Genomic DNA, 49,758 nt, shown 5'->3' with positions numbered 1-49,758 from the left:
CTTCAGGGGCGCGGGGAACTGCGCGGCCCGCCCCCACCGGGGCGCGCGTGGGGGCGGGCGGGTGGCCCCGTCTTTTTAGGGGCGCGGGGAACTGCGCAGTCTTTTGTCTGCGGACGGGCTACGGGACTATCTTCAGGAGGCGGTTGGGGGAGCCCGTGCCCGGGGACGTGACCTTGCCGGTGGTGGCGCCGTTCACCAGGGCCGTGGCGACCTGGGCGGGAGTCGCCGAGGTGTGACCGGCCAGGTACACCGCCGCCGCGCCCGCGACATGCGGCGTGGCCATCGACGTACCCGAGATCGTGTTCGTAGCCGTGTCGCTCGTGTTCCAGCCCGCCGTGATCGACGACCCGGGAGCGAAGATGTCCAGCACCGAACCGTAGTTCGAGTAGCTGGCCTTCGCGTCCGTGCTGGTGGTCGCGCCGACGGTGATCGCCGCGGCGACCCGCGCCGGCGAGTACGACGAGGCGTTGGCGCTGCTGTTGCCCGCCGCCACCGCGTAGGTCACCCCGCTCGCGATGGAGTTGGAGACCGCCGCGTCCAGCGTGGAGGACGCGCCCCCGCCGAGCGACAGGTTGGCCACCGAGGGGCCGCTGTGGTTCGCGGTCACCCAGTTGATGCCGGCGATGACACCCGCGGTGGTACCGGACCCGGCGTTGTCGAGCACGCGGACCGCCACGATGTTCGCCTTCTTGGCGATGCCGTAGGTCGAGCCGGCGATGGTCGTGGCGACATGCGTGCCGTGACCGTTGCCGTCGGAGGCGACGGTGTCGCCGTCCACGGCGTCGTAGCCGTAGCTGGCCCGCCCGCTGATCTGCGCGTGCGTGATGCGTACGCCGGTGTCGATGACGTACGCGGTCACCCCGCTGCCCGCCGAGTCCGGGTAGGTGTACGTGCCGGAGAGCGGCAGTGACGCCTGGTCGGAGCGGTCGAGACCCCAGGGCGCGTTGGACTGGGTGGTGTCGCTCGCCCGCACGGTCTGGTTCTGCTCGACCGCGGCCACCGACGGGTCGGCGGCGAGTCTGCGGGCCTCGGCCGCGGAGAGGTTGGCCGAGTAGCCGTTGAGCGCGGCGCCGAACGTCTTCGCGACGGTGCCGCCGTACCCCTTGATGAGGCTCTTGCCCTGGGCCGACGAGGCCTTGAAGCCGGCGCCCTTCTTGAGCGTGACGATGTAGCTGTCCTTGACGGCGGTGGGGGAGTCGGCCGCCAGGACCCGGCCCTCGGCCGGCGCGGCCTGGGCGGGGAGGGCGGTGACGGCGCCGAGCAGGGCGGCGGTCACCACGGAGGTCGCCGCGGCGATCCGGATCTTCTTGCTACGCAGCTGTGCCATTACGAGGGATTCCTCCTCATAGGCGGCGCGCGCCTGGGTTGGGGCGCGCGTCTGTGGGGGGTGCGCACGTGATGGCGCGCACAGCCAGGAGCGTCGCGTTCCGCTACTGGCCGAGACATCAGCGTGATCGGTCTACGGGCGTAGCTCAAGGGAGTTGAGGGTATGTCACATGTCTGTCATGAGCACGCAATCGAACGTGTGGTGAACGCCCGGAAGAACTACCTGCCTGACCGGAAAAGTCTTGGCATGAACGCTTCCTGGCGACACGCGTGGCTGGTACCAAAGTCACGGCAGAGATCCTGCTAAAGGGAGGTTCCATGAGACGTTCCCGACTTACGGCATACGTGACCTCACTTCTCCTCGCCGCCGCTTTCGCCCTCACCGGGGCAGCGACGGCCCAGGCGTCCCAACAAGCCGCCGCCACGGGCTATGTGGCCCTCGGCGACTCCTACTCCTCCGGCGTCGGCGCGGGCAGCTACATCAGCTCCAGCGGCGACTGCAAGCGCAGCACGAAGGCCTACCCCTACCTCTGGGCGGCCGCGCATTCACCCTCGTCCTTCGACTTCACCGCTTGCTCGGGCGCTCGTACGGGTGATGTTCTGGCGAACCAGCTGAGCCCGCTCAACTCCGGCACCGGCCTCGTCTCGATCTCCGTCGGCGGCAACGACGCCGGGTTCGCCGACGTCATGACGACCTGCGTCCTGCAGTCCGACAGCGCCTGCGTCGCCCGCGTCAACACGGCGAAGGCGTACGTCGACTCGACCCTCCCCGGCAAGCTCGACTCGGTCTACTCGGCGATCAGCGCCAAGGCCCCGGCGGCCCAGGTGGTCGTCCTGGGCTACCCCCGCTTCTACAAGCTGAGCGGCAGCTGCCTGGCCGGTCTCTCCGAGACGGAACGGGCCGCCATCAACAGCGCCGCCGACTACCTGGACAGCGCCATCGCCAAGCGCGCCGCCGACCACGGCTTCACGTTCGGCGACGTACGCCCCACCTTCACCAACCACGAGATCTGCTCCGGCAGCGCCTGGCTCCACAGTGTCAACTGGCTGAACATCGGCGAGTCCTACCACCCGACCGCCGCCGGCCAGTCGGGCGGCTACCTGCCCGTCTTCACCGCCGCCGCCTGACCGATTCCGCCACCTGACCGATTCCGCGGGCCCGATCCGCCCCGCGGCCTGCTCACCCCCAGGACCTGAGCGCCCCGTCCGGGGCCAGTGCCTGGGGAGAACCGGAGCCGGAGGTCCCGCCCGTCGGGGCCTCCGTCTCGCAGGTGACCGAGAAGGGCACCTGGTTCGACTTCGTCTGCTGCGGGCTGCGGACCTCCACACCGATCTTGTTCGTGAGCGTCCCCGACGTGTCGTACGTCGTCAGGACGACCGTGTTCTGTTTGCTCTTCCCGCCGCCCTGCGGGAACGAGAGCGTCTTCCAGCCGGGGTCGGACACCTCGCCGGTCTCCGTCACCCAGCGGTACTGCACATCGACCGGTACGACGCCCACGGTGAACGTCGCCGTGAAGGTCGGAGCCCCCGCCTCGGGCGGCGGGCAGGCACCGGTGTAGTCGGTGTGCGAGCCCGAGACCGTCACCTTCACGGACTGGGTGGGCGCGGGCGTCGTGGCCCCGCCGCTCGTGGTCGAGCCGCCGTCCGACCCGCTCGTACCGGAGTTCTCCGTCGTCGAGCCGCCGTCGGTGCCGCCCCCGTCGCTCCCGTTGCTCGCGCCGCTGTCGTTCCCGCCGGTCGAGCCGCCGCTCGTGGTCCCGCCGTTCGAGCTCTTGGCCCCGTTCCCCCCGTCGCCCCCGTTGTCGCGGTTGATCAGCGCGTAACTGAGGCCCGCGATGGCCAGGGCGAGCGCGGCCAGGCCCGCGATCATCACGATCACGGCGCGCCGTGGACGGTCGGGTTGGGCGGTCGTCGTCGTGGCGGTCGGGTTGGGCGGGCCGGGTGCGGCGGGTGAGTACGCCGGCACCGGGGACGGCCGGGTCGCGTCCCGCTGGTCCGGCTGCGGGAACGTGGCGACCGTCGGCGCGTAGGGGAGGGTGCCCGTACGGGGCGTTCCGCCGCCCGAGACGAGCCGCAGATCCCGCTCGGCGTCCTCGGCCGACATGCGCTCCGCCGGGTCCTTGCGCAGCAGCCCCTCGATGACCGGGGCGAGCGGACCCGCCCGCAGCGGCGGCGGCAACTCCTCGTCGACGACCGCGCGCAGGGTGCTGAGCGGGGTGTTCTGACGGAACGGGGAGTTCCCCTCGACGGCCGCGTACAGAAGCACACCGAGCGACCACAGATCCGACTCGGGCCCCGGCGTACGCCCCAGCGCCCGCTCAGGGGCGAGGAACTCGGGCGAGCCGATCACCTCACCGGTCATCGTGAGCGCCGAACTGCCCTCGACCGTGGCGATGCCGAAGTCGGTGAGCACGACCCGCCCGTCGTTCGACAGCAGGACGTTGCCGGGCTTCACGTCCCGGTGCAGGACCCCCGCCTCGTGCGCGGCCCGCAGCGCGGAGAGCACCTCCGCGCCGATGTGGGCGGCGCGCTGAGGAGGCATCGGGCCCTCGGCGTCCAGCGCGTCGGACAGCGCGATCCCCCGGATCAGCTCCATCACGATCCACGGGCGGCCGTCCTCCGTCGCCACGTCGTAGACCGTCACCACATTGCGGTTCGAGACCCGGGCCGCGGCCCACGCCTCCCGCTCCAGTCGGGCGTACATCCGCTCGACGTCGGGGCCCGGCAGCCCGCCCGGGGCCCGTACCTCCTTGACGGCGACCTCGCGGTGCAGCACCTCGTCGCGGGCCCGCCACACCGTCCCCATCCCGCCCTCGCCCAGCGGCGAGAGAAGACGGTAGCGGCCCGCGATCACACGTTCACTGCCCGGCTCTTCGGACACGGGCGTCCCCCATTCGCATCCGCACGATTCTGAACAAAAGTAGCTCAACCGAGTGCGGTTGCCGCCCCCTTGAGCACCAGTCCGACCCCGAGGGCCACGACGACGAACGCGGACCCCAGGGGCACGGTCCTGCGTACCAGCGCGACCACCGGCCCGTCGGCCCAGCGTGAGCGGGTCGCCAGCACGTGGCTCACCCCACTGCCCAGCTTGACCACGGCGACCCCGGCCGCCGTGAGGGTCAGGGCGAGTCCGACGCCGAACGCGAGGACGAGCAGCAGCCCGAACCAGGCCTTGCCGAGGGCGGCGGCGCCCACCAGGACGACGACGGCCGACGGACTCGGCACCAGCCCGCCGGCGAAGCCGAGCAGGATCGTGCCGCGCAGGGTCGGCGCGATCTCGTGGCTGTGGGTGAAGCCGCCATGGGTGTGGGTGTGGGTGCGGGAACGGCCGTCACCGTGGTCGTGGGAGTGGCCGTCCTTCTCGGAACGGCTGTGCGGGGGCGGTTCCAGGAGGGCGGCGGCGGTGCCGTGCCCCGAGGTCCGGGCCGCACCGCCGGCGTGGGAGTGCGCGAGTACGGGCCGACGCTCGTGGACGCCGGCCAGGGCGTTGTCGTGCTGGTGGGTGTGCCCGGTACCGTGCTCATGCCCCTGACCGTGCTCGTGCGCGTGCCCAGCCTCGTGCGTGTGCGCGTGCCCGCCTTCGTGTGTGTGCTCGTGTGCCGGAGCGTGCGTGTGGGCAGGGGCTCGGTTCCGCCAGGCCCGTCGTACGAGGGTGAGGCCGGCCGCCATCACGAGGGCGCCGCTCGCCACGCCCAGCCAGGTCACCACGGAGGGCGCCGCCGCCGAGCCGGCGGTGACCAGGAGGCCCAGCGCCGCGACGCCGAGAGTGTGGGTGATGGTCACCGACGCCGCCAGGGGCAGGACGTCGCGCATACCCGCCCGGCCGCCGCGGGCCGCGGCCGTCGCGGCCATCAGCGTCTTGCCGTGCCCCGGCGCGAGCGCGTGCAGCGCGCCGAGGAGGACCGCGAGCGCCAGGGCCAGCAGGGCGAAACCGAAGGTCAGGTCCTGGCGGGAGACCAAGTCGTCCAGCGCCCGCGTGAAACGGTCGGCGCCGCGCGGCAGCACGGACGAGGCGGGCGCGTCGGTGTCCTCCTCGACGAGCGCGGGACCACCGGGGCGCACGCGCAGGGAGGCGGACGCCGTGTCGGCGGGCGACGACAGCAACTCCGCCGGGTACTTGGTCAGTTCGCCCGAGACGGACTTCTCGGGTACGTCGGAGGAGGCGAGCGTCATCCGGTCTCCGCGCGCGGTGACCTCGCGCCAGCCCGGTCCGTCGTCCACGGAGGCGTGGAAGCGCACCGCCAGGTTCCCCTCGGGCAGCGGAGCCGTCCAACGGCACTCCACCCGCAGCGTCTTGAGGCCGGCCTGTCCGGGCCGCACCCGGGCACGGCTCTCGCCGACGGCAAGCGCGACGGGCTTCCCACCCACGGTCACCCGGCTCTTCCCGGCCGCCGCCTCGCACCGCTCCCGGGCCCAACTCCCCATGCCCGCCTTGTCGATGGCGGGCTGCGCCTGGGTCGCCGGGATCTCCGCGAGGTCCTCCACATGCAGGACCCGCAGCTTTCCGGGCGCGACGACGAGACCGTCGTACCGGTTCACGGTGAAGTTCCCCAGCGGATGCGCCGAGGCCGTCCCGGAGGGGATCAGCACCAGCGCGCAGGCGGCCATGAGCACGGCCGCGCAGGACCCGTACGCGCGGCGGCGCAGGGACGACCCGCGGTTGCGGGTGAGGCGGGAGCGGAGCCCGCGCGGTACGGCGGCGCTCACCGGGCACCGTCCAGGGCGGTCAGTGCCTTCTTGGCCTGCCTCGCGCCCACCGGCGAGAAGCCCGGGTTGAGTTCGAGCGCCGACGACAGGCTGCCGCGGGCCTCCTTGTCGTGGCCCGTGGCGCGTTCGATCACGCCGCGGTGGTAGAGGAACGTGGCGTCGCGGTAGCCGGTCGCCGTGGCCCGCCGGGCGTAGGCCAGGGCCTCGTCGTCACGGTCGTTGACGTGCAGGGCCCACGCGAGCGCGTCCGCGGTGTGCACGGTGTGCCGGCGCTCCCACTCCGCGCGGGCGGCGCGCAGGGCGGCCTTGCGGTCGCCGTGGTCCGCCGCCGCGAGGGCGGTGTCCAGATCGGCGTTGACGCCGTTGGCGCGGGCCAGCGAGGTCCAGGCGTCGACCAGCGCGTACTGGTCGCGGGCCTTCGCCGGGTCGCCCTCGTCGTCGCGTGCCTCGTACAGCTCGCCGAGCACGACCAGCGGTCCCGGTAGCGGAAAGCGCGCCACGACCTCCTCCATCCCGCGGATCGCGGCCGCCCGGTCGCCGTTCGCGGCCTGCGCGCGGGCGCGGCCCTCCAGCGCCGGCAGATAGGTCTTGTCGGCCCGCAGCGCCCGCTCGTAGTACGTCAGCGCCACGTCGTAGTCGCCCTCGCGCCAGGAGAGCTGGCCCAGCGAACCCGCCACGTACGCGATGTCCCCGGGCGCGGTGGCACCGGCCAGCGCCTGCTTCAGGACGCGGCGTGCCGTCCCGATGTCGCCGCGCAGTTCACGCACATAGGCGTACCGGGCGAAGACCGGGACGCCCGGACGGCGGGAGTCGGCCTCGTCGGCGGCCTTCGCCGCCTCCTTGTAGCGGCCCAGCTCGACCAGGGCGTCGATACGGACCGACAGCGCGCGCTCGTTGAAGGCGTTCTCGTCCAGTGCCTTCTCCGAGAAGGCCAGCGCCTCGGGGAACTCGTGCCGGGCCGCGGCGAGCGCCGCCCGGCCCGCCAGCGCCGGATCGTTGTCGGGGCTCAGCTTCAGCGACCGCTCCAGCGCGCGCTGCGCCTGCGGATAGCGGGACGGGTCGCCGTTGGTGCGGGCCTGCTCGACATAGGCCATGCCCAGCGTGGCCCAGCCGCCCGAGTCCTTGGGCTGCGCCTTGAGATGGGACTGCAGTGCGGAGATGCCCGAGGCCAGGCTGCCGCCCGCCAGCAGTTCGGGATCGAGGCCGGGCGCGGACGACACCGTGCTCGTGCCGTCGCCGTCCCTGTTGCCCAGCACCACGGCCCCCGCGGTCATCGCGACGGCGAGAGCGACGGCGCAGGCCGCGAGCTGCAGCACCCGTGACCGCCCGGACCCGCGGCGCTCCCCGGGCGCGGGCCGGTCGGTCCCTGCCGTTTCGGCCGCCCCTGCCGTCTCGGCCGTCGTGGCCGCCCCGGTCGGGTCGGCCGCTGTCTCTGCCGTCCCGGCCGGGTCGGCGGCCTCGTCGACGAGGTCCCTCTCCTGCGCGTCGTCGTTGCTACGCGGGGACATTGCGCTCTCCTCAATCGCTGTGCTGGAAAAGGTGGTTCACGTGATGGATGCGTTCGCCGGGGTGGGTGGCGCGGCCCGTGCGCCGTGGGGGACGGTTACGCACGGACCGCGCCAGTCAGGGATGCCGGCAGGCCGCGGGTCAGTACGACCGGCGGCGGCTGCGCCACCAGAGCAGACCCGTGCCGACGAGCAGGAACCCGGCCGCGCCCGAGGCCGCCGAGACGGCGATCAGCGTGGTGTCGTCCATACCGCCCGTGCCGGTCGTACCGGCGGGCTGCAGTGCGTCACCGAGCTGGTTGCGGACGTCGTTGGTGCCGGTCGTGCCCTTGGCCAGCGGCCCGCGCGAACCCGAGGTCGGCTGACCGACGTACGGGAACGTCTTCTCGAACTTCACGTCGTTCTTGTCGACGGCGTCACCGAGGTCGTTCTTGGAGCCGACCAGTTCGCCCTCGACGACCTGCAGTGCGATGTCCAGCACGTCGTCGCCGAGCCGGCGGCCGTTCGGGAAGCCCGCGTTGTCGCCGTCCAGCACACCGAGACGCTTCTCCTCGGTGGCCGGCTTGATGGAGGTGTTGAGGCGCAGCATCTCCGAAGGACGCACGTGCGGCGGCTGGTTGAGGCCCTCGACGCCCTTCAGGAACACGTCGACCAGGTCGTTGCGGGGCTCGTCGGGCGCCTCGATCTTGTAGATCGCCTCGATGAGCTTCGGCAGCTCGGGCTCGGTGACGTTCTTCAGGAAGTCACCGTCGTTCCAGGGCGCGGACGCGTTGAACTTGTCCTTGTCCTTGATCGGGTTGACGACCTCGTTCACCAGCGGCATGCCCAGGCGCGAGACCTGGCGGTAGTGGCCGCTCGCGTTCTTGCGCTGCGTCGTCGACCAGATGCCCACGATCGGCTGGTCGGCCGACTCCTGGATCACGTCGTTCGGGAGCTGGAGGGCGACGGAGTTGACGTTGTAGCCCTTGAGGGTGTCGTTGCCGACCTCGGACAGGTTCCCGCCGTACAGCAGGTCGAAGACGCGCAGGTCGAGGAAGAACGGGTCGTCCGCCTGGCCGGCGAACGTCGTCGCCCCGCCCGGCAGTTCGTGCACGGCCTCGGAACGGAGCTTGGCGTAGTCCGGCATGGACGCCTTGCCGACGTTCGACGGCGCGACCGCCACGTCGTCCGCGTACTTCGTCTTCTTGACCAGGTGCTGGTCCTTGAGCTGCAGCAGGTCTATGTCGTACGTCTGCGTGATGTTGAGGTCCGGGTCGTCGAGGCTCTCGACCGGGCCGGTGTTGTACAGGAAGGTCTTGTCGTTCTTGACGTGCGTCTCGAACGTGTAGCGGAAGACCAGTTCGCCCTGCGCGTCACCGTTGTTGTCGATGTGCAGGTCGTACTGGGCGTCCTCGGCGAACGGGAAGAAGTTCGGTCCGCCGGCCGGCTCCTCGAACGGGATCCAGTTGGCGACGATGGTCGTCGTATCCGGTTTGTCGGGGCTCGCGAACGCGTACACGTCGGTGTTGTCGTACTGCGGCTGCCCCGAGATGAGCGGAGCCTCCCGGTGACTGGAGGCGCTGGCCGCCCCCGGTTCGAGCGCGGTCACGCCGACGGCCGCGAGCCCGCCGGTGGCCAGCGCACCGCAGACAAGGGTCGCGAGGCTCCTGCGTCCCACGAACCCACTGGTGAAAGGTGTCATGCCGTCCGTCCTCTGTCCCAAAGCTGTGTTCCGGCGGTGATGTGGCGGGAGGGACCTGTCGACCGGTCCGCCCCCACGCTCGTACCGCGTCGGTGGGTGATGCCTGATGCACGCCATTCGGAGCCGGGGGGAATAAGGATTGGTTCGAAATTCACCCGCGTTTTCGAGCGGCTGATCCGTAACCCCATCCGACGGCGTTCCTGCGCCGAATACGTGAGGACGGGACGAGCCGTTCAGACCGGCGAAGGGGGAAACGGGTGGAGGCGGACGAACTTCTGGTGCTCGTGGCCGGAGGCGACCAGAAGGCCTTCGAGGATCTGTACGCCCTGGTGTCCGGGCCGGTCTTCGGGCTGGTGCGCAGGGTGGTGCGCGATCCGGCCCAGTCCGAGGAGGTGGCGCAGGAGGTGCTTCTCGAACTCTGGCGCTCCGCCGCGCGCTACGACCCCGGCCGCGGCACCGCGCTCGCCTGGGTCCTGACCCTCGCGCACCGCAGGGCCGTCGACCGGGTCCGCAGCGCCCGCTCCGCCACGGAACGCGAACTGCGCATGGCCCGGCGGGCGAACGGCCCCGCCTTCGACCACGTCGCCGAGGAGGTCGAGGCCGGCCTCGAACGGGAGTGGGTACGCCGCTGCCTGGACCGGCTCACCGCCCTGCAACGACAGTCCGTCACCCTGGCCTACTACGACGGCTACACCTACCGTGAGGTCGCCGAACGGCTCTCCCTGCCGCTCGGCACGGTCAAGACCCGCATGCGCGACGGACTCACGCGGCTGCGCGACTGCCTCGGAGGTGTCGCATGAGCACCCTCTTCCGCCGCGGTGATCTGCACTCGCTGGCCGCCCCGTACGCCCTCGACGCCCTGGAACCCCATGAGCACAAGCGATTCGAGAAGCACCTGAAGCGCTGCGACAGCTGCGCCGCCGAAGTGCGCGCCCTGCGCGAGGACGCCGTGCGCCTCGCCTGGTCCACGGCAGCCCCGGCCCCCGCCGCGATGCGCGACCGGGTCCTGACGGCCATCCGGACGACCCCTCAGGAGTCGGCCTCCGCAGAACCCCAGCCCCGCGCACGCGCGGAACGGCCGCCCTCCCGCGCCCGCCGCTCACCCTTCTCGGTCTTCCTCGTCCCGCTCGCCTCCACGACGGCCGCCGCCGCCCTCGTCGTCGCCGCGCTCTTCGGCATGCAGGCGTCCCGGACACAGGACCGGCTGGCCGAACAGCAGGCGCAGGCACGTGAGATCGCCCACGTTCTCGGGGCGCCGGACGCACGGGCCGCCGCCGGACGTGACACGAACGGCCGGGGTATCGGTGTCGTCGCGTCCGCCTCCCAGAAGACCGCCGTCGTCACCGCGGCCGGACTCGGTACCCCTTCGAACGAAGGGGTCCACCAGCTGTGGCTCATGCGACCGGAGGAGAAACCGCGCTCCCTGGGGCTCCTCGACGGCGACACGCCCTTGATTGCCACCGGACTGAATACGGACGCGACCTCACTCGCTGTCACCGTCGAGCCGTCCGGCGGCTCTCCGCAGCCCACCACCGCACCGGTTGTCCAACTCGCCCTGAAATCGCTCGGATTCGGAGAGTAATCGTCAACCCCCTTTGCGGGTAGGTGAATCCCGTGCCCGGGATACACGAGTGTGATGAGGGAGCGATAGGGTTAACCTGCCCGGGCCGGGTGCCCTCGTATGGGTGGGGAGTGACATGGAACAGATAACAGTGCGTGGCAGGGCGCGAGTCCCTGCGATCACGTGTGGGAGCAGCGCGACCAGTTCGCGCCTCGACCGCCATCTTTCGGTGATGGGTGGCCCTGCCATCCCTCAGCGCGAGGCGGCCGAGGCGACGTCTCTGATGCGCGAACTGACCGCACGTGACACCGCGCACGACCGCACCGGCAGGAGTGCGCGCGTGAGGCGGGTCTCGCTCTTCGCGCCACTGCGCCGGCTGCGCCGTTCCCTGTTCGGCGGCCGCTGACAGGCGACCCCGGTCGCTGAGAGGCGGCCGAACCGAGCAGGACCAGCGGCATCGGCAGTACCAGCAGGACCAGCAGAACCCCGACCCGCGCTCAGGCGGACACACCGTCCCGGCGCAGTGCTGCGATCTCATCGTCCGTCATCCCCACGGCACGCAGCACCGCCTCGGTGTGTTCCCCGAGTGCGGGTACGGGCCCCATTCTCGCCGCGTCCCCGCCCGGCAGCGTGATCGGCGGCAGCAGAGCCCGTAGCGGCCCGACCGGCGAGCCGACGTCCCGCCACCGGTCCCTGGCCGCCAGCTGCGGATGCTCCGCCACTTCCGTCACGTCCCTCAGCAGCGCGCAGGCGATCCCGGCCGCCTCAAGCCGCGCCACCGCCTCCTCCGCGGTCAGCCCCGCGAGCGCTGCGGTGACCAGACCGTCGGTACGGTCCCGGTGCTCGACCCGGGCCGCGTTCGTCGCGTACGCCGGATCGTGGGCCAGCTCCGGCCGCTCCAGCACCTGTTCGGCGAGGCGGCACCACTCACGGTCGTTCTGCACCGACAACAGCACCCGACCGCCGTCACCCGTCGGATAGCCGTCGTACGGGGCGATGACGGCGTGCGCGAGCCCCGTGCGCGCCGGGGGAGTTCCTCCGTGCATCGCATGGTGCAGCGGATGCCCCATCCACTCGGCCAGCGCGTCCAGCATCGCCACCTCCACCGGCCCGCCGCGCCCGGTCGTCCCGCGCCGCACCAGCGCCGCGAGGACCCCCGAGAACGCGTACATCGCCGCCGCGATGTCGGCCGCCGGAATGCCCGCCTTGACCGGCTGCCCGGCCGTCCCGGTCACGGACACCAGACCCGCCTCGCACTGCACGAGCATGTCGTACGCCCGCTTGCCGGCGTAGGGACCCGAAGGCCCGTACCCCGAGATGTCCACGGCGATCAGCCGCGGGTGCGCGGCGCACAGGGTCGCCGCGTCGAGGCCGAGCCGCGTGGCGGCGCCCTGCGCGAGGTTCTGTACGAAGACGTCGGCGCCGGCGATCAGGCGGCGCACCACGTCGAGTCCGCGCGGGTCCTTCAGATCGAGGGCGACGGACTCCTTGCCGCGGTTGCACCACACGAAGTGCGAGGCGAGTCCGTTCGCGGCGGTGTCGTAGCCGCGCGCGAAGTCGCCGCCGTCCGGGCGCTCGACCTTGATCACCCGTGCCCCCAGGTCGGCGAGCTGCCGGGTGGCGAAGGGCGCGGCGACGGCCTGCTCGACGGCGACGACGGTGATGCCCTCCAGGGGCAGGGGCTGCGACTCCATGCGGGGATCATGGCCTGTGGGCGGCGGCTTTGTCATGCATGTGCCGAGGGGTGGGGCGGCGGCCGGTTGTTTGGCTGCGGGTCCGTGGGGGCTGGTCGCGCAGTTCCCCGCGCCCCTTCGAGGCGGGGTTGCGCCCCGGGGGAGGGGTGGGGACGGTGGGTGGGTTGGTTGGCTGCGGGTGTGTGGGGGTGGGCCGCGCAGTTCCTCGCGCCCCTTTGGGGCGGGGGTGTGCCCCGGCGGATGGGGCGAGGGGCGGGGTGGGGGTCAGCGTTCGCCTGTTGTGTATCGGTGTATCGCGAGTGGCATGAAGATGGTGATGAGGAGCGCGCACCAGGCCAGTGAGCCCGCGATGGGGTGGGATACCGGCCAGGCGCCGTCGGGTGGTACCGGTGCGTTGCCGAACAGGTCCCGCAGGGCCGTGGTGACCGCGCTGATCGGGTTCCATTCGGCGAGCGTGCGCAGCCAGCCCGGCAGGTTGTCCGTCGGGATGTACGCGTTCGACAGCAGCGGCAGGACGAAGGTCGCGCCCCCGAGTTGCCCGGCCGCCTCCTCGCTGCGTGAGACGAGCCCCAGCAGGATGCCGATCCACGTGGTCGCGAACCGGAAGAGCAGCAGCAGCCCCACGGCGGCCACCGCTTCGAGCGCGGAGCCCTCGATCCGCCAGCCCACCGCGAGTCCCACGAGCAGGAACGGCACCGTGCCCGCCGCGGTGACGACGAGGTCGGCGGCGGCCTGCCCGAGCGGTACGGCGGCTCTGCTCATCGGCAGCGTACGGAGGCGGTCCGTGACGCCCCGGTGCGAGTCCTGGGCCGCCTGGAACATGCCCGTCATGATGCCGTTGGCCGCCGTCGCGACCAGCAGCCCCGGCACGAGGAAGGCCCGGTACTCCTCGCCGGGCATGGCCAGCGCGCTGCCGAAGACGTACCCGAAGAACAGCAGCATCGTGACCGGCATGGTCTGGGTGAGGATCAGCAGGCCGGGGTTGTGCCGGATGCGGCGCAGCTGGCGGCCCAGCATCGCGGTTCCGTCGTGGGCCAGGGCGGAGACGGCTGCAGGTGTGGGTGCAGGTGTGGGTGCGCTCATGTCACGAGCTCCTTCTGGTCGGTCCGGTCGTCGGTCAGGCGGAGGAAGACGTCGTCGAGGGTCGGCGCGCGCAGGCTCACGTCGAGCAACGGCACCCCGGCGGCGTCGAGTTCGCGTACCAGCCGGGGGAGCGTGAGCGTCGGGTCGGTGGTGACCGCGCCGACGGCGTGCCGCTCCTGGTCGAAGGCCGGCGCGGAGCCGGTCAGCCGGTCCAGCACGGCCGCCGCGCCCGCCATGGCGTCCGCGTGGGCGACGACCGTCTCCGCGTACGAGCCGATGAGCGCCTTGAGTTCGGCGGGCGTCCCGGAGTGGGCGGCCCGGCCCCGGTCCACCAGCACGATGTCGTCGGCGAGTTGGTCCGCCTCCTCCAGGTACTGCGTGGTGAGCAGGACGGTCGTCCCTTCGGACCGCAGGGCGCGCACGGCCTCCCAGATCTGGTTGCGGCTGTGCGGGTCGAGGCCCGTCGTCGGCTCGTCGAGGAAGAGGACGGCGGGCCGGGTGAGGAGGCAGGCGGCCAGGTCGAGGCGGCGCCGCATACCGCCCGAGTAGGTGGACGCGGCCCGGTCCGCCGCGTCGGTCAGCTCGAAGCGTTCGAGCAGTTCGTCGGCACGGGCGGCGGCCTTCGGGAGGCGGCGCAGTCTCGCGAACAGCCGCAGGTTCTCCCGGCCCGTGAGGTCGCCGTCCACCGAGGCGCCTTGCCCGGTCACGGCGATCGAGCGGCGCACGGCGGCCGGCTCCCGTACGAGATCGTGCCCCGCGATCCGGGCGGACCCGGCGTCGGGCCGCAGCAGGGTGGTGAGCAGCCGTACCGCCGTGGTCTTGCCCGCGCCGTTGGGGCCGAGCAGCCCGCAGACCGTGCCCTCCGCCACCGCGAGATCCAGCCCGCGCAGGGCATGGACGTCCCCGAAGCGCTTCTCCAGACCCTCACTAAGTACGCCGTACGTAGTAGTCATGGCTTGACCATAGCGCACTACGTACGCTGTACGTAACTAGGATGGTGGCGACAGGATCCACCGATGGCAGGGCTGGCGACACCGATGGCAGGACGTGCCGACGTACCCGAAGTGATCTGGGCCCGACCCGAGCGCACGGGGCGGGGACCGAGGCCCGCGTTCACGCGGGCCGACATCGCGGCCGCGGCCGTGCGGATCGCGGACGCGCAGGGCCTCGACGCCGTGTCGATGCGGCACGTGGCGGCCGAACTGGGCTGCGGGACGATGTCGCTCTACAACTACGTGCCGCGCAAGGAGGACCTGTACGAGCTGATGGTCGACGCCGTCAGCGCCGAGCACGAGTTGTGGGAGCCGGCGGGGGACTGGCGGGCCGACATGCTCCGGGTCGCGTACCAGGCGCGGGCGCTGATGCACCGGCATCCCTGGCTGCCGGCCCTGATGTCACCGGTCTACGGCTTCAGCCCGAACGCCCTGCGGTATCTGGAGCACTGCCTGGCCTGCCTCGACTCCTTCGACGGCACGTACGGGACGAAGTTCGAGCTGGTCGCGATGGTCAACGGCGTGGTGACGACGTACGTCGGCAACGAGCTGGCCACCGCCGAGCGGGCGCGCGCGCTGCCGTGGTCCGAGGAGCGGGAGAACGCGGTGCGGGGGGCGTATCTGGGGGGTCAGGTGGCCAGTGGGGTCTATCCGCGGATGGCTGCGGCGTTCGCGGAGGACTCGGGGCCGATTGATCTGGGGGCGGTGTTTCGGCGGGCGTTGGAACGGGTGCTCGACGGGTTTGACCCGTCTCGCTGAAGGGGGCCCTGGAGGGTTGTTTTGTAGCTGCGGGTGCGTCGTGGCTGGTCGCGCAGTTCCCCGCGCCCCTGAAAGACAAAAGACTGCGCCGTTCCCCGCGCCCCTTGGGGCTGCGCCCCCTGAACGGCTGGGGGTTACAGCAGGGTGAACTGGCCCTCCGGGCCCTCCTCCTCGTGGGTCAGGACCGAGGCTGGGTGTCGGGTGGTGGTGGGGGGTGGGAGGACGCCCGCCTGGTGGAGGTCCGTTGTGGTGATGGGGTTCGCCCCGAGCGGCAACTCCGCTCGCTGTGAACGCAGTTCGCTCAGCAGGGTCAGGACCGTCACCAGTTCCAGGAGGTCCGTGGTCCAGGGCTGGGGCCAGGTCGTGGGGCGGACGGCCTCCAGCGTGCCGGGCTCGGGGCGGGTGATCCTGCTGCCGAACCACTGGTCCAGGACGCGGACGCCGCCGACCTCGAAGTCCCAGGCCGCGGGCGGGACGGGGGAGATACGGCCCTCGTCGAGGTGGAGGGTCTCCTCCTCGCGGTCGTAGCGCGGTTCGACGGGGAAGGGCGGCAGCGGGGCCCGTACGTACGGGCGGCGGCCCCCGGGGAGCTTGGGGCGCTCGCCGTCGCGGCGCATCAGCCACAGCATGCGGTGACCCGACTCCGTACCGAGCGACCATAGTTCGGGATCGGCCGTGAGCGGGACGGTCACCCCGCGCGGCCCCCGGCCGGCGACCGCGACCGTCCAGGCGAGGACGTCCGGCGGGGCGGGGGAGTGGCCGAGGCGTTCGGCCAGAAGGTCCAACAGGCCCGGTGCCAGGTTCGGTTCGAGGCCGCCGGGCCGCCGGTACAGGGGGTGCACGCGGCCGGGACGGGCGACGGGGGCCGCCTTCGTCCCGGGAGGCTTCGACTGCGGCGGGACCACCGGGAGCACCGACGAGACGAGGAGCGCAGGGCCGTCGGGCGAGGGCGGCTGCTCGACCGCGAACACCTGGTGCTCGTCGGCCACCCGCCACAGCTCGGGACGCGCCGCGTCGATCAGCCGGTGGTCGGGGATCAGCCACTGCTCGTCGAACGGGCCGGTCTGGATCCGCACCGGCTCCGCGCACGGGCCCGAGGCGCGCGCCAGCCGGCCCGTACCGGAGGCCTGGCCGGGCAGTTGCCCCACGGCCGAGTGCAGGGTCCGCGCGCGGGTGGCGCCGAACAACGCCTCCCGGTCGGGCCCCTCGGCCTTCACCAGGGCGTCCCACCGCGCTTTCAGGGACGCCGGGTCGGGGGCCGCCGGCCACGCCCGGCCCAGCCGGGGAGGTGCGACGGACCACGGCATGAGGTCCGCGAGCAGCGGAGCGTCGTCGTGCGTCACGCTCGGCATCGTACGACGTGGCCCGTGGGCGGCGGCCGGGTCCCGCACGGTCAGTGGGCGTCGAGGGTGACGGTGAACGAGAAACGGTCGCCCCGGTAGTGGATGCGGACCACGTCCAGCGCCCGGCCGTCCGCGCCGTGCACGACGCCCGTGTAGTGCAGGATCGGGCTCAGCAGCGGGACCTGGAGCAGCCGGGCGGTCTCCGGGTCGGCGAGCCGCGCCTCGACGGTGTCGGTGATCTGGCCGATCTTCGCCCCCGCGACATCCCGCAGGACCTTGGTCATGGGCCAGCGGACCAGATCCTCCGCATCGAACAGGGCCGCCAGCTCCGGCCGCACGTAGTTGCGGGCGTGGTTGGTCGGCTCACCGGTCTTCTCGTCGCTGCGCAGCCGGTGGTACGTGGCCACCTCGGCGAGATCCGGGAAGTACGCGGAGAGTTCGCCGGACACGGGCTCGCTGCCGTGGTCGAGCAGCTCCGTCGTCATGCCGGACTGCTGGGCCACGATGGCGTCGACCGAGCCGAGGAGGCGGACCGGCGCGCCCCGCAGGGCGCTCGGCTCGATGAACGTGCCGCGTCTGCGGTGCCGGGTGATGAGCCCCTCGCTCTCCAGCTCCTTGAGCGCCTGCCGCATGGTCAGCACGCTCACCCCGTAGTGCTCGGCCAGCTGTTCCTCGGTGGGCAGGCGCAGTGGATCCTGCGCGGACCGCCCGAGTATCGAGGCGCGCAGGGACTGCGACACCTGATACCAGAGCGGCAGCTTGCGGTTCAGGACGATCGAGTCCGGCGCGAAGGAGGTCACGAGGGTATCCGTACCGGTCGCGGGCGTCGGTTGCAACGGGCGCTCACGACGGGCGGCCACGGGAAGCGGTCGTCCGGGGCCGGCGGGGGCCGTGCGCCGTCACGGCCGCCCGCCCGCCCGGAAGTGCCGCTCCAGCCCCTGCCACACGTCGTCGTACGAGGCCTGGAGGTGCTCGGCGTGGGCGGCCTGCGCGGTGGCGGTGACGGGCCAGCGCGTCTCGAACATGAAGGCCAGACCGTCGTCGATCCTCTGCGGTCGCAGCTCGGCGGCACTGGCCCGCTCGAAGGTCTCCCGGTCGGGGCCGTGCGCGGACATCATGTTGTGCAGCGAACCGCCGCCCGGCACGAACCCCTCCGCCTTCGCGTCGTACGCGCCCTCGATGAGCCCCATGTACTCGCTCATCACGTTCCGGTGGAAGTAGGGCGGCCGGAAGGTGTCCTCGCCCACCAGCCAGCGCGGCGCGAAGACCACGAAGTCGACGCCGGCGAGGCCCGGGGTGTCGGACGGTGACGTCAGCACGGTGAAGATGGACGGGTCGGGGTGGTCGTAGCTGATGGTGCCGATCACATTGAAAAGGCTCAGATCGTAGGTGTACGGCACATGGTTGCCGTGCCAGGCGACGACATCCAGCGGCGAGTGGTCGTACATCGCCGTCCAGAGGTTGCCGCAGAACTTGTTGACCACTTCCACGGGCCCGGCGGTGTTCCCTCCCGGCCCGTCGCCCTCCACGTCCTCGTACGCGGCGACCGGTGCGCGGAAGTCCCGGGGGTTGGCGAGCCCGTTGGCGCCGATCGGGCCGAGGTCGGGGAGCTGGAAGGGCGCCCCATAGTTCTCGCACACATAACCCCGGGCGGTCGGGTGTGTGGTCTGCCCGTCAGTGTCGGAGGCATCGCCCAGCAGCTCCACACGGAAGCGGACCCCACGGGGAATGAGCGCCACATGTCCTGGCTCCACATGCAGCAGCCCGAACTCGGTGCGCAGGAGCAGCCCGCCGTGTTCGGGCACGATCAGCAGCTCGCCGTCGGCGTCGCTGAAGACCCGCCGCATCGAGGAGTTGGCGTGATACAGGTGCACGGCCATGCCGGTGCGCTGGGTGACGTCGCCGTTGCCGCCGAGGGTCCACAGGCCCGCCAGGAAGTCGGTGTCCGGCGCCGGCTCCGGCAGGGGGTTCCAGCGCAGCCGGTTGGGGTCCGGCACCGACTCGGTGAAGGGGGCCGAGCGCAGGGTGCCGTTGTCCGTGCGGGTGAAGGCGGGGTGCGCGGCCGACGGGCGGATGCGGTACAGCCACGAGCGGCGGTTGTGCGCCCGAGGCTCGGTGAACGCGGACCCGCTCAGCTGTTCCGCGTACAGCCCGAGCGGGACCCGCTGCGGTGAGTTGCGGCCGTGCGGGAGGGCGCCCGGGACCGCCTCCGAACTGTGTTCGTTGCCGAACCCGGAGAGATACGTCAGCGCCTCGGCGGCCTTCCGCAGTGCCGTGGCGTCGTTGCGCGCGTCCCCGCTCATGAGTGATCGCTCCCTCGTTCTGATTCCTATGCATCACCGTAGGATTCGGTGAATCGGTGCGCAAGAGGGAGGAGCCGGGGCCCGGCGGGAGACGGCGGGTTCGCGCCAGACCCGCGGAGGTGGCCAGGACTGGGGGCCGGACCACCCGACTGGGCCCAAGAACCCGACTCAAGAGGGATCCGGCTGTCGGAGCGGTGCTCTAATCTCCCGGCATGTCGTGGACGCGCGCATTCCTCACCGCGCTCGCGGTCTGTGCCCTGTTCGGAGCTCTGCTCGCCGGAGCGACGGGCTGCGGGTCCGGCGGCGCGCGCGAGGACGACGAGGTCAGACCGTCACCGGTGGGCAGGGTGCTGAAGGACACGGACGAGGAGGGGCGGCACTACCGTGAGATCGACAAGAAGAGCGCACCCGAGGTCGAGATCGAGATACAGCCCGCGATGGGCGGTGCCGCCGACGACGCCGACGCGGGCTGGGACGTCAGGCTGACCGTCCACGACTTCCGCTTCTCGCCGGCAGGCACGGAGAAGAAGGCCGAACCGGGCCGCGGGTACGCACTGCTCCGGCTGGACGACCGCCCCCTGGCCCTGCTCCGGGGTCCGACCCACCACCTGGCGGGCGACATCGTCCCGCGCGGCACCCACCAGGTGACGGTGCGCCTGCACGCCGCCGACGACACGGTATGGGCCGTGGACGGCGAGCCCGTCGCCGGCACGGCGGACATCACGGTGTCGAACCCGGCCCCCGAACCGACCTCCCGCCGAACGACGCCTTCGGTGTCCCCGGAAGACGGCTGGGCGTCGACGGCCGGGGCCGCGCGGTCCGCGGAGTCCCCGGTGGGCGGCGCGCTCCTGCCCACCCCGGCCGACGGCCCGCCGCCCCGAGCCACCCCGGCCGTCCTGGCCGGCGGCCTCCTGCTCCTGTCCCCTGTTCTCGTGAGCAGCGGTGCATGATCTGCACTGTCTGCGGGGGGCGTTCCCCACGGCCGCCACGCCAGGTGGTGCGCGCCCCCACGGAAAGCCGCCCGCCCCGTCGGATGAGTGGTACGGGCATCCACTTCGTACCCCAGGGCAAGGTTCACCGGACCCCGGCGGAAAGGCATCATGAAGCCCGTGCCCCAAGCGACCTCGCTGCGCCGCGCGCCCGTCCAGCGCCGTAGTGCCGAACGACTCACCCGCATCCTCGACGCCTGCGCCGACCTCCTGGACGAGGTCGGTTACGACGCCCTGAGCACCCGTGCCGTCGCCCTGCGCGCCGGCGTGCCCATCGGGTCCGTCTATCGGTTCTTCGGCAACAAGCGGGCCATGGTCGACGCGCTCGCCCAGCGCAACCTGGACATCTACACCGACCGCGTCACCCAGCGACTCCGGGAGACCGGCAGCGGAGCGGGCTGGCGGGTGGCCATGGACGCGGTCCTCGACGAGTACCTCGCCATGAAGCGCACCGCCCCCGGCTTCTCGCTCGTCGACTTCGGCAACCAGATACCCGTCGGCACCCGCGACGCCGAGCCCAACACCCGCGTCGCCGACCGGCTGACCGACATGCTCTCCACGTATCTCGACCGCGCCCCCGACGACGACCTCCGGCGGATCTTCCTCATCGCCGTCGAGGCCGCCGACACCCTCGTCCAGCTCGCCTTCCGCCTCGACCCGGCGGGCGACGAGCGGGTCATAGGCGAGACACGGGAACTGCTCCGGGCGTATCTCTCACGCTCGCTCGACTGACCGGCCGTGCGGCGGTGACGGCCCCCCGCCCCGCCGCCGGCTCCGGGACGCGCGAACATCGGCGTCCCGCACCCCCTCCCCACCGTTCATACCGGTCGGTATGCTCGGCCCGGTCAGAGCGCCACCGTTGTCGCCGTTCCCTCCGGGAGGACCCGTGTCCACCACCGCCGACTCCCACTCCCGTACAGCCCTGCGCATCTGCCCGCTCTGCGAGGCCACCTGCGGGCTGACGCTCACCATCGAGGGGACCCGGGTGACGAGCGCGCGCGGGGACCGCGACGATGTGTTCAGCCAGGGGTTCATCTGCCCGAAAGGGGCCTCGTTCGGGGCCGCCGACGGTGACCCGGACCGCCTGCGCACCCCCCTCGTACGCAAGGACGGCGAACTGCGCGAGGCCACCTGGGAAGAGGCCTTCGACGCCGTCGCCGCCGGACTGCGACCGGTCGTCGAGCGGTACGGCCCGCACTCCGTAGGAGCCGTCCTCGGCAACCCGAACGTCCACACCATGGCCGGCGCCCTCTACCCGGCCGTCCTGCTCTCCGGACTCGGCACGCACAGCGTCTTCACCGCGTCCACCGTCGACCAGATGCCCAAGCACGTCTCCAGCGGTCTCCTCTACGGCGACGCCAACGCGATCCCCGTACCCGACCTCGACCACACCGACCACCTGCTGCTGATCGGCGCCAACCCCCTGGAGTCCAACGGGAGTCTGTGCACCGCACCCGACTTCCCCGGCAAGCTCAAGGCCCTCAAGGCGCGCGGCGGCACCCTCACGGTCATCGATCCCCGCCGCACCCGCACCGCCAAGCTCGCCGACCGGCACGTCCCCGTCCGCCCCGGCACCGACGCCCTGCTCCTCGCGGCCATGGCGTACGTCCTCTTCGACGAGCACCTCACCGACCTCGGCGAGCTGAGCGAACTGGTCCAGGGATACGACGAACTGCGCGACGCCGTACGCGACTTCACGCCCGAGGCCGCAGCCGGGGCCTGCGACGTCGACGCCGACACCATCCGCGCGCTCGCCCGTGAACTCGCCGCCGCGCCCACCGCCGCCGTGTACGGCCGCATCGGCAGCTGCACCGTCCCGCACGGCACCCTCGCCAGCTGGCTCGTCGACGTCCTCAACATCCTCACCGGCAACCTCGACCGGCCCGGCGGCGCCCTCTTCCCGCAGGCCGCCACCGACCGCACACCCCGCCCCGCGGGACCCGGCCGCGGCTTCGCGCTCGGCCGCTGGCACAGCCGCGTCAGCCGTCACCCGGAGGCCAAGGGCGAACTGCCCCTCGCCGCGCTCGCCGAGGAGATCGACACCGCCACCGAGGAGGGCGAACCCATCCGCGCCCTCGTCGTCGTCGCCGCCAACCCCGTCCTCTCCGCCCCCGACGGCGACCGCCTGGACAAGGCCCTCGACTCGCTCGACTTCATGGTCAGCGTCGACCCGTACCTGAACGAGACCTCGCGCCACGCCCACGTCGTACTGCCCCCGCCCCCGCCCTCGCAGAGCCCGCACCACGACTTCGCCTTCAACACCCTCGCCGTCCGCAACCAGGTCCGCTACACCCGCGCCGCCGTCCCCCTGGAACCCGGCAGGAAGGCCGAGACGGAGATCCTCGCCCGGCTCGTCCTCGCCGCGACCGGCATGCACGGCGCCGACCCCTCCGCCGTCGACACCCTGGTCGTCGACCAGACCCTCGCCAGGGCCGTCAAGGAACCGCACTCCCCGGTGCACGGCCGCGACCCCCGCGAACTCGCCGCCGCCCTCACCGGTGACACCGGCCCCGAGCGCCGCCTCGACATGATGCTGCGCCTGGGCCCGTACGGCGACGGATTCGGCGCCCGCCCCGACGGCCTCAACCTGAAGACGCTGCTGGCCGCGCCCCACGGCATCGACCTCGGGCCCCTCCGATCGCGGCTGCCCGGCCCCCTCAAGACCCGCAGCGGCCTCGTCGAACTCCTTCCGCAGCCGCTCGCCGACGACCTCCCGCGGCTCAGGGACGCCCTCCGGCAGCGCCCCGACGGCCTCGTCCTGGTCGGCCGCCGCCATCTGCGCTCCAACAACAGCTGGATGCACAACATCCCCGCCCTCACCGGCGGCACCAACCGCTGCACCCTGCACATCCACCCCGACGACGCCGAACGCCTCGGCGTCGGCGACGGCACACCCGTACGCGTGAAGGGCGCCGGGGGAGAGGTCGTCGCCCCCGCCGAGGTCACCGACTCCGTACGGCGCGGCGTCGTGAGCCTGCCGCACGGCTGGGGACACGACCGGCCCGGCACCCGGCTGAAGCACGCCACCGCGGACCCCGGTGTCAACGTCAACCAGCTCCTGAACGGCAGCCTGCTCGACCCGCTGTCCGGCACCGCGGTCCTCAACGGCGTACCCATCGAGGTCGCGCCGGCGGCCCCCACGCCGTGAACCGCTGTGACCAGGAGTTTTGCGCTTATTGCTCTCGTGTCAACATCTTGTTAAGACTTGTCGGCCCGACCTAACGTCACTCGAACCGCCGTCCCTGGTGGGAGTTCAAGGGCGAACGTTAGGTATCCACTCATGCTGACCATCCTCGGCTTCACCATGATCGCGACCTTCCTGGTCCTGATCATGATGAAGAAGATGTCGCCGATCGCGGCGCTGGTGCTGATCCCGGCACTCTTCTGTGTGTTCGTCGGAAAAGGCGCCCACCTCGGCGACTACGTCATCGAAGGGGTGGGCACCCTCGCGCCCACCGCCGCGATGCTGATGTTCGCCATCGTGTACTTCGGCGTCATGATCGACGTCGGCCTCTTCGATCCGGTCGTCCGGGGCATCCTCAAGTTCTGCAAGGCCGACCCGATGCGCATCGTCGTCGGTACGGCCCTGCTCGCCGCGATCGTCTCCCTGGACGGCGACGGCTCGACCACCTTCATGATCACGGTCTCGGCGATGTACCCGCTGTACAAGCGCCTCAAGATGAGCCTCGTGGTGATGACCGGTGTCGCCGCCACCGCCAACGGCGTGATGAACACCCTTCCCTGGGGCGGCCCGACCGCCCGCGCCGCCACCGCGCTCAAGCTCGACGCCGGCGACATCTTCGTCCCGATGATCCCGGCGCTCGCCGTCGGCCTGGTCGCCGTCATCGGCCTCGCGTACGTCCTCGGCCTGCGCGAGCGCAAGCGCCTCGGCGTGCTGAGCCTGGCCGACGTCCTGGAGAAGGAGAAGGCCGAGAAGCAGGAGGAGGAGCTGCGGGAGACCGAGACGGTGCTCGTCGGCGCGGGTGCCGCAGGTGCCTCCGGTGGTTCCGATGGCTCTGGTGACGGCAAGGTGCGCTTCGCCAAGACCGCGGGCGGATCGGGCTCCGGCTCCGGTACCGACGCGGACGCCCCGGGCGGCTCCGGAAGCGGAGCCGAGGAGGACGACGTGGACGACGTACGCCTCCAGGGACTGGACCCGAACCGCGCGACCCTGCGTCCCAAGCTGTACTGGTTCAACGCGCTGCTCACGGCGGTCCTGCTCACCGCCATGATCATGGAACTGCTGCCGATCCCGGTCCTGTTCCTGCTCGCCGCGGCGCTCGCCCTCACCGTCAACTTCCCGAACATCCCGGACCAGCGCGAGCGCCTCGCCGCGCACGCCGACAACGTCCTCAACGTCTCCGGCATGGTCTTCGCCGCCGCCGTCTTCACCGGCGTCCTCCAGGGCACCGGCATGGTCGACTCCATGGCCAAGTGGCTCGTCGACGGCATCCCCGACGGCATGGGCCCGCACATGGCCATCGTCACCGGCGCCCTGAGCCTGCCGCTCACCTACTTCATGTCGAACGACGGCTTCTACTTCGGCGTCCTGCCGGTCCTCGCCGAGGCCGGCACCGCGCACGGCGTCTCACCGCTGGAGATCGCCCGCGCCTCCCTCGTGGGCCAGCCGCTGCACATGTCCAGCCCGCTGGTCCCGGCCGTGTACGTGCTGGTCGGCATGGCCAGGGTCGACTTCGGCGACCACACCAAGTTCGTCGTCAAGTGGGCCGCCCTCACGTCACTCGTGGTGCTCGGATCCGGAATCCTGTTCGGCATCATCTGAGGCATGACCGTCCGATGGAGAACGTCACTGTGAAGCCCGGTGGGAACCGCGGCTGGCTGCTTCGCCTGGTCATCGCCTTCAGCTTCGCGCAGGGGGCGGTGTCCATGGCCCGGCCCGCCGTCTCCTACCGGGCCCTCGCGCTGGGCGCCGACGAGCGGGCGATCGGTGTGATCGCCGGGGTGTACGCGCTGCTGCCCCTCTTCGCCGCCGTACCGCTCGGCCGCAGGACCGACCACGGCCGGTGCGCCCCGCTGCTGCCGGTGGGCGTCGTCCTGATCGCCGGCGGCTGCGCCCTCAGCGGTACGGCCGACTCCCTCGCCGCGATGGCGGCCTGGAGCGGTGTCATGGGCCTCGGACACCTCTCCTTCGTGATCGGCGCCCAGTCGCTCGTGGCCCGCCAGTCCGCACCGCACGAACAGGACCGCAACTTCGGCCACTTCACCATCGGCGCCTCCCTCGGCCAGCTCGTCGGACCGATCGCCGCGGGCGCCCTGATCGGCGGCCCCGACATGGCGGGCACCAGCGCCCTCGCCCTGCTCGTCGCGGGCGGCGTCGCCGCGTTCTCGTTCGTCTCCCTGTGGCGCATCGAGGACCGTACGCCGTCCACGTCCCGTACGGGACCGGGCGGACGCGTGCCCGTGCACCGCATCCTGCGGACCCGGGGCGTGCCCGCGGGCATCTTCATCAGCCTCGCCGTGCTCTCCGCGACCGACATCCTCACCGCGTATCTGCCGGTGGTCGGCGAACACCGGGGCATCGCGCCCTCCGTGATCGGCCTGCTGCTCAGCCTGCGCGCGGCGGCGACCATCGCCTGCCGGCTGGTGATGACGCCCATGCTGCGGCTGCTCGGCCGGGCCGCGCTGCTCACCACGACCTGTCTGCTGGCGGCCCTGCTGTGCGCCGGGATCGCGCTGCCCGTGCCGGTCTGGGCGCTCGCCGTGATCCTTGCCGCGCTCGGCTTCTGCCTGGGCGTCGGGCAGCCCCTGTCGATGACCACGGTCGTCCAGGCGGCCCCGGACGACGCCCGCTCCACCGCGCTCGCCCTGCGGCTGACCGGCAACCGGCTCGGCCAGGTCGCCGCGCCCGCCACCGCGGGCCTGATCGCCGGAGTCGCGGGCGTGGCCGCGCCGTTCGTGATGCTCGGGGCACTGCTGCTGATCGCCTCGGGGCTGGGACTGCGACAGGGCCGTACCGGGCCGGGGGCCGTTGGAGCCGCCGGAGCCGGAACCGGAACCGGAACCGGAGCCGGAGCCGGAGCCGGAGCCGGAGCCGGAACCGGGAGTGGGAGTGGGGGCGAAACGGATGCGGGCCGCGTCGTGACCCCTCCCTCCCCTGAACTGGAGAAACGCCGAACGAGCCGCGGCGGCGCCTGAGTTGCGGCGATTCGAGGCGTTCAAAGGGTTCCCCGGGGCCCGCGCGGTCCGTTAGCTTCCGTGACTCATAGGTCTCGTACGTACCAGTACGGGCCGTCCGAACCGTCCGGCCGCGAAGCATCGTGAACATCGGTGCCCCGTGGGCCCCCGGGGGTCACGTCTCATGCCACGTGCCGTCTCGCTCCACCAGGTCAGCAAGTCCTACACGCAGGGCGTCCGCGTGGTGCAGGGGCTGTCGCTGGACATCGAGCCCGGTGAGTTCCTGGTGCTCCTCGGGCCCTCCGGCTGCGGCAAGTCGACCGTGCTGAGAATGATCGCCGGACTTGAGGAGCCCACCGAGGGGGAGGTGCGGCTCGACGGGGAGTACGCCAACCATCTCGCGCCCGCCGAACGGCACATGGCGATGGTCTTCCAGAACTACGCGCTCTACCCGACCATGAGCAGCCGCGCGAACATCGGCTTCCCCCTGCGCATCGAGGAACCCGGCCGGGACCCGGGCCCGCGGGTCGAGGCCACGGCCCGAATGCTCGGCATCGAGGACCTCCTGGACCGTTTCCCCCACCAGCTCTCCGGCGGGGAGCGGCAGCGCGTGGCCATGGGACGGGCGATCGCCCGGCACCCCTCCGCCTTCCTGATGGACGAACCGCTGGCCAACCTGGACGCCAAACTCCGCAGCCATCTGCGGGCCGAGATCGCCCGGCTCACCCGGGACCTGGACGTCACGACGCTGTACGTCACCCACGACCAGGCGGAGGCGATGTCCCTCGGGGACCGGGTGGCCGTTCTGCGCGGCGGTGTGCTCCAGCAGCTCGGAACACCGCGTACGGTCTACGCGCTGCCGGAGAACGTCTTCGTCGCCGCCTTCATCGGCACCCCGCGGATCAACCTCCTGCGGGGAGTCGTTCTCGCCCCTCTCGACGGGGCGATGTCGATCGGCCTCGGCCGCCAGGCGCTCGTCCTGTCCGAACCGCTGTCCCCGGACCACCGGCTGCTCCGGGTGCAGCAGGGGCGCGAAGTCATCGTGGGGCTGCGCTCCGAGGCGGTCCGCCTGGCGCGGCCCACGCGGGCGCGGCCCGGGGAGGTGGCGATCAGCGGGCTCGTCGAGCATGTGGAGTTCCAGGGGCACGAGGTGCTGGTCCACCTCGACACCGGTTCGCAGCCCGCGCTGGTACCGGAACTCGAAGCGCCGCGGCCGGTGGCGCGGGTGGGTGGGCGGCGCCGTCGGGAGGGCCGGGTGTTCGACCGGCTGCGGGGGCGGACGCTGCGGGCCGGGCCTGTCGTGGTGCTGGAACACCCCGCGGACGCGGAGCCGGAGCCTGAGCCGGTGTCGACGGAGGCGCGGCTGCCGGGGGATCTGATCGTGCGTACGACGCCGGACCACGCACTCCGTCCCGGCATGCAGGTACCGCTGCTGGTGGACCTCGCACACCTGTACGTCTTCGACCACGACGGCATAAGAATCTCCCCGGCCCCAAGAAAACGCCCCGACCTGGAAGCCTGATCCCCGAGGCCCCTCGGGGCGACGACCTGCCGGGTGCGCAGTTCCCCGTGCCCCTGGGGGGTGGACGTGCGTGGTCGGGCGCGGGCCCGCGGCGGCTGGCCGCGCAGTTGCCCGCGCCCCTGAGGGGGTGGGGGCGTGCGTGCGTTGACGGGTGCGGGTCCGCGGCGGCTGGTCGCGCAGTTGCCCGCGCCCCTAGGGGGGTGGGGGTACGGCGGGATTCTGTCTGCGGGTCCGCTGCGGTTGCCCGCGCAGTTCCCCGCGCCCCAAAAAACGAACCCCGCGCCCCTCAGTACCGCGAGAAACGGCGCGAGCAACCAGAACGCACCCGCAGGCAGCAATGCACGCCAGCCCCCATCCCCTCGGGGGCGCGGGGAACTGCGCGGCCAGCCACCGCGGACCCGCACCCGAGCACGCCCGTCCATCCCCCAGCGCCGTGGTCGGCCCGCGCCCGACAGCCCATACCCCTGGCGGGCAAAAACTAACACCGCTAGTTTGTAGCGGGCGTGACGGCTAAGTTGGGCCGCGGACGACCACACCCCCACCCGCGGGAGGACCCCATGAAGGCACACGACGGCATGTACATCGACGGCGCCTGGCGCCCCGCAGCCGGGACGGACACGATCGCCGTCGTGAACCCGGCCGACGAGCAGCTCATCGCGCACGTCCCGGCCGGCACGATCGAGGACGTGGACGCAGCGGTCCGCGCCGCCCGCGAAGCCTTCCCGGCCTGGGCCGCCACCCCGCCCACCGAGCGCGCCGCCCGTATCGGCGCCCTCAGGGACGTCCTTGTTGCCCGTAAGGACGAGATCGCGGAGACGGTCACCGCCGAACTCGGCTCACCGCTGAAGTTCTCGCAGGCGGTACACGTCGGCGCCCCCATCGCGGTAGCAGGCTCGTACGCCGACCTCGCCGCCTCGCACTCCTTCGAGGAGAAGGTCGGCAATTCCACCGTCTACCTCGAACCCGTCGGCGTGGTGGGCGCCATCACGCCCTGGAACTACCCCCTGCACCAGATCGTCGCCAAGGTCGCCCCCGCCCTCGCGGCCGGCTGCACGGTCGTGCTGAAGCCCGCCGAGGACACCCCGCTGACCGCCCAGCTCTTCGCGGAGGCGGTCCACGAGGCAGGCGTCCCGGCGGGTGTCTTCAACCTCGTCACCGGCCTCGGCCCGGTCGCAGGCCAGGCACTCGCCGAGCACGAAGGCGTGGACCTGGTCTCTTTCACGGGCTCCACGGCCGTCGGCCGGCAGATCGGCGCGACGGCGGGCGCGGCAGTCAAGCGTGTCGCCCTCGAACTGGGCGGCAAGTCCGCCAACGTCATCCTGCCGAGCGCGGACCTCGCGAAGGCCGTCAACGTCGGCGTCGCCAACGTGATGTCCAACTCCGGCCAGACGTGCAGCGCCTGGACCCGCATGCTGGTGCACGACTCCCAGTACGACGAGGCCGTGGCCCTGGCCGCCGAGGCCGCCGCGAAGTACGGCGAGCGCATCGGCCCGGTCGTCAACGCCAAGCAGCGCGACCGCGTGGTGGGTTACATCGAGAAGGGTGTCGGCGACGGCGCCCGACTGGTCGCGGGCGGCCCCGAATCCCCCCGGGAACGGGGCTACTTCGTCAGCCCGACCGTATTCGCCGACGTCACCCCGGAGATGGCGATCGCCCAGGAGGAGATCTTCGGCCCGGTCCTGTCGATCATCCGGTACGAGGACGAGGCGGACGCGCTCCGCATCGCCAACGGCACGGTGTACGGGCTCGCGGGAGCCGTCTGGGCGGGGGAGGAGTCGGAAGCCGTGGCCTTCGCGCGGCGCCTGGACACCGGGCAGGTCGACATCAACGGCGGACGCTTCAACCCCCGAGCTCCCTTCGGCGGTTACAAGCAGTCGGGCGTCGGCCGCGAACTCGGCTCGCACGGACTGTCCGAGTACCTCCAGACCAAGTCCCTCCAGTTCTGAAGATTCAGAGATCCGGAGATTCGAGAGATTCAGAGTCCTAGGAGCGTTGTACTCATGACCCGCGCCGCTGTGCTGCCCGCCGTCGGGGCCCCACTGGAGATCACCGAGATCGACCTGCCCGAGCCCGGCCCGGGGCAGGTGCGGATCCGCCTCGCCGCCGCCGGGGTGTGCCACTCCGACCTCTCACTGACCAACGGCACCATGCGGCTGCCGGTGCCCGCCGTGCTCGGCCATGAGGGAGCGGGGACCGTCGTCTCCGTCGGCCCCGGGGTCGACCGTGTCGCACCCGGTGACGAGGTGGTCCTCAACTGGGCCCCCTCCTGCGGGAGTTGCCACGCCTGCGCACTGGGCGAGGTGTGGCTGTGCGCCAACGCGCTGGCCGGGGCCGCGAACGTCTACGCCCACCGTTCCTCCGACGGGACGGATCTCCACCCCGGCCTGAACGTCGCCGCGTTCGCCGAGGAGACGGTGGTGGCCGCCGACTGCGTACTCCCGGCGCCGGCCGGTATCCCGCTGGCGGACGCGGCCCTGCTCGGCTGCGCCGTCCTCACCGGCTACGGAGCCGTCCACTACTCGGCCCAGGTCCGCCCCGGTGAGACGGTCGCGGTCTTCGGCGTCGGCGGCGTGGGACTCGCGGCGATCCAGGCCGCGCGTATCGCCGGTGCCTCCACCGTCGTGGCGGTGGACGTGTCGTCGGAGAAGGAGTCCCTGGCCCGCGCGGCCGGGGCCACCGAGTACGTGATCGCCTCGGACGGCACCGCCCGTGAGATCCGCGGACTCACCGGCAAGCAGGGCGTGGACGTGGCCGTGGAGTGCGCGGGCCGCGCCGTCACGATCCGTACCGCGTGGGAGTCCACCCGCCGCGGCGGCCGTACGACGGTCGTCGGCATCGGCGGCAAGGACCAGCAGGTCACCTTCAACGCCCTGGAGATCTTCCACTGGGGCCGCACGCTCGCCGGCTGCGTGTACGGGAACTCCGACCCCGCCCGCGACCTGCCGATCCTCGCCGAACACGTCCGGGCGGGACGGCTGGACCTGAGCGCCCTCGTCACGGAACGGATCGCCCTGGACGGCATCCCGTCGGCGTTCGACAACATGCTGGCGGGCAAGGGCGGACGGGCGCTGGTGATGTTCTAGGGAGACGGGGGCCCGGCCCCTTGTCGGGGCTTGCTGCCGGATTGTGGCTCGGGAGTCGTGGCGGGAGCTTGCGTGGCGGGAGCGGTTGTCGCGGTCGCCCCGGGCCGGGGTCCGGACCGCGACACCGCCACTCCCGCGAGACACACCAGTCCACCGACGAGCGTGATCCAGCCCGGCACCTCGTCGAGCACCACCCACGACATCAGCACCACCAGCGCGGGCACCGCGTACGTCGTGGCGCCCATCCGCCCCGCCGTCGTACGCGCCAGTGCGAACGCCCACGTGGTGAAGGCGAGCGCGGTCGGGAAGACGCCCAGATACAACATGTTGAGGGTCGCGGACAGCGGGGCGTCCCGGGCGTCGGAGACCAGATGCCCGGCGAACGGCAGACAGGCCACCGCGCCGATCACACACCCGTACGTCGTCACCTGGAGCGCGGAACCGTGCCGCAGGGCCGGTTTCTGGGCGACCACACCGCCCGCGTACGCGACCGCGGCGAGCAGGCAGAGCAGTACGCCGAGCACGGAGGCGCTGCCCTCGCCCGACATGGACAGTCCGACGACCGCCGCGCCCACGAAGGAGACGCCCATCCCGGCGAGCAGCCGCGACGGCAGCCCTTCCTTGAGCAGCCAGCCGGCGAGCAGGGCCATGATCAGCGGTCCGATGTTCACCACGAGGGCGGCGGTGCCCGCGTCGACCTTCTGCTCGCCCCAGTTGAGGACGACCATGTACAGGCCGAACCAGAGCAGCCCGGACACCACGATCCCGGGCCACGCGGCCCGCGCGGGAAGCCCTTCCCCGCGTACCAGGCAGATCGCTCCGAGGACCAGCGCTCCGGCGAGCAGCCGGCCCAGCGCCAGCGCGCCGGGGGAGTAGGCCTCACCGGCGCTGCGGATGGAGACGAAGGCGGAGGCCCACAGCAGCACGGTTGCGCTGGCCGCTGTGGTGGCGAGGGGGTCTGGCCTGCGGCCGGCGGGGAGGGGGGTCATCACGTTCCAGAGGGTAGGTGGGGTGGTGGGAAAGGGCTCGCGGGTTTCGGACGGGATGCTCCGCGGGGTGGCGTCGATGGATGTCCGCGGGCCCGGTGGGGGCTGGTCGCGCAGTTCCCCGCGCCCCTGAAAGACGGGGCTGCGCCCCTGTCTTTCATGCGCCGCTGGACGATGGGGCCGTGCCCCGGGCTCTCATTGCGGCGCTGGAGGGCGGGTGGTCAGTGCAGGGATTCCGGGGGGATGCCCAGGAGGTGTGCGAGTGCCTGTTCGCCGGTTGTCGTGACCTTTACTGCTCGTTCCGAGCCGATGCGTACGCACCAGTTGGTGGTCAGGGCGTGGTGGCAGAGTGCGGCGCCCGCGATGCCCGCCAGGTGGGGGCGGCGTTCCGTCCAGTCGAGGCAGGCGCGGGCGAGCGGGCGGCGGCCGGTGCGTACGAGGGGGATGCCGACGTCCTCGAACCAGGCCACGCCCTCGTCCGTGAGCGCGAAACCGGTGTCCTGGCGGAGCAGTCCGAGGCCGGTGAGCGCGTCGGTGACGGCGATGCCGAGGCGGCCGGCCAGATGGTCGTAGCAGGTGCGGCCCCGGGCCATCGCACTGCCGGCGCCCGCCTCGCGCAGCGTGCGTGGCTGTACGGCCGCCGCCGGTGAGACCTGGGCGGCCAGGTCCTCCACGAGCTGGGCGACCCGGGCGTCGGCCAGCCGTACGTACCGGTGCCGCCCCTGTCGTTCCTCGGTGAGCAGCCCGCCCGCCACCAGCTTGTCCAGGTGCTCGCTGGCCGTCGACGGGGCGATCCCGGCGTGCCGTGCCAGCTCCCCGGCGGTCCAGGCCCGCCCGTCGAGCAGCGCCAGCAGAAACCCGGCCCGCGTCTCATCGGCGACAAGGGAGGCAAGGGCGGCGAGCCCGGCGGCCCCGGTACGCGCCCCGCTGCGTGAGGAGGTCATAGGCCCAGCATGAGCGCCCCACACTTCGGCCACCGCCGAAGCTTCCAGGGGCGCGGGGAGCCTTGAGGGGCGCGGGGAACTGCGCGCCTGGCCCCCACCGGCCCGCAGCCGTGGCTCCGCCTACTCTCGCAACCGCGCGTACTGCGAGGCCAACCCCTCCAGCAACGCGCTGAGCCCCGTCTCGAACGCCCGCTCGTCGATCTTCTCCTGCTGATCGGCAAGAAGATGCGCCTGCCCGAGATGCGGATAGTCCGCAGGGTCGTACGCCGTCTCGTCGTCCACGAACCCCCCGGCGAACGACGACAGCGCGGACCCCATCACGAAGTACCGCATCAACGCCCCGATGGACGTCGCCTGCGCCGCCGGCCACCCCGCGGCGACCATCCCCCCGAACACCGCGTCCGCGAGCCGCAGCCCGGCCGGCCGCCGTCCGGGCCCCCGGGCCAGCACGGGAACGATGTTGGGGTGATCGCGCAGAGCGGCCCGGTAGGAGACCGCCCAGTCGTGCAGCGCGGTCCGCCAGTCCCGTCCGTCCTCGAACATCGACAGGTCGACCTGTGCGCTCACGGAGTCCGCGACGGCCTCCAGGATCTGGTCCTTCGTACGGAAGTGGTTGTACAGCGACGGCCCGCTCACCCCCAGCTCGGCCGCCAGCCGACGCGTGGAGACGGCGGCGAGCCCCTCCGCGTCCACCAGGGTCCGGGCCGCCGCGACGATGCGGTCGGTGCTGAGGAGGGGCTTGCGCGGTCGGGCCATGGCCCACATAGTAGGGCTGCGGATCAGAAACTAGCAGTGCTAATTAAAAGCAGGGGTTGATCACAGTGAACCTGGAACTCGGCGAGGAGCAGACCGCCGTCCGACGGCTGGCCAGGGACTTCGTCGCGCGCGAGATCACCCCGAACGTGATCGCCTGGGACCGCGCGGAGGACGTCGACCGCTCGATCGTCAAGAAGCTCGGCGAGGTCGGCTTCCTCGGCCTCACGATCGACGAGGAGTACGGCGGCTCCGGCGGCGACCACCTCGCGTACTGCCTGGTGACGGAGGAACTGGGCCGCGGCGACTCCTCGGTCCGCGGCATCGTCTCGGTCTCGCTCGGACTCGTCGCCAAGACCATCGCGTCCTGGGGGACCGAGGAACAGAAGCGGCAGTGGCTGCCGGGGCTCACCTCCGGCGGATACGTCGGCTGCTTCGGCCTCACCGAACCGGGCACCGGCTCCGACGCGGGCAACCTGTCCACGAAGGCGGTGCGCGACGGCGACACGTACGTCGTCAACGGCGGCAAGACCTTCATCACCAACGGCACCTGGGCGGACGTCGTCCTGCTCTTCGCCCGCTCGACCGACGCACCCGGCCACAAGGGCGTCTCGGCCTTCCTCGTACCGGCCGACACCCCCGGGCTGACCCGCCGCACCATCCACGGCAAGCTCGGACTGCGCGGCCAGGCCACCGCGGAACTGACCCTGGAGGACGTCCGCGTACCCGCCTCGGCGATGCTCGGCCCCGAGGGCAAGGGCTTCTCCGTCGCCATGTCCGCGCTGGCCAAGGGCCGGATGTCGGTGGCCGCCGGCTGCGTGGGCATCGCCCAGGCGGCGCTGGACGCCGCCGTGACGTACGCGACCGAGCGCGAGCAGTTCGGCAAGGTCATCGCCCGCCACCAGCTCGTACAGGAACTGCTCAGCGACATCGCCGTGGACGTCGACGCCGCCCGGCTGCTCACCTGGCGCGTCGCGGATCTCGTCGACCGCGGGGAGCCGTTCGCCACCGAGTCCTCGAAGGCCAAGCTCTTCGCCTCGGAAGCCGCGGTGCGCGCCGCGAACAACGCGCTCCAGGTCTTCGGCGGGTACGGCTACATCGACGAGTACCCCGTCGGGAAGCTGCTGCGCGACGCGCGGGTCATGACGCTCTACGAAGGCACCAGTCAGATACAGAAGCTGGTCATCGGCCGCGCGGTGACGGGCGTCTCGGCGTTCTGAGCAAGCGACTTGAGTACGCGATGTGAGTACGTGCGCGGATGTGGTTCCGGCCGCCCGCGCCGACTCTGGTCGCATGAGTGAGACACAGGTCAAGCAGCAGTCCACCGCCGCGTTCTACGGGCAGGCGGTGCTCTCGTTCGCCGTCGCCGTCATCGCCACCGCCATCGGCATCTTCAAACTGGAGGCCGACACCTGGGTGCGCGCCTTCCTCGGGATCGCCGTGCTGTACCTCGTGACCTCGGCGTTCACCCTCGCCAAGGTGATCCGGGACCGGCAGGAGGCCGGGCAGATCGTCAGCCGCGTCGACCAGGCCCGCCTGGAGAAGCTCCTGGCCGAACACGACCCCTTCGACAAGCTGTGAGGCCATGCCCCTCTGAGCGGGCACTCTAAGCGCTCGCTCAGTATCGGGGGTATGGTGTTCGTTCTGTCACTGGAAGGGGCGAACGAGCGATGAGTACGGCGGAGGAGACGGCCGGCGGCGAACTGCAGCCGTGGGCCGAGGTCACCCCTGACGCGGCCAGGCGGCTGCTCGTCGCCGCGGTGGAGGCCTTCGCCGAGCGCGGGTACCACGCGACGACGACCCGTGACATCGCGGGCCGGGCGGGGATGAGTCCGGCCGCGCTCTACATCCACTACAAGACCAAGGAAGAACTGCTCCACCGGATCAGCAGGATCGGCCACGAGAAGGCCCTCGACATCCTGCGGACCGCGGGCGCGCGGGAGGGGAGCCCGGCCGAGCGGCTCGCCGACGCGGTGAGCTCCTTCGTCCGGTGGCACGCGGGTGGGCGCACCACCGCGCGGGTCGTGCAGTACGAGCTGGACTCGCTCGGCGCCGATGCCCGTGCGGAGATCATCGGTCTGCGGCGCCAGGTCGATGCGGAGGTGCGCGCGATCATCGAGGACGGGGTGGCGGCGGGGGATTTCGACGTTCCCGACGTGCCGGGGACCACGCTTGCGGTGCTGTCCCTGTGCATCGATGTGGCGCGCTGGTTCAACGTGAACGGGCCGCGTACGCCGGAGATGGTCGGTGACCTGTACGCGGACCTGGTCCTGCGCATGGTCGGGGCGCCGCACGCCTAGGGCTGCCGCCGGTCGCATTCACCTGCGGGTTCGGTGGGGGCTGATCGCGCAGTTCCCCGCGCCCCCAAAAACCGACGCTGTCTGCGGCCCCGTCGTGGCCGGCCGCGCAGTTCCCCGCGCCCCTCTCCGGCCGGGGCTACGCCCGGCCGGAGGGGCACCCGCACCACCCGTTTTCAGCGGCACGAGAAGCCCCCACCGCCCCCGCAGACAACGTCTGCTTTCAGGGGTGCGAGGAACGGCGCGCCCAGCCCCCACCGAACCCGCAGACAGCGTCCGCTTTTAGGGGCGCGGGGAACTGCGCGGCCAGCCCCCACCGGGCCCGCAGGTACCCACCCCGCCCGCCGCCACCACCACCCCCCGGGTCAGAAGTAGTAGCGGGACACAGACTCAGCCACACACACCGGCTTCTCCCCGCCCTCGCGTTCCACGGCGAAGCCGACAGACACCTGCACCCCACCCGTCACCTCGTCGACCGCCGTGATCTTCGCGGTGGCCCGCAGCCGCGACCCCACCGGCACCGGAGCCGGGAAACGGACCTTGTTCGTCCCGTAGTTGACGCCCATCTTCACGCCCTCGACCGAGATCAGCTGAGGCCCGAAGAGCGGCAGCAGCGACAACGTCAGATACCCATGGGCGATCGTCGTCCCGAAGGGACCGCTCGCCGCCTTCTCCGGGTCCACGTGGATCCACTGGTGGTCACCCGTCGCCTCGGCGAACAGATCGATCCGCTTCTGATCGACCTCCACCCAGTCGCTGTACCCCAACTGCTCACCCACCGCCGCCTTCAGTTCGTCGGCGGACGCGAAGATCCTCGGCTCTGCCATGTCCCTGGCCTTTCCCGTCGCTGCGTGCGTGCGTCTCTGAGAGATATTCCTAAGCAACTGCTTAGCATGGTCGCAGTGAGGTTCCCTGTCAACGGACCGCGAGGGTGACCGGCTGGGTAGGGTTCGAGGGGTGCCCCAGATTCCCGAGAAGATCCATGAACTCACGGTCGGCCAGCTGTCGGCCCGCAGTGGAGCCGCCGTCTCGGCCCTGCACTTCTACGAGTCCAAGGGCCTGATCAGCAGCCGCCGCACCGCGGGCAACCAGCGCCGTTACCACCGTGACGCCCTGCGCCGGGTCGCCTTCGTACGGGCCGCGCAGCGCGTCGGCATCCCGCTGGCCACGATCCGTGACGCCCTCGCGGAACTCCCCGAGGAGCGCACGCCCACCCGCGAGGACTGGGCCCGGCTCTCGGAGGCCTGGCGTTCGGAACTCGACGAGCGCATCAAGCAGTTGGGCCGTCTGCGGGACCATCTCACGGACTGCATCGGCTGCGGCTGCCTCTCCCTGGAGAACTGCGTCCTGTCCAACCCCGACGACGTCTTCGGCGAGCGGCAGAGCGGCTCCCGCCTCATGGTGGAACGCGGCGGACAACGCGCACGCCGGACCGCGGAGCGTGAGCCCGAGGAGCGGCCGGAGCCCGGAGGCTGCCGCTGAGACGGCTCCCGGGCCCCGCCACCCGGGCGCCCGAACCCTCCGGCGCACCGGAAGCCCCCGTCACTCGTACTCCGTGCCGCCCTTGCGTGTCAGATACGCCGGGCTGACCGCCTTCGCGACGGCCCGGCCACCCGTCACCGGGCTGTACCGCTCGGTGACGGGCCGGATCACGACCCCCTCGCGCAGATGGATCCCCTGCCCCGAGACGGTCTCGCGGCCGGAGGCGAACTCCAGCACCCGTCCGATGTCGTACGGGCCCGTGAACAGCGCTGGTACGAGCGGCAGTTCGCCGGTGAGCAGGTCCGCCGCGTCCAGCCAGCGGACCTCGCCGTCGATCTCCGCGGACACGTCGAACACCGCGTACCCGAGGGTCTCGCGGCGGCCGTCGGCGCCGTACGTAAGGTCCTGGACGCCGGCCCCGTACACCTCGCCGAAAACGCCGACGCGGCGGGCTCCGAGCCGCTCGGCGAGCCGGGCCGCGACCGCCGCGACCCCGTGGCCGTGGACCGCGCGCCAGTAGAGGTTGCGCGGGTCCTCCTTCAGGGCCAGGCGTTTGGCGCCGAAGCCCTTCGAGGAGACCTGGACGCGGCCGTCCCCGGCGAAGTACGTGAGCAGGCAGGCCGTGCCGTGCAGCTTCTCGGTGAGGACCACTTCCTCGCCCGGGGTGAAGATGCCGGGATACCGCTGGATGTTCTCGATGTCGACCCAGGGCAGCAGGTCGGGGGCCGCCTCGATCTCGCCGTCCATGGTGGGCGGGACGGGCGGTACCCACTTGGTGACGCCCAGCCGTTCCGCGAAGTCCGTGCCGTCCGCGGCGGCCCGCGCCAGGTCCACACCGGCCAGTGCGCTGGGCCGGCAGACGATCCCCTGGGACAGCTCGCCGCGCAGCCGGACCGCCTTCACCCGGTCCGAGGCGCTGCCCGCGAGGCGCCCGGTGAGCCCCAGCTCCGCTATGAGTTCCTGCGGCAGCACGGACTGCTCGGGGATGTAGACGGCGCTCTCGCCGGTGCGGTACGCACCCTTGGCGACCACGGCCCGGTACAGGCCCACCTGGGCCAGTTCGAGCGCGTCGGCGTTCGGATGCTCGTGGACGGTCAGTACTTCGGCGGTGACGCGCAGCGTCGACATGGTGGGGCTCCCCGGGGTCTCACATGATGCTCAGCCTGGTCTCATCGCCTCCAACTGTGCGGACGGGAAAGGGGTGGAGCGACGGGTTTTTGGGCTGCTACGGCCGCCGGTTCCGCGGGTGCCGGAGCAGTGCCTCCGTCACCAACTCGGCGTTGGACGCGGCCCGTCGGCCGTCGGGGAGCGTCAGCGTGTCCTCCAGGCCGATGCGGGTCGCCAGGCCGAGGCGCGCGGCGAGGTCCAGTACGGGCCAGGTGCCGCCCTCCTCGCCGTGCAGCAGGACGGGGCGGCCGTGCGCGGTGCCGAGGGCGGTCAGCAGCCGGCGGGCCGTGTCCTCGGCCGTGTCCGGATCCGGGTCCGTCACCTCCGCGAGGACGCGCAGCACCCGGGGGCCCAGCGGTGACGCCGCGAACCGCGCGGCCCCGTCCGTGCCGGACCAGATGCCCGCCTCGACGCCCACGCCCCGCGCCAGGAGCGCCGCGGCGACCTCCTCGGCGCCCGGCTCGTGCCAGTTGACCGATGCGTGGTCGGGCAGGACGCTCCACTCATGGACGCGCGCGACGCGGGCCGCGGGGTCGGGCTCGGCCCAGGCGCCGGTGGTCACTCCGACGGGAACGTCCACCTGTGACCTGATGTCGTCCAGGGTCGCCGCAACCGCCTTCGCCGACAGCGTGTCTTCTCCACAAGGGGACTTGGGATGCACATGGATGTCCGACGCCCCGGCCGCGACGGCCTCCGCCGCGGAGCCGGCCATCGCTTTCGGCGACAACGGCACGAGTGCTCCGTCGCCGGACCCGCGTCCCCCGTTCACACAGACCTGGACCATGCCCCCGATGGTGCCAGGCCGCACCGACAACCGGAGATCGAAAGGGGAACGGGCGATGAGCCTGGCCATTTGCTCGCTCAAGTGGGAAGCCGCGCACACGGGGGCCCAGCGGATCACGTACGACAGTGACGGGTACCACCTCGTGCGCTTCCCGTACGTCTCGGGCGAGGAGCAGTACGACCGCTGGAGCATGCACGACCCGGGGAAGGGCGGTCCCGGCGCGTCGGCGTTTCCCGACGCCCGCTCGGGGCTGATCTGGCCGAGCCACGACGGCTGGGGCGTGCTGTCCGCGCTGGTCTTCTGGCAGCCGGACGCCGGCGGTCTCGAGTACCGGGCGCGCTTCGTGCGCGACCCGCTGAACCTCACGGCGGCGCGCTACGACTCGACGGCCACCTCCGACACGGCACCCACCCGGGGCGGCCAGTACCGGACCTACATGTGGCAGATGTTCGTCCACCCGGGCACGCCGGTCGGCCTGAAGGTGTCCGTGCGCGGCGCGCGGGACGCGAAGATCTCCGCGCCGCTGCTGTGCGCCGAGTTCAAGCTGGCCATCCACACCGACGTCAAGGTCCCGTAGGCATGTACCCGGGGGTGCGGTTCCTCCGGCGCACCCCCGGCCTTCGTTACCCCGCGACCGCCACGAGGAGGCGTCCCCGGCGGCATTCCGCCAGTGCCTCGGGGGTGAGGACGGGTCGGGGGACCACGATTCCGCAGGCCGTGCAGACGGGGCCGGAGGACGGTTCGTGGGCCAGGTCGTACTTCCAGACGAGGCGCTCGCCCGAGCAGACGGGGCAGACGGCGCCGGGTTCCCGCTCCAGGGCGGCGATCAGCCGGCGCAGCACCTCGGCGAGCGGCTCATGGGGGTGGATGCCGGGGTCGTCGCACCAGGCGACCCCGAAGCCGCCCCAGGTGAGCCGGTGCCAGTCGTCCACGCTGCCGGGGCTGCGCAGACCGTCGTGCTTCTCCTTCTTGCGGCGCTGGGCGAACCCGGCCTCGTAGGTGAGCCAGACGGAGCGGGCCGCCTCCAGTTCGTCCAGCGCGGCCACGAGCCGCACCGGATCGGGGGACCGGTCCTCGGGGTCGAACCCGGCCCGGGAGCACAGATGGTCCCAGGTCGCCCGGTGACCGTAAGGAGCGAACCTCTCAAGGCACTTGCGCAGTGAATAGCGCCGCAGTGCCAGATCGCTCCTCGGGTCGCGCACCTGTCTCGCCAGACTGCGGAATCCCGCCATCGCCCTGCACCTCCGTCACACCTGCACCTGTACTTCGGTCACTTCGGCGTCGTCGTAAGGACGTCGCCGAATAGACGTATCGACACGCGATTCGGCTCCATCTGTTTTTCGGCGACCGCCATAAAACCGCCATTCAGCCGGTTATCGGCCATCCGCAAGACGGTTGTCGGCCGTCTCTCGGGTCATTCCCGGCCGTCGTCCGGTGGCGGTCGGCGGCCCCGGTAGCCCCCGTCGGAGCCGCCGGCGCCAAAAGTGACGCATGTTCATCTTCTAACCCGGGGATACCGGCAGTAACATCCCGCCCACCCCCGTCGTGAGGAGTCAGCCATGCCCCGGCGTACCCCACGCACCATCCTCGACAGACTGAGAACTCCCCGCAGATTCCCCAAGTTCCTCATGGGTGCTTCGGTATGCGTTCTCATTGCCGGTCTTTTGACACCGCTTTCCCAGGCGATCGCCGCCGACACCCCCGCCGCCGCGGCGAACGACTACTGCGGCAGCCAGTGCTCCGACATTCTCCCCGCAGGTCAGAACGGCAACGCGACCCTCGCCGAGATCCTTCTCAACCAGGCTTTCGGCACCCAGCCCGCCCACGCGGACGATCAACTGGCGCCCTACGGCAATCTGGCATCCGGATATTCCGCGCTCACCGACGCCAAAATTAATGATTTCTTCAGGGACGCCTCGTTCGGGGTCCCCGCCGACCAGGTCGAGTCCACCCTGAAGCCCGCAGGGCGCACCGACGTGACGATCGTCCGCGACAAGAAGACCGGCGTGCCGCACATCACAGGCACCACCCGCTACGGAACCGAGTTCGGCGCCGGTTACGCCGCCGCCCAGGACCGGCTGTGGCTGATGGACGTCTTCCGGCACGTCGGACGCGGGCAGCTCACCCCCTTCGCGGGCGGCGCCGCCTCCAACCAGGGCCTGGAACAGGAGTTCTGGCGCCACGCCCCGTACACCGAGGCGGATCTGCAGGCGCAGATCGACAGCGCCGTCGCCGACAACGGGGCGCGCGGCCAGCAGGCGCTCGCCGACGTCCGGGCCTACCTGGCCGGCATCAACTCCTACATAGACGCCTCGGACAGCGGCCGCTACTTCCCCGGCGAGTACGTCCTGACCGGCCACAAGGACTCGATCACCAACGCCGGGACCATCGAACACTTCAAGGAGACCGACCTGGTCGCCCTGGCCTCCGTGATCGGCGCGCTCTTCGGCTCCGGGGGCGGCGGCGAGGTCAACAACGCCGTCTCCCTGCTCGCCGCCCAGTCCAAGTACGGCGTGGAGGAGGGCACCAAGGTCTGGGAGTCCTTCCGCGAGCGCAACGACCCCGAGGCCGTACTCACCGTCCACAACGGCGAGAGCTTCCCGTACGCCACCAGACCGGCCACCCCGCAGGGCGCCGCGCTGCCCACCGCGGGCACGGTGACCGAGGAACCTCTCGTCTACGACCGCACCGGCAGCGCGGCCACCGCCACGGCCACCGGAACGACCGCCTCGGCGACGGCGAGCGCCCTCAGCTCCGCGAGACGCGGCATGTCCAACGCCCTCGTGGTGAGCGGAAAATCCACCGCGAGCGGCCACCCCATCGCCGTCTTCGGACCCCAGACCGGCTATTTCGCGCCACAGCTGCTCATGCTCCAGGAGATCCAGGGCCCGGGCCTCAGCGCCCGCGGCGCCTCCTTCGCGGGCCTGAGCATGTACGTCGAACTCGGCCGCGGCCAGGACTACGCGTGGAGCGCCACGACCTCCGGCCAGGACATCATCGACACCTACGCGGTCGAGCTGTGCCAGGACGACACCCACTACCTGTACCGCGGCACCTGCACGGCCATGGCGAAGGTCGAGCAGACCAACGCCTGGAAGCCCACCACCGCCGACGGAACCGCCGCGGGCTCCTACCGGATGCAGGTCTGGCGCACCAAGTACGGCCCGGTCACGCACCGGGCCACGGTCGACGGCAAGAAGGTCGCCTACACCACCCTGCGCTCCTCCTACCTGCACGAGGCCGACTCGATCATCGGCTTCCAGATGCTCAACGACCCGGACTACGTGAAGAGCCCGCAGACCTTCCAGGCGGCGGTGCAGCACATCAACTACACCTTCAACTGGTTCTACGCCGACGCGCAGCACACCGCTTACTACAACAGCGGCGACAACCCCGTACGCGCCACCGGCGTCGACGCCGAGTTCCCGGTGTGGGCGCAGGCCGCGTACGAGTGGAAGAACTGGACGCCCACCACGAACACCGCCGACTACACCCCGGCCTCCGCCCACCCCAACTCCATCGACCAGGACTACTACATCTCCTGGAACAACAAGCAGGCCAAGGACTACACCACGGCTCCCTGGGGCAACGGCTCCGTCCACCGCGGCAACCTCCTGGAGGACCGGGTGAAGAAGCTGGTGACCGCGGGCGGGGTGACCAGGGCGTCGCTCACCAAGGCGATGGCCGACGCGGCACTGGCCGACCTGCGCGCCGAGGACGTCCTGCCCAAGCTGCTCCAGGTGATCAAGAGCTCGCCGGTCACCGACACGACGGCCGCGGCGGCCGTGACGAAACTGTCCGACTGGGTCACGGCGGGCGCCAGACGCAAGGAGACCTCCGCCGGTTCGAAGACCTACGCCAACGCCGACGCGATCCGCCTCCTCGACGCCTGGTGGCCCGCGCTGGTGAAGGCCGAGTTCGAACCCGGCCTCGGCAGCGACCTCTACACCGCGATGACCGCCAACCTCCCGGTGGACGAGGCCCCTTCGGCGGGCCACGGGCCCACCGGATCGCACGCCGGCAGCTCCTTCCAGTACGGCTGGTGGAGCTACGTCCACAAGGACATCCGGGCGGTGCTCGGCGAGTCCGTACAGGGCGGCCTCGCCAAGCCGTACTGCGGCGGCGGCACCCTCAGCGCCTGCCGGGACATCCTGATCGGCACGCTCAAGACGGCGGCGGGCCGGACCGCCGCCCAGGTCTACCCCGGCGACGACCTCTGCTCGGCGGGCGACCAGTGGTGCGCCGACTCGGTCAACCAGCGGACGCTGGGCGGCATCAAGCACGGAAAGATCAGCTGGCAGAACCGGCCGACCTACCAGCAGGTCGTGGAGTTCACCTCGCACCGGTGAGGTACACGCCGGTGAGGTGAGTACGTGGGTACTGGCGGCGGGTCAGCGGATGCGGCCCGCCGCCAGGACCACCTGGGCCAGTTCCCGGTGGCAGATGTCGCTGTGGGCGCCCGAGGGGGCGCCGCCGCGTCGCACCACCGCGGACGCGTCGATGTTCACGCATCCAGAAGCGGGCAGTTTCGCCCGCAGCGCGTCGGCGAGCGTGAACGCCTTCGTGCCGGACACCGCCTGCACCCCGTCGTGACCCAACGCCCCCCACCTGGCGCCGAGAAGCCGCGGGAGCGGGGGCAGCGAGAGGTCGGCGGCGGCCCGGTCGTCGCCCGCCGTCCGTGAGGCCAGCGGGTAGATCGTGCCGAGAGCCGAGTCGAAACGGGAGAAGCAGCAGACCAACGGGCCGTCGATACGGTCCTGTTGGCCGTGCAGCACACCGCTGTCCCGTACGTCGTGCGGGAGCCGCGCGGAGAACGCGTAGTGCGAGAAGGCCGCCTGGAGCAGCGTCACGGACTTCACGGTCCGCACTCCCTTGGGCAGCCCGCGCAGCGCGAACGACACCAGGCGCCCGCCGAAGCTGTGCCCCACGAGATGCACCCGCACCCCGGGTGCCGTCCGGGCGAGCCGCCCGACCAGCCGCCCGAGCCCGCGCTCGCCGACCGTGCCCGCACGGCGCTTCATCGCGAAGTACGTGGCCTGGCGCAGCAGTTCGTGTGCCCCGTCCCAGGCGCCCGCGAGGCGGGGCGCGGCCTGCGCCCGCTCGCTCCCGGATTCGGCGCCGCCCTCGTCGTCCGCCAGTGCCCGCGCGAACTCCCGGCAGGTCCGCGCGGTGTCCCCGAGGAACATCCGCGGATCGTTCGCGGCCTCGGCGGGGGACCCGGGCGGGGATCCGGACGGGGACCCGGAATCCGCCAGGGTGTCCGCGGCGAACGCGGCGCCCGGCGCCTCCGGCCGCAGCTCGACGAGCAGCCGCACCAGCCGCCCGTACTCCTCCAACGCGGTGTCGCCCTCGGGCTGTTGGTCGAGCATCCGGGCGATCTGGTCGATCAGGGTGGCCCGCCCGGGAAAGGCCGTCAGCAGGGCACTGCGGGTGCCCTTGTCGAGTGCCGGGCCCACGGACACGGCGGTGAGGCTCCGCGCGAAGTCGGGGATCGGCTCGTCGGTGAACCGCATCGACGGCCACAGCACGCCCACATATCCGAGGCGGGCGTTCGGTGCGAGAGCGGGGACGTGTTCGAAGAAGCGGCTGTAGAGCCGGGTCGCGGTCGGGCGGTCGTTGTTCCAGCCGTGCGCGAACACGATCAGGTCCTTGACACCCCGGTCCACCACCTCCCGGAGCAGCCGGTCGCGCTGCCGCGCGTCCACATCGCCGTCCGCGTCGAACGTCAGCTCCCAGTAGGGAGTCACGCCCACTTCAGGATCCGCCATGACAAGCCCCCTTCGGCCTCCGCAACCCGTGCGATGTGCACGTAATCGTCCCGCCGACCGGGGGAGTTGGCCAGGGTCCACGTCCACTCTGACCAGCCCGAACTCATGTCTCAGCGAAATCCGGAACGGGTGGTCCAGGATAGGGGATCCGATGCGGGTGAGACGCCACGGCCGGCGCCGGACGAGACGCCACGGGCGATCGGGGCGACCGTCTCAGCGGTACAGGAGGTACTCCTTGCGCACGCGGCGGAACGCGGCCAGTTCGTCCTGCCAGCCCGCCACGACCTCGTCGGCCGTCGCACCCGCGTCGATCATCGTGCGCACCAGCGTGGAGCCCGTCAGCTTGTCGATCCAGTTGTCCGGCCGCCAGGCGAACCCGCTCCAGACCTGCTTGGCGGTCACCAGCAGCGCGATCCCCGTGCGCACGGGGTCGTACGCGGCGCGGTCGTGGACGTGGAGCTGCACCCCGCCGACCGTCCTGCCCTGGAACTTCGAGAACGTGGGCGCGAAGTACGCCTCCCTGAAGTGCACGCCGGGCAGCCCGAGTCGTCCCGCCTCGGCGGCCCACCGCCGGTCGATGCCCTCCGCGCCGAGCAGCTCGAACGGACGGGTCGTGCCGCGCCCCTCCGACAGGTTCGTCCCCTCGAAGAGACAGGTGCCCGAGTACACGAGAGCGGTGTCGGGCGTCGGCATGTTCGGGCTCGGCGGCACCCACGGCAGCCCCGAGGCGTCGTAGAAGTCCGACCGCCGCCAGCCCGACATCAGGACGGTCTCCAGGGGCACCGGCTCGGTGAGGAACTCGCCGTTGAACAGCCGGGCCAGCTCCGCGACGGTCATCCCGTGCGCCTGCGCGATCGGCTCCCGGCCGACGAACGTCGCGAACTCCTTGTGCAGCACGGGCCCGTACGCGCCGCGGCCCGTCACCGGGTTCGGCCGGTCGAGCACCACGAAACGCTTGCCCGCGATCCTGGCCGCGTCCATGCAGTCGTACAGCGTCCAGATGTACGTGTAGAAGCGGGCGCCCGCGTCCTGGATGTCGAAGACGACCGTGTCCACACCGGAGGCCGTGAAGACGTCGGCCAGGGGCTGTCCGCTCTTGAGGTACGTGTCGTAGACCGGGAGGCCGGTCGCCGGGTCGTCGTAGCGGCCCTCGGAGCCGCCGGCCTGCGCGGTGCCGCGGAAGCCGTGCTCCGGGCCGAAGACGGCGACGAGGTTCACGTGGTCGTCGGCGTGCATCACGTCGACGATGTGGCGGGCGTCCCCGGTGATGCCTGTCGGGTTGGTGACGATCCCTACGCGCCTGCCGTCCAGGAGGGCGTAGTCGGTCGCGGCGAGACGGTCGAAGCCGGTCCGGAAACGGCGGGGTGCCGTTTCCCCGGCGGGGGCCGCCCCGGTCGCGGCCGTGGCCGGCGTTCCCGCGGAGATCGCCGCCGCGGTCGTGGTGGCGGCGAGGAGACTTCGTCTGGACAGGCGGTGCATGGGGCCTCCGTGGGGGGCGGAAGGGGGTTGCACTGGCATGTGCACGGTATGGCTTCCGCCGGTTGTTCGTAAGCTGCGGCGCCGCTGTGGCCGGCCGCGCCGTTCCCCGCGCCCCTTGGGGGCTGCGCCCCCTGAAAGCAAAAGACTGCGCCGTTCCCCGCGCCCCTTACGGGTCGCATACCGACCGGTTAGTCTGGTGGGAGCGGAGCATTGATGTCGTCGTGTCGAAGGAGACCGATGGTGGAAGCCATGCAGGATGCCGGAGTGGTCGTCACCGGAGCCGGCGGGGGGATCGGGGCCGCGCTGGCCCGGCGGTTCGCCGCCGCGGGGGCCCGGGTCGTGGTCAACGACCTGGACGCGGTGAAGGCCGCGGCCGTCGCCGAGGAGATCGGCGGGACCGCGGTCCCCGGCGACGCCTCCACGATCGTGGCCGACGCCCGGGACGCCCTCGGCGGCACCGTCGACGTCTACTGCGCCAACGCCGGGCTGCCCTCGGGTGGCTCCGAGGCGGCCCCCGCACGGGTCTGGGAGCTCGCCTGGGACGTGAACGTGATGGCGCACGTCCGTGCGGCCGAGGAACTGCTCCCGGCCTGGCTGGAGCGCGGCAGCGGCCGTTTCGTCTCCACCGTCTCGGCGGCCGGACTGCTCACCATGATCGGCGCGGCCCCGTACAGCGTCACCAAGCACGGCGCGTACGCCTTCGCCGAGTGGCTGTCGCTCACGTACCGCCACCGCGGTCTGAAGGTGCACGCGATCTGTCCGCAGGGCGTGCGCACCGACATGCTCGCGGGCACCGGCAGCGCGGGGGACCTCGTCCTGCTGCCCACCGCCATCGAGCCCGAGGCCGTCGCGGACGCCCTCTTCGCGGGGATCGAGGAGGACCGCTTCCTGATCCTTCCGCACCCCGAGGTCGCCGAGTACTACCGGGCGCGCGCCGCCGACCCCGAGCGCTGGCTGACGAACATGAACCACATCCAGCAGAAGTGGGAGGCCGACGGCCGATGACCACCACCTCCCTGTACGCGGCCCAGCCCTGGGTCGCCCTCCTGAACGAGGCGCAGCGCGGACCCGTCAGCCCCGACGACTCGCCCGTGCACGCCCTGCGCCGGGCCGTCGCCGAGACGCCCGACCGCGCCTTCCTCGCCTACTTCGACGGACGGCTCACCTACCGCGAGGTGGACGAACTGAGCGACTCGGTCGCCGGACACCTCGCCGAACGCGGTCTGGAACGCGGCGACCGGGTCGCCGTCCTGCTGCAGAACAGCCCGCTCTTCGTCCTCGCCGTCCTCGGCGCCTGGAAGGCCGGCGCGACCGTCCTGCCCGTCAACCCCATGTACAAGTCCGGCGAGGTGACCCACGTCCTGCGGGACGGCGAGGTCGCCGCGCTGATCTGCGCCGACCGGGCCTGGGAGTCGTATCTGCGCGACACGGCCGCCGACTCGCCCGTACGCATCGTGCTGACCGGCTGCGAACTGGACTTCCAGACGCGGGACGACGCGCGCGTGCTGACCTTCGAGCGGCTGCCGCAGGCGGCGGACGCCGACGACCTGACGGCCGTCGCGAAGGCCGGCCACAAGGCCCCGTCCGACCGCGACCGGGGCCCGGCGGACATCGCGCTGATCAGCTACACCTCGGGGACGAGCGGCGCTCCCAAGGGGGCCACCAACACGCACGGCAACGTCATGTACAACGCCGAGCGCCAGCGCACGGGCCTCGCCCTGCCCGAGGCGCCCGTGTACTTCGCGATGGCGCCGCTGTTCCACATCACCGGGATGGTCTGCCAGTTCCTCGCGTGTCTCAACAGCGGGGGCACACTCGTCCTCGCGTACCGCTTCGAGTCGGGTGTCGTCCTCGACGCGTTCGCCGAGCACCGGCCGCACTACACGGTCGGCCCGTCGACGGCCTTCATGGCGCTGGCCGCGCACCCGTCCGTCACGCCGGACCACTTCTCCTCCTTCGTGAACATCTCCTCCGGAGGCGCGCCGCTGCCGCCCGCGCTCGTCGAGAAGTTCCGGGCGGGCTTCGGGCCGTACATCCGCAACGGCTACGGACTCACCGAGTGCACCGCGCCCTGCGCCTCGGTGCCGCCCCACCTGGAGGCGCCCGTCGACCCGGCCTCCGGGACGCTCGCCGTCGGCCTGCCGGGACCGGACACGGTCGTACGCATCGTCGACGACCACGGCCAGGAGGTGCCGTTCGGGGAACAGGGCGAGATCCTCGTACGGGGCCCGCAGGTCGTGCCCGGTTACTGGCGGCGTCCCGAGGCCACCGCGGAGACCTTCCCGGACGGGGAACTGCGCACCGGCGACATCGGTTTCATCGACACGGACGGCTGGCTGTACGTCGTCGACCGCAAGAAGGACATGATCAACGCGTCCGGCTTCAAGGTGTGGCCGCGCGAGGTCGAGGACGTCCTGTACACCCACCCGGCCGTACGCGAGGCGGCCGTCGTCGGGGTGCCCGACGGGTACCGCGGCGAGACCGTCAAGGCGTACATCAGCCTGCGGCCCGGCGCGGCGGAGGACCCCGCCGCACTCGCCGCGTACTGCAAGGAGAGACTGGCCGCCTACAAGTACCCGCGCCAGGTGGAGATCCTGCCCGACCTGCCGAAGACGGCCAGTGGGAAGATCCTCCGGAGGGAACTGCGCTCACGCCCGCACGACGGCTCGTAGACAAACGCGGACGAACAAGGCGGGGTGCAACCGGAACGCCTTGAACGACCTCTACAACGTGAACAACACAAAGAACACTGGAAGGCAGGTGGCGGCAGTGCCCAGGACGACGGACGGGGACGGCACGCCCGTTCCGAGGCGGCTGCTGGCCGCCGCCACCCGGCTCTTCGCCGAGCGCGGCTACGACCGCACCTCGGTCCAGGAGATCGTCGAAGCGGCCGGTGTCACCAAGGGTGCGCTGTACCACTACTTCGGCTCCAAGGACGACCTGCTCCACGAGGTGTACGCGCGCGTGCTGCGGGTGCAGCAGGAGCGGCTCGACTCCTTCGCGGACGCCGACGCGCCGGTGGAGGAGCGGTTGCGGGGCGCCGCCGCCGACGTGGTCGTCACGACGATCGACAACCTCGACGACGCGTCGATCTTCTTCCGCTCGATGCACCATCTGAGCCCGGAGAAGAACAAGCAGGTACGGGCCGAGCGGCGGCGCTATCACGAGCGGTTCCGCGCGCTGATCGAGGAGGGCCAGCAGACGGGGGTCTTCTCGAAGAAGACCCCGGCGGACCTGGTCGTCGACTACCACTTCGGCTCGGTCCACCACCTGTCCACGTGGTACCGCCCTGACGGCCCCCTCACGCAACAGGAGGTCGCGGACCACTTGGCCGACCTGCTGTTGCGGGCGCTGCGACCGTAGGGGCGGGCGTACAGGATCGCGCAGTTCCCCGCGCCCCTGAGAGGCTCAGGGG

42 protein-coding genes are annotated in these 49,758 nt (G+C 71.7%); 22 read left to right on the top strand and 20 right to left on the bottom strand.

Going from position 1 to position 49,758, the window contains the following annotated elements; translation table 11 throughout:
- Window positions 1-118 precede the first annotated feature (118 nt).
- Window positions 119-1,327, bottom strand: coding sequence for a S8 family peptidase (locus ACFVH5_RS24645; RefSeq protein WP_385835888.1), 1,209 nt, complete (start codon window positions 1,325-1,327; stop codon window positions 119-121).
- 317 nt (window positions 1,328-1,644) lie between these two features.
- Here ACFVH5_RS24645 and ACFVH5_RS24640 point away from each other — a divergent pair, with 317 nt between their 5' ends.
- The gene (locus ACFVH5_RS24640; protein WP_384812752.1) at window positions 1,645-2,454 is read left to right on the top strand and encodes an SGNH/GDSL hydrolase family protein; all 810 of its coding nucleotides are present in this window, start codon (window positions 1,645-1,647) and stop codon (window positions 2,452-2,454) included.
- Between the two features lie 52 nt (window positions 2,455-2,506).
- Here the strand turns inward: ACFVH5_RS24640 and ACFVH5_RS24635 are convergent, their stop codons facing one another.
- From ACFVH5_RS24635 to ACFVH5_RS24620, 4 genes are all read right to left on the bottom strand, one after another.
- Window positions 2,507-4,207, bottom strand: a complete 1,701-nt coding sequence (locus ACFVH5_RS24635; RefSeq protein WP_385835887.1) for a serine/threonine-protein kinase — start codon at window positions 4,205-4,207, stop codon at window positions 2,507-2,509.
- A 44-nt stretch (window positions 4,208-4,251) separates the two neighbouring features.
- On the bottom strand, window positions 4,252-5,934 hold the full coding sequence (locus ACFVH5_RS24630; RefSeq protein WP_385835896.1) for a sulfite exporter TauE/SafE family protein: 1,683 nt from the start codon (window positions 5,932-5,934) through the stop codon (window positions 4,252-4,254).
- A 95-nt stretch (window positions 5,935-6,029) separates the two neighbouring features.
- Window positions 6,030-7,541 carry a tetratricopeptide repeat protein gene (locus tag ACFVH5_RS24625; protein WP_385835886.1) on the bottom strand — a complete coding sequence of 504 codons (1,512 nt, stop codon included), beginning with the start codon at window positions 7,539-7,541 and terminating at the stop codon, window positions 6,030-6,032.
- 139 nt (window positions 7,542-7,680) lie between these two features.
- Window positions 7,681-9,219, bottom strand: coding sequence for a DUF4331 domain-containing protein (locus tag ACFVH5_RS24620; RefSeq protein WP_385835885.1), 1,539 nt, complete (start codon window positions 9,217-9,219; stop codon window positions 7,681-7,683).
- A gap of 209 nt (window positions 9,220-9,428) precedes the next feature.
- On the opposite strand from ACFVH5_RS24620, the gene ACFVH5_RS24615 reads away from it, so the two are divergent.
- The 3 genes from ACFVH5_RS24615 to ACFVH5_RS24605 all read left to right on the top strand — a co-directional run bounded on the left by ACFVH5_RS24615 (window position 9,429) and on the right by ACFVH5_RS24605 (window position 11,186).
- The gene (locus tag ACFVH5_RS24615) at window positions 9,429-10,019 is read left to right on the top strand and encodes a sigma-70 family RNA polymerase sigma factor (protein WP_210890244.1); all 591 of its coding nucleotides are present in this window, start codon (window positions 9,429-9,431) and stop codon (window positions 10,017-10,019) included.
- Complete coding sequence (locus tag ACFVH5_RS24610; RefSeq protein WP_385835884.1) at window positions 10,016-10,801, top strand: anti-sigma factor domain-containing protein; 786 nt, start codon at window positions 10,016-10,018, stop codon at window positions 10,799-10,801. The genes ACFVH5_RS24615 and ACFVH5_RS24610 overlap by 4 nt, the downstream gene beginning before the upstream one ends.
- A gap of 115 nt (window positions 10,802-10,916) precedes the next feature.
- Window positions 10,917-11,186, top strand: coding sequence for a hypothetical protein (locus ACFVH5_RS24605; protein WP_107021126.1), 270 nt, complete (start codon window positions 10,917-10,919; stop codon window positions 11,184-11,186).
- Window positions 11,187-11,277: 91 nt separating this feature from the next.
- On the opposite strand, the gene ACFVH5_RS24600 is transcribed toward ACFVH5_RS24605, so the two are convergent.
- From ACFVH5_RS24600 to ACFVH5_RS24590, 3 genes are all read right to left on the bottom strand, one after another.
- The gene (locus tag ACFVH5_RS24600) at window positions 11,278-12,474 is read right to left on the bottom strand and encodes a CaiB/BaiF CoA transferase family protein (RefSeq protein ID WP_385835883.1); all 1,197 of its coding nucleotides are present in this window, start codon (window positions 12,472-12,474) and stop codon (window positions 11,278-11,280) included.
- 264 nt (window positions 12,475-12,738) lie between these two features.
- Entirely contained in the window at window positions 12,739-13,557 is an 819-nt protein-coding gene (locus ACFVH5_RS24595) for an ABC transporter permease (protein WP_385835881.1), read from the bottom strand.
- Window positions 13,554-14,510, bottom strand: a complete 957-nt coding sequence (locus tag ACFVH5_RS24590) for an ATP-binding cassette domain-containing protein (RefSeq protein ID WP_385835879.1) — start codon at window positions 14,508-14,510, stop codon at window positions 13,554-13,556. Before ACFVH5_RS24590 ends, ACFVH5_RS24595 begins: the two co-directional genes overlap by 4 nt.
- Before the next feature lie 84 nt (window positions 14,511-14,594).
- Here ACFVH5_RS24590 and ACFVH5_RS24585 point away from each other — a divergent pair, with 84 nt between their 5' ends.
- The gene (locus tag ACFVH5_RS24585; protein ID WP_385835895.1) at window positions 14,595-15,308 is read left to right on the top strand and encodes a TetR/AcrR family transcriptional regulator; all 714 of its coding nucleotides are present in this window, start codon (window positions 14,595-14,597) and stop codon (window positions 15,306-15,308) included.
- Window positions 15,309-15,442: 134 nt separating this feature from the next.
- On the opposite strand, the gene ACFVH5_RS24580 is transcribed toward ACFVH5_RS24585, so the two are convergent.
- The 3 genes from ACFVH5_RS24580 to hmgA all read right to left on the bottom strand — a co-directional run bounded on the left by ACFVH5_RS24580 (window position 15,443) and on the right by hmgA (window position 18,954).
- Entirely contained in the window at window positions 15,443-16,660 is a 1,218-nt protein-coding gene (locus ACFVH5_RS24580; RefSeq protein WP_385835878.1) for a type ISP restriction/modification enzyme, read from the bottom strand.
- A gap of 41 nt (window positions 16,661-16,701) precedes the next feature.
- Window positions 16,702-17,451: a GntR family transcriptional regulator gene (locus ACFVH5_RS24575; RefSeq protein WP_385835877.1), complete on the bottom strand. Its 750-nt coding sequence runs from the start codon at window positions 17,449-17,451 to the stop codon at window positions 16,702-16,704.
- Window positions 17,452-17,550: 99 nt separating this feature from the next.
- On the bottom strand, window positions 17,551-18,954 hold the full coding sequence (hmgA, locus tag ACFVH5_RS24570) for a homogentisate 1,2-dioxygenase (protein WP_385835876.1): 1,404 nt from the start codon (window positions 18,952-18,954) through the stop codon (window positions 17,551-17,553).
- 212 nt (window positions 18,955-19,166) lie between these two features.
- Here hmgA and ACFVH5_RS24565 point away from each other — a divergent pair, with 212 nt between their 5' ends.
- From ACFVH5_RS24565 to ACFVH5_RS24530, 8 genes are all read left to right on the top strand, one after another.
- The gene (locus tag ACFVH5_RS24565) at window positions 19,167-19,904 is read left to right on the top strand and encodes a hypothetical protein (protein ID WP_385835875.1); all 738 of its coding nucleotides are present in this window, start codon (window positions 19,167-19,169) and stop codon (window positions 19,902-19,904) included.
- Window positions 19,905-20,054: 150 nt separating this feature from the next.
- Entirely contained in the window at window positions 20,055-20,675 is a 621-nt protein-coding gene (locus ACFVH5_RS24560) for a TetR family transcriptional regulator (protein ID WP_384812785.1), read from the top strand.
- 154 nt (window positions 20,676-20,829) lie between these two features.
- A complete protein-coding gene (locus ACFVH5_RS24555; RefSeq protein WP_385835874.1) occupies window positions 20,830-23,091 on the top strand; it encodes a molybdopterin oxidoreductase family protein in 2,262 nt (753 codons plus the stop codon).
- A gap of 132 nt (window positions 23,092-23,223) precedes the next feature.
- Window positions 23,224-24,726 carry a CitMHS family transporter gene (locus ACFVH5_RS24550; RefSeq protein ID WP_385835872.1) on the top strand — a complete coding sequence of 501 codons (1,503 nt, stop codon included), beginning with the start codon at window positions 23,224-23,226 and terminating at the stop codon, window positions 24,724-24,726.
- A 29-nt stretch (window positions 24,727-24,755) separates the two neighbouring features.
- Complete coding sequence (locus ACFVH5_RS24545; RefSeq protein ID WP_385835894.1) at window positions 24,756-26,099, top strand: MFS transporter; 1,344 nt, start codon at window positions 24,756-24,758, stop codon at window positions 26,097-26,099.
- Window positions 26,100-26,262: 163 nt separating this feature from the next.
- Complete coding sequence (locus ACFVH5_RS24540; protein WP_385835871.1) at window positions 26,263-27,600, top strand: ABC transporter ATP-binding protein; 1,338 nt, start codon at window positions 26,263-26,265, stop codon at window positions 27,598-27,600.
- 557 nt (window positions 27,601-28,157) lie between these two features.
- Entirely contained in the window at window positions 28,158-29,546 is a 1,389-nt protein-coding gene (locus tag ACFVH5_RS24535) for an aldehyde dehydrogenase family protein (protein ID WP_385835870.1), read from the top strand.
- A 54-nt stretch (window positions 29,547-29,600) separates the two neighbouring features.
- Window positions 29,601-30,683 (top strand): Zn-dependent alcohol dehydrogenase, encoded by a 1,083-nt coding sequence (locus ACFVH5_RS24530; protein WP_385835869.1) that lies wholly within the window; start codon window positions 29,601-29,603, stop codon window positions 30,681-30,683.
- Here ACFVH5_RS24530 and ACFVH5_RS24525 read toward each other — a convergent pair.
- The 3 genes from ACFVH5_RS24525 to ACFVH5_RS24515 all read right to left on the bottom strand — a co-directional run bounded on the left by ACFVH5_RS24525 (window position 30,680) and on the right by ACFVH5_RS24515 (window position 33,369).
- The gene (locus ACFVH5_RS24525; RefSeq protein WP_385835892.1) at window positions 30,680-31,672 is read right to left on the bottom strand and encodes a DMT family transporter; all 993 of its coding nucleotides are present in this window, start codon (window positions 31,670-31,672) and stop codon (window positions 30,680-30,682) included. The genes ACFVH5_RS24530 and ACFVH5_RS24525 overlap by 4 nt on opposite strands.
- Before the next feature lie 218 nt (window positions 31,673-31,890).
- A complete protein-coding gene (locus tag ACFVH5_RS24520; RefSeq protein WP_385835868.1) occupies window positions 31,891-32,613 on the bottom strand; it encodes an ArsR/SmtB family transcription factor in 723 nt (240 codons plus the stop codon).
- A 120-nt stretch (window positions 32,614-32,733) separates the two neighbouring features.
- Window positions 32,734-33,369: a TetR/AcrR family transcriptional regulator gene (locus ACFVH5_RS24515; RefSeq protein WP_385835866.1), complete on the bottom strand. Its 636-nt coding sequence runs from the start codon at window positions 33,367-33,369 to the stop codon at window positions 32,734-32,736.
- A gap of 65 nt (window positions 33,370-33,434) precedes the next feature.
- Here ACFVH5_RS24515 and ACFVH5_RS24510 point away from each other — a divergent pair, with 65 nt between their 5' ends.
- The 3 genes from ACFVH5_RS24510 (at window position 33,435) to ACFVH5_RS24500 (ending at window position 35,666) form a co-directional block, all read left to right on the top strand.
- Window positions 33,435-34,586, top strand: coding sequence for an acyl-CoA dehydrogenase family protein (locus tag ACFVH5_RS24510; protein ID WP_385835890.1), 1,152 nt, complete (start codon window positions 33,435-33,437; stop codon window positions 34,584-34,586).
- A 73-nt stretch (window positions 34,587-34,659) separates the two neighbouring features.
- On the top strand, window positions 34,660-34,947 hold the full coding sequence (locus ACFVH5_RS24505) for a YiaA/YiaB family inner membrane protein (RefSeq protein ID WP_385835865.1): 288 nt from the start codon (window positions 34,660-34,662) through the stop codon (window positions 34,945-34,947).
- Between the two features lie 89 nt (window positions 34,948-35,036).
- Window positions 35,037-35,666, top strand: a complete 630-nt coding sequence (locus ACFVH5_RS24500) for a TetR/AcrR family transcriptional regulator (protein WP_384812809.1) — start codon at window positions 35,037-35,039, stop codon at window positions 35,664-35,666.
- Window positions 35,667-36,028: 362 nt separating this feature from the next.
- Here ACFVH5_RS24500 and ACFVH5_RS24495 read toward each other — a convergent pair whose 3' ends face one another.
- A complete protein-coding gene (locus ACFVH5_RS24495) occupies window positions 36,029-36,490 on the bottom strand; it encodes a MaoC family dehydratase (protein ID WP_384812812.1) in 462 nt (153 codons plus the stop codon).
- Between the two features lie 130 nt (window positions 36,491-36,620).
- Here ACFVH5_RS24495 and soxR point away from each other — a divergent pair, with 130 nt between their 5' ends.
- On the top strand, window positions 36,621-37,145 hold the full coding sequence (gene soxR / locus ACFVH5_RS24490; protein ID WP_385835864.1) for a redox-sensitive transcriptional activator SoxR: 525 nt from the start codon (window positions 36,621-36,623) through the stop codon (window positions 37,143-37,145).
- Between the two features lie 60 nt (window positions 37,146-37,205).
- Here the strand turns inward: soxR and ACFVH5_RS24485 are convergent, their stop codons facing one another.
- Both ACFVH5_RS24485 and ACFVH5_RS24480 read right to left on the bottom strand, forming a co-directional pair.
- Window positions 37,206-38,273, bottom strand: a complete 1,068-nt coding sequence (locus ACFVH5_RS24485; protein WP_385835862.1) for an RNA ligase (ATP) — start codon at window positions 38,271-38,273, stop codon at window positions 37,206-37,208.
- Window positions 38,274-38,370: 97 nt separating this feature from the next.
- A complete protein-coding gene (locus tag ACFVH5_RS24480; RefSeq protein WP_385835861.1) occupies window positions 38,371-39,096 on the bottom strand; it encodes a 3-keto-5-aminohexanoate cleavage protein in 726 nt (241 codons plus the stop codon).
- Window positions 39,097-39,151: 55 nt separating this feature from the next.
- On the opposite strand from ACFVH5_RS24480, the gene ACFVH5_RS24475 reads away from it, so the two are divergent.
- Window positions 39,152-39,673, top strand: a complete 522-nt coding sequence (locus tag ACFVH5_RS24475; RefSeq protein ID WP_385835859.1) for a hypothetical protein — start codon at window positions 39,152-39,154, stop codon at window positions 39,671-39,673.
- 46 nt (window positions 39,674-39,719) lie between these two features.
- Here ACFVH5_RS24475 and ACFVH5_RS24470 read toward each other — a convergent pair whose 3' ends face one another.
- The gene (locus tag ACFVH5_RS24470) at window positions 39,720-40,328 is read right to left on the bottom strand and encodes a hypothetical protein (protein ID WP_107021105.1); all 609 of its coding nucleotides are present in this window, start codon (window positions 40,326-40,328) and stop codon (window positions 39,720-39,722) included.
- A gap of 327 nt (window positions 40,329-40,655) precedes the next feature.
- Between ACFVH5_RS24470 and ACFVH5_RS24465 the strand changes: the two genes are divergently transcribed.
- On the top strand, window positions 40,656-43,445 hold the full coding sequence (locus tag ACFVH5_RS24465) for a penicillin acylase family protein (RefSeq protein WP_385835857.1): 2,790 nt from the start codon (window positions 40,656-40,658) through the stop codon (window positions 43,443-43,445).
- A gap of 42 nt (window positions 43,446-43,487) precedes the next feature.
- On the opposite strand, the gene ACFVH5_RS24460 is transcribed toward ACFVH5_RS24465, so the two are convergent.
- Both ACFVH5_RS24460 and ACFVH5_RS24455 read right to left on the bottom strand, forming a co-directional pair.
- Entirely contained in the window at window positions 43,488-44,864 is a 1,377-nt protein-coding gene (locus tag ACFVH5_RS24460; RefSeq protein ID WP_385835855.1) for a serine-threonine protein kinase, read from the bottom strand.
- Window positions 44,865-45,077: 213 nt separating this feature from the next.
- Window positions 45,078-46,343 carry an exo-beta-N-acetylmuramidase NamZ domain-containing protein gene (locus tag ACFVH5_RS24455; RefSeq protein ID WP_385835853.1) on the bottom strand — a complete coding sequence of 422 codons (1,266 nt, stop codon included), beginning with the start codon at window positions 46,341-46,343 and terminating at the stop codon, window positions 45,078-45,080.
- Between the two features lie 237 nt (window positions 46,344-46,580).
- Here ACFVH5_RS24455 and ACFVH5_RS24450 point away from each other — a divergent pair, with 237 nt between their 5' ends.
- The 3 genes from ACFVH5_RS24450 (at window position 46,581) to ACFVH5_RS24440 (ending at window position 49,706) form a co-directional block, all read left to right on the top strand.
- Window positions 46,581-47,348 carry an SDR family NAD(P)-dependent oxidoreductase gene (locus tag ACFVH5_RS24450; protein ID WP_384812833.1) on the top strand — a complete coding sequence of 256 codons (768 nt, stop codon included), beginning with the start codon at window positions 46,581-46,583 and terminating at the stop codon, window positions 47,346-47,348.
- The gene (locus ACFVH5_RS24445) at window positions 47,345-49,015 is read left to right on the top strand and encodes a class I adenylate-forming enzyme family protein (protein WP_385835852.1); all 1,671 of its coding nucleotides are present in this window, start codon (window positions 47,345-47,347) and stop codon (window positions 49,013-49,015) included. The genes ACFVH5_RS24450 and ACFVH5_RS24445 overlap by 4 nt, the downstream gene beginning before the upstream one ends.
- A 97-nt stretch (window positions 49,016-49,112) precedes the next feature.
- Window positions 49,113-49,706: a TetR/AcrR family transcriptional regulator gene (locus tag ACFVH5_RS24440; RefSeq protein WP_385835850.1), complete on the top strand. Its 594-nt coding sequence runs from the start codon at window positions 49,113-49,115 to the stop codon at window positions 49,704-49,706.
- Window positions 49,707-49,758 lie beyond the last annotated feature (52 nt).

It is taken from the genome of Streptomyces sp. NPDC127119, from assembly GCF_042677425.1.
Classification (GTDB): Bacteria; Actinomycetota; Actinomycetes; order Streptomycetales; family Streptomycetaceae; genus Streptomyces.
This window is presented reverse-complemented; position numbering and strand designations above follow the sequence as displayed.

What these genes read in the sequence shown, in the direction of transcription:
- ACFVH5_RS24475 (WP_385835859.1), top strand. Translation starts at nt 39,152, where the DNA reads ATGAGCCTGGCCATTTGCTCGCTCAAGTGGGAAGCCGCGCACACGGGG.
- ACFVH5_RS24535 (WP_385835870.1), top strand. Translation starts at nt 28,158, where the DNA reads ATGAAGGCACACGACGGCATGTACATCGACGGCGCCTGGCGCCCCGCA.
- ACFVH5_RS24590 (WP_385835879.1), bottom strand. Translation starts at nt 14,510, where the DNA reads ATGACTACTACGTACGGCGTACTTAGTGAGGGTCTGGAGAAGCGCTTC.
- ACFVH5_RS24460 (WP_385835855.1), bottom strand. Translation starts at nt 44,864, where the DNA reads ATGGCGGATCCTGAAGTGGGCGTGACTCCCTACTGGGAGCTGACGTTC.
- ACFVH5_RS24485 (WP_385835862.1), bottom strand. Translation starts at nt 38,273, where the DNA reads ATGTCGACGCTGCGCGTCACCGCCGAAGTACTGACCGTCCACGAGCAT.
- ACFVH5_RS24600 (WP_385835883.1), bottom strand. Translation starts at nt 12,474, where the DNA reads ATGGAGTCGCAGCCCCTGCCCCTGGAGGGCATCACCGTCGTCGCCGTC.
- ACFVH5_RS24530 (WP_385835869.1), top strand. Translation starts at nt 29,601, where the DNA reads ATGACCCGCGCCGCTGTGCTGCCCGCCGTCGGGGCCCCACTGGAGATC.
- ACFVH5_RS24445 (WP_385835852.1), top strand. Translation starts at nt 47,345, where the DNA reads ATGACCACCACCTCCCTGTACGCGGCCCAGCCCTGGGTCGCCCTCCTG.
- ACFVH5_RS24620 (WP_385835885.1), bottom strand. Translation starts at nt 9,219, where the DNA reads ATGACACCTTTCACCAGTGGGTTCGTGGGACGCAGGAGCCTCGCGACC.
- ACFVH5_RS24625 (WP_385835886.1), bottom strand. Translation starts at nt 7,541, where the DNA reads ATGTCCCCGCGTAGCAACGACGACGCGCAGGAGAGGGACCTCGTCGAC.
- hmgA (WP_385835876.1), bottom strand. Translation starts at nt 18,954, where the DNA reads ATGAGCGGGGACGCGCGCAACGACGCCACGGCACTGCGGAAGGCCGCC.
- ACFVH5_RS24640 (WP_384812752.1), top strand. Translation starts at nt 1,645, where the DNA reads ATGAGACGTTCCCGACTTACGGCATACGTGACCTCACTTCTCCTCGCC.
- ACFVH5_RS24560 (WP_384812785.1), top strand. Translation starts at nt 20,055, where the DNA reads ATGAAGCCCGTGCCCCAAGCGACCTCGCTGCGCCGCGCGCCCGTCCAG.
- ACFVH5_RS24565 (WP_385835875.1), top strand. Translation starts at nt 19,167, where the DNA reads ATGTCGTGGACGCGCGCATTCCTCACCGCGCTCGCGGTCTGTGCCCTG.
- ACFVH5_RS24520 (WP_385835868.1), bottom strand. Translation starts at nt 32,613, where the DNA reads ATGACCTCCTCACGCAGCGGGGCGCGTACCGGGGCCGCCGGGCTCGCC.
- ACFVH5_RS24465 (WP_385835857.1), top strand. Translation starts at nt 40,656, where the DNA reads ATGCCCCGGCGTACCCCACGCACCATCCTCGACAGACTGAGAACTCCC.
- ACFVH5_RS24505 (WP_385835865.1), top strand. Translation starts at nt 34,660, where the DNA reads ATGAGTGAGACACAGGTCAAGCAGCAGTCCACCGCCGCGTTCTACGGG.
- ACFVH5_RS24525 (WP_385835892.1), bottom strand. Translation starts at nt 31,672, where the DNA reads ATGACCCCCCTCCCCGCCGGCCGCAGGCCAGACCCCCTCGCCACCACA.
- ACFVH5_RS24455 (WP_385835853.1), bottom strand. Translation starts at nt 46,343, where the DNA reads ATGCACCGCCTGTCCAGACGAAGTCTCCTCGCCGCCACCACGACCGCG.
- ACFVH5_RS24550 (WP_385835872.1), top strand. Translation starts at nt 23,224, where the DNA reads ATGCTGACCATCCTCGGCTTCACCATGATCGCGACCTTCCTGGTCCTG.
- ACFVH5_RS24470 (WP_107021105.1), bottom strand. Translation starts at nt 40,328, where the DNA reads ATGGCGGGATTCCGCAGTCTGGCGAGACAGGTGCGCGACCCGAGGAGC.
- ACFVH5_RS24500 (WP_384812809.1), top strand. Translation starts at nt 35,037, where the DNA reads ATGAGTACGGCGGAGGAGACGGCCGGCGGCGAACTGCAGCCGTGGGCC.
- ACFVH5_RS24605 (WP_107021126.1), top strand. Translation starts at nt 10,917, where the DNA reads ATGGAACAGATAACAGTGCGTGGCAGGGCGCGAGTCCCTGCGATCACG.
- ACFVH5_RS24540 (WP_385835871.1), top strand. Translation starts at nt 26,263, where the DNA reads ATGCCACGTGCCGTCTCGCTCCACCAGGTCAGCAAGTCCTACACGCAG.
- ACFVH5_RS24450 (WP_384812833.1), top strand. Translation starts at nt 46,581, where the DNA reads ATGGTGGAAGCCATGCAGGATGCCGGAGTGGTCGTCACCGGAGCCGGC.
- ACFVH5_RS24645 (WP_385835888.1), bottom strand. Translation starts at nt 1,327, where the DNA reads ATGGCACAGCTGCGTAGCAAGAAGATCCGGATCGCCGCGGCGACCTCC.
- ACFVH5_RS24495 (WP_384812812.1), bottom strand. Translation starts at nt 36,490, where the DNA reads ATGGCAGAGCCGAGGATCTTCGCGTCCGCCGACGAACTGAAGGCGGCG.
- ACFVH5_RS24595 (WP_385835881.1), bottom strand. Translation starts at nt 13,557, where the DNA reads ATGAGCGCACCCACACCTGCACCCACACCTGCAGCCGTCTCCGCCCTG.
- ACFVH5_RS24630 (WP_385835896.1), bottom strand. Translation starts at nt 5,934, where the DNA reads ATGGCCGCCTGCGCGCTGGTGCTGATCCCCTCCGGGACGGCCTCGGCG.
- ACFVH5_RS24480 (WP_385835861.1), bottom strand. Translation starts at nt 39,096, where the DNA reads ATGGTCCAGGTCTGTGTGAACGGGGGACGCGGGTCCGGCGACGGAGCA.
- ACFVH5_RS24610 (WP_385835884.1), top strand. Translation starts at nt 10,016, where the DNA reads ATGAGCACCCTCTTCCGCCGCGGTGATCTGCACTCGCTGGCCGCCCCG.
- ACFVH5_RS24585 (WP_385835895.1), top strand. Translation starts at nt 14,595, where the DNA reads ATGGCAGGACGTGCCGACGTACCCGAAGTGATCTGGGCCCGACCCGAG.
- ACFVH5_RS24515 (WP_385835866.1), bottom strand. Translation starts at nt 33,369, where the DNA reads ATGGCCCGACCGCGCAAGCCCCTCCTCAGCACCGACCGCATCGTCGCG.
- ACFVH5_RS24580 (WP_385835878.1), bottom strand. Translation starts at nt 16,660, where the DNA reads ATGCCGAGCGTGACGCACGACGACGCTCCGCTGCTCGCGGACCTCATG.